Consider the following 55,682-nt stretch of genomic DNA (forward strand, 5'->3'; position numbering starts at 1 on the left):
CCGCGTCGATGCAGCAGACCAGGGGGTAGCTCGCCGCGCAGATGCCGACGTTCAGGGCATCCGCCTTGCCGCCGTTCACCTTGTCTATGACGATCATGCGCTCCGAGGCCGAGGAGTAGACGGACTTTATGGGCTGCGTCTCCAGCTGGATCCTGACCGGCTGGTCCGACTCGGAGAGGTCGAACTCCTCGCGCAGGACGTCGATGGTCCGGTCCTTGGAGCCGTCGTTGACGACCACGATCTCGAAGAGCGGGTACTGCAGCGAGAGAAACGATCGCACGCTCGCGGAGATCGTCGCCTCCTCGTTGTAGGCCGGCACGATCACCGAGACGGGCGGGGCGTAGTTGGAGGTGAAAAGCTCCGCAAATCCCGAGAACACCTCCTTGCGGCTGTAGCTCGAGATCTCGAAGAAGGAGATCGCGTACAGCACGAGGTAGAACGCGTTGAGGAGCACGAAGTAGCCGAGGATGGCGTAGTTGACCGCCAGCACGAACCACTCGAAGCTCACCGCTCGCCCCCCTCGGCCGCGTCCACGGCCGCGACGCCGTCCGCGGGGACGCCGTCCGCGGCGGTTCCGTCCGTCGTCCCTTCGGGGGCGGGAGATCGGAGGGCTCCTCGTCCCCGACGGGACGCCGTGTTGGGCGAGCATCTCGCGCAGCAGGGCGCGGTTCTCGCCCTCGGGGAGGGCCCGGGCCAGGTCTCTGAGGTAGCGGGTGGAGCCCACCCTTACGAGGGTGGAGACGGTATCCCTCGCCCTCTCGCCGCGCTTCCCGGGCTTCGAGAGGTTGCGGACGGCGCGGCGCGTGAAGCCGCGGACCTCCATCGTGGCGGCGGCGCGGTCGCGGGCGTAGCGGTCGTCGTTGTGGAGGAGATCCAGGAGCGCCGCCTCGCCCTCGGGTCCCATGTTGGCGAGGGCGAAGCAGGCGTTGCGGCGCACCCACCACGCGTCGTCCGAGCCCATCTCCTTCAGCCTCGGCACCGAGGTGACCTCCCCGATCATGCCCAGGGCGTTGGCCGCCTGCGCCCGGACGGGCCACGCCGCGTCGCGGGTGCAGGCGAGGAGCGTCGGCACGTCCTCGGGGTCCCCGATCTTGCCGAGGGCCAGCGTCGCCTGCGCCCGGACGTCCGTCTCGGCGCCGTTCCTGGCCGCCTGCTTGAGGACCCCGCGCGCCTCGGCGGCCCTGAGGTTGCCCAGGACCTGCGCGGCCATCACGGGCCCGTTCAGCTCGCGGGTGCCGAGCGAGGCGATGTCGGCGAGCGACTCCTTGAGCGGCCCCACCGAGGGGTGGCCGACCCGCTCCAGGTTCTCCGCGACCCTGAGGCGCGTGATCTCGGACGGCGCGTCGAGCGTGCGCGCCAGCGAGCGCACGGCCTCCTCGCTCCCGATGCGCGCCAGGGCGCGGGCGGCCACCGCCCGCACCGTCTCGTCGTCGTCGACGAGCAGCGCCGAGATGGGGCCCGCGACCCTGGCGCCCCCGAAGTAGCCGAGGTTCTCGGCCGCCCGCGCCCGCTTCCAGCGCCTGCGCGAGCGGAGCGCGCCGAGGTAGAGGCCGACGAGCCCGAGGTCGTCGGCGAGCTTCATCAGGTACTCCCGCCCGGCCCCCCGGAGGAGCGCCATGCGCTCGACGATGAGGGTCGAGAGGAATCGGTCTCGCTGCCAGGGCCTGAGCTTCTCGAGCTCGGGTTGCGGCTCGTTCGTGAGGAGGTAGCGCTCCAGCGCGGGCTCTATGAGGCGGTAGTACGAGTTGTACCAGGCTTCCCGAAGGGCACGCATGGCCTTCACGCTGACCGTGATCGCCACCATCAGCGAGATCAGGACCAGCATCGCCACGATCGCCAGTTCTACGAATCTCATCTCATCCACCCACCAGGCCATCTGTTGCGTCTACACAGCAGTTATCGTCTTCTGGCCATATGGCCTTTAGTCTACTAGGATACCGTCTCGTAAAACGCGGACACTGCAAGCAAGATCGGGGGGTACTCTTCTGGACTTCGAGGGCGCGAGCATACTGGTCGCCGACGACGACCGGGTGGTCAGGAGGATCGTCGTCGCCAAGCTCTACGGCCTGGGCTACGAGGTCGAGGAGGCCGAGGACGGCCAGGAGGTGCTGGAGATTCTGGAGGAGGGGGAGATCCCGGACCTCCTGATCACGGACAGCAACATGCCCCGGGTGAACGGCCTGCAGCTCGTCAGGCGCCTGCGCGAGAGCGAGGACGCGGCCCTGTCCTTGCTGCCGATCATCATGCTCACGGCCCGCCAGAGCGAGCGCGACATCATCCAGGGGCTCGAGACCGGGCTGGACGACTACGTGATCAAGCCGTTCTCCCCCGACGAGCTCGCCGCGCGCGTCCAGACGGTGCTCTGGCGCTCGGGCAAGCGCCGCGACTCCGAGTAGGGCGACCCTCAGCCCTCCTCCGGGCCCTGCTCCCGCAGCCGGGCCGCAGCGGGTGCCTCCTCCTGCGCGCCGTAGACCGCGACGTTGTTCTTGCCCTTGTCCTTCGCCTCGTAGAGGGCGGTGTCGGCCTCTTTCAGGAGGTCGTCTATCGTCTTCTGCGCGCCGGAGGCGAGCTCGGCGAGGCCGCAGCTCACGGTGACGACGCCGAGAGGGGAGCCTTCGTGCGGGATCGCCAGCCCCTCCACCGCGCTCCGCAGGCGCTCGGCGGCGACCGCGGCCGAGCCCAACGTCTGCTCGGGGAGGATGGCCAGAAACTCCTCCCCGCCGTAGCGGTAGGAGGAGTCCCCGGTCCGGAAGGTCTCCAGCACGACCTCGGCGACCCTCCGGAGCACGTCGTCGCCCTTGAGGTGGCCGTACGTGTCGTTGTAGAGCTTGAAGTAGTCCACGTCGCACAGGAGGGCCGAGTAGCTGTGGCCGTAGCGCTCCACCCGGGCGCGCAGGGTCTCCAGGTCCTCCCGAAGCCTCAGCCTGTTGCCGAGCTTGGTCAGGGGGTCGCGCCGGGCCTGCTTGAAGAGCTCGAAGTTGAGCCTCTCCAGCTCCCGCTTCTGGCTGTTGAGCTGGCGGTGGAGGCTCGTGACGCGGGTGGCGGCCAGGAGGCGCGCCCCTAGCTCCTCGCGGTCGAGGGGCTTCGAGAGGTAGTCGTCGGCGCCGGCCTGCATCCCCTCGAGGAGGTGAGCCTTGTCGCCCAGGGCGGTGAGGAAGATGAAGAAGGGGTAGCCGTCCCGCTTGCCGTCGTAGCCGCGGACCTTCTCGCAGAGGGCGGGGCCGTCGAGCCCCGGCATCATCCAGTCGCTGATGATCACGTCTACCTCCGGGTTGGCGAGGTAGGCCTCCCAGGCCGCCAGCCCGTCGTTGGCCGCGGTGCACTCGTGCCCCAGCTTCTCGACGGCGCGCTTGAGGATCGCGCGGGAGACGGCGTCGTCTTCTGCTATCAGGACCCGCAAACTACTTCCCCTCCTTGAGCTCCTGGAGCGCCGGCTTGACCCTGGCGTACTCGAATTCTAGATCCTCGAGCAGCGCCCCGGCCTTCGAGAGATCTCCGGAGGTGCCGACGTCCTGGAGGCGCGACGCGATCTCGCTCATCCTGCGGGCGCCCATGTTGCCGGCGGAGCCCTTGAGGGTGTGCGCCGCCCGCTCGATCCCCTCGGCGTCGCCAGCGGCGACGGCCTCGCGCAGGGCCGCGAGGCGGGGCTCGGCGTCTTCGACGAAGAGCTCGACGAGCTCGGCGAGGATGTCCGGCTCGCCGTCCCCCGTGCCCCCGAGCTCGCGCAGCCCGGCGAGCACGTCGGGGTCGAGCGGGTCCTCGAGGCGGCCGTTGGCGACCGGGTCCGCCATGCCCGAGGCGACGTCCGCCGCGGCCTCCTCGCCGGGCTCGGCCGGCGCCGACACCCAGCGCTCCAGGACCTCGTTGAGCTCGGTGGGCTTCACGGGCTTGGCGACGTAGTCGTCCATCCCCGCCTCCAGCGCGGACGACCTGTCGCCCTCCAGGGCGTTGGCGGTCATCGCGATGACGGGCATCCTCCTCGCCCCGGCCGCCCCCTCGCGCCTGCGGAGCTCGCGGGTGGCGGCGTACCCGTCCATCTCCGGCATCTGCACGTCCATGAGGACCGCGGCGTACGGGGCCCCGCCCGAGATGGCGTCGAGGGCCTCGCGGCCGTTGCCAGCGAGGTCGACGCGGTAGCCGAGCCTCTCCAGCATCGCCGCCGCCACCCTCTGGTTCACCGGGTTGTCCTCCACCACGAGCAGGCGGGCGCCGCCGGCGCGCGGCACCACCTGCCGGAGGTTGTGGCGCGTGATCAGCGGGGTCTCGGCGGGCGTCCCGTCCTCTACCTTGCCGTGCGAGCCCATCACCGTGAGCAGGCACGTGTAGAGCTCGGACTGGCGGACGGGCTTGGTGAGGTAGGCGGAGATGCCCACGGCCCTCGCCTTGTCCCCGTCCCCTCGTTGGCCCATGGAGGTGAGCATCACCAAAGGGGTGGCGGAGAGCTCGGGGTCACCCTTGGCCAGGCGGGCGAGCTCCAGGCCGTCCATCCCCGGCATCTGCATGTCGATGATCGCGAGGTCGTAGGGGCCATCCGGACCTTTGCGGGCGGCGTTCATCTTCTCCAGGGCCTCCAGGCCGTTCTCCGCCTCGTCGTCGCGCATGCCCCAGGCGGAGACCTGCTTGTGGAGGATGGTGCGGTTGGTCTCGTTATCGTCGACCACGAGGACGCGCAGGCCCCTGAGGTCGGCGCGCGGGGAGATGGGCTCCGAGACCTCCTGCTGCTTGTTGAACCGGGCGGTGAAGGAGAAGGTGCTCCCCTCGCCGGGGGCGCTCTCGACCCAGATCTCGCCGCCCATCAGCCCGACGAGCTGCTTGCAGATCGCGAGGCCCAGGCCCGTCCCGCCGTACTTGCGCGTCGTCGAGGCGTCCGCCTGGGAGAAGGAGCGGAAGAGGCTCGCCGCCTGCTCCTCCGTCAGGCCGATGCCGGTGTCGGAGACGTCGAAGCGCAGCACCAGGCCGTCCTCGCCCTCCTCGATGGCGGAGGCGCGCAGGTTCACCTCGCCCTCCTGGGTGAACTTGATGGCGTTGCCCAGCAGGTTCGTCAGCACCTGCCTCAGGCGGAACGGGTCGCCCCTCACCGCCGTCGCGACGCCTGGCTCGACGAAAGCGTTCAGCTCCAGGCCCTTGGCGTGGGCGCGCTCGGCGAGCAGGTAGGCCACCTCCTCGACCTCGTAGCGCAGGTCGAAGTTGATCTCCTCCAGCCTCATCGCCCCGGCCTCTATCTTGGAGAAGTCGAGGATGTCGTTGATGATGTGCAGCAGGTTCTCCCCGAGGAGCGCACGGTCTCTGCGAACTCGCGCTGCTCGGGGTCCAGAGGGGTGTCCATGAGCAGCTCGGTCATGCCGATGACGCCGTTCATGGGGGTGCGGATCTCGTGGGACATGTTGGCCAAAAAGTCCGACTTCGCCCTGTTCGCCGCCTCCGCCGCCTCCTTCGCCTCTTCGAGCTCCTCCTTTGTCCTCAGAAGCTCCCTGGTTCGCTCCTCGACGCGGCGCTCCAGCCCTCGTTGAGCTCCCGGATCGCCGCCTCCGCCCGGCGGCGCTCGGTCTCGTCGTGGGCCGAGGCGAGGACGCCCGCGACTTGGCCGGAAGCGTCGCGGTAGACGGTGGCGTTGTAGACGACGGGGTGAGGTGGCCGTCGGTGCGCCGGATCTCCAGGGGTAGTCGCGCATGTAGCCCTGCTGGAGGACCTGCGCCAGCCCCTCGCGGGCGCCGTCCTCGTCCGCGATGTATCCGAAGATGTTCGTCCCGATCAGCTTCCTGCGCGAGAGCCCGGTCAGGTCGGCCATCGCCGGGTTGGCGTCGAGGATCTTCCCGTCGGTGGCCACGGTGGTCAGGGCGTCGAGGTTCACGTCGAAAAGCTGGCGGTTGTAGCGGACGAGCTGCTGGATCTCCTCCTCCGCTCTCTTGCGCTCCGTTATGTCCTTGGCGATGCCGTAGACGCCGACGATCTCGCCGCCAACGATGATCGGCAGCTGCGTCATCGCGATCTCGACCCTGTGGCCGTCCTTGTGGACGATGGTCATGTCGTAGGTCTGGGGCCTGCCCCTGCGCGCCACCGCGAAGCGCCGGGCTGCGCTCATGCGGCCCTCCGGCACGATAAGCTCCGCGCTGTTCTTCCCGATGAGCTCCTCGATGCGGTACCCGGTCACGACCTCCGCCGCGGGGTTGGCGGTGGCGAAGCGGCCGTCGAGGTCCAGGGAGTAGACGCCGTCGGGGTTGTCCCTGAAGAGGGACTTGTAGCGCTCCTCGCTCTCGGCGAGCTGGGCGGTGCGCTCCTCGACGCGCCGCTCCAGCCCCTCGTTGAGCTTGCGGATCTCCTCCTCCGCCCGCACGCGCTCCGTGACGTCGATGGAGACCCCGATGATGCCCGAGACGAGGCCCGAAGCCTCCCGGACGGGGGAGTAGTGGGTCTCGTAGACGATGCCGGACACCTCGAACGTGGAGTTGAAGGCCTCGCCCCCGAGGGCCCGGGCGGCGTTCTCGCGGACCTGTGGCGAGTCCGGGTAGATCTCCAGGATGGAGCGGCCGACGAGGTCGTCGGGGCTCGCGCCCAGAAGCTCGAGGCCCTTGCCCTCCGCCAGGGTGAAGACGCCCTCGTCGTCGGTGGCGAAGAGCACGACCGGGGCGTTGGTGACGACCGTCCTGAGGCGGAGCTCGCTCTCCCTCAGGGCTCGCTCGGCCTCCCTACGCTCCGTGACGTCCACGATCGCGTGCACCGAGCCCTGGAAGCTGCCGTCGGCGCCCCAGATGGGCGACCCCGAGGAGGAGAGGATGCGGCGCTCCCCGTCGGCGGCGATGATGGGGAGCTCGTACTCGCTGCTCTCGTTCGCGCGGCGCCGGGCCCGCTGCTCGCGCGAGATCCGCATCCCCTCCTCGTCGAAGAAGTCGGTCAGCTTCCTGCCCTCGAGGTCCCCGGCCGTCACGCCGAAGATCTCCGCGTAGGCCGGGTTGCAGTAGGTGATGAAGTCGTCGGCGTCGATAAAGGCGATCCCCTCCTGCACCGTCTCCACCAGCCTGCGGTACTGCTCCTCGCTCTCCCTCAGCGCCTCCTCGTTCTCCCTGCGCGCGGTGATGTCCGCGAAAGTCACGACCGCGCCCACGGCCTCGCCGTTCTCGAAGATCGGGGTGCTGACGTACTCGACGGGGAAGCTCGTCCCGTCCTTGCGCCAGAACACCTCGTCGGCGACGCGATGCACCGCTCCGTCCTTGAGCGCCTCGTAGATCGGGCACTCCACGCGCGGGTAGTGCTCCCCGTCGGGCCTCGTGTGGTGTGTCAGGACGTGCATGCGCTCGCCGATAAGCTCCTCCGGCTCGAAGCCGAGCATGGACGACGCGGCCGGGTTGACGAACGCGGTCCTGCCGTCGGCGTCGAGGCCGTAGATGCCCTCGCCCGCGGAGTCGAGGATGAGCTTGTTCTGGCGGCTCAGGCGCCCGAGCTCCCGCTCCTCCTCCTGGCGTCGCGCGGCCATGGAGTTGAAGGCGACGGCCACCTCGGCGAGCTCGTCGCGAGAGCCGGGCTCGATCCTGTGGTCGAGGTCTCCGCCCCCGATCCTCGCGGCCCCCTCCTTGAGGCGGCGGACGGAGCGCATGATCCCGCGCCCTATCAGGGTCGAGGCGCCCACGCCGATGAGGAGCCCGACGGCGATCAGGCCGAGCAGCGAGAGGTAGACGTCGGAGATCTCCGAGGCGGCGACCCCCTCGGCCTCTTCGAGCTGCTGCCGCGTCCAGGGCTGGACCTCCTCGTCCAGGACGTCGTCGAGGTTGTCCTGCAACCTTCTGAACTCCTCCGTGTCCCTGAGGATGGAGGCGCGGAGGATCAAACCCTCCTCGGCGACGGAGGCCGTCTCCTCGAAACGCTCCTCCAGCTCCCGGGTCCTGGATTCCTCCTCCGCCGTCAGGTCCAGCCCCCTGTAGCGGGTGATCGCGCCGCGAACCTCGTCGACCTCGGTCAGGAAGTCCTCCCTGTACTCCTCCTCGGGGTCCTGCAGGTAGGCGATGAGCGAGTTGTTCGCGTTGGAGATGTTGGATTCGATCTCCGCAAGCGCCCTCAACTTGCCGGCGTCGGCCTCCGTGTCGCCCGCCGCCGCCAGCCCTTCCTCGACGAGCCCGTCCGTCGCGTCGAACTCCTCGCCGACCGTGGAGAAGAGCTCGTCCACGGCGTCCTTCTTGTCCATCAAAGTCTCGCCGAGGGCCACGTACTCGTCGTAGTTGGCTTGTATCCTCTCCCCCTGCTCGGCCCCCGTCGGGGTGTCGATCAGGACGTCGTACCTCCCTTGAACTCCTCAAAATCGGCGCGGTCGGACTGCGCCGCTTCGCGCAGCTCGGGATCACCGGTCTCCAGGTAGCTGAGGATGCTGCGGCCGATCTCGACCGTGTTGATCTCCATCTCGTAGGCCGTGGCCGCGGTGGGCTCCTCGACCGTCACTATCTCGTCGAGCGCCCCCGCGACGGACCGGACGCTGGTGCCCACGGCGAGCGCGGTCAGGAGGAAGATCAGGATCAAGATCCCGAACCCCAACCACAACTTGCGTGCTATCGTCATCTTGCTTCCTTTGTCTCTGCCCGAGGGTGCGTTTCGCGCCCGTATCCTTCACGCATTCATTATCGTACTTTCGTCCCGCCGGGTTTAATACGCCCGGACCCTCCCCCGCCCTAAAGGTTTTGCGCCGGCGTTCCGAAGAAGAATTATATGTCGAACGGGGCGGACGCTCGCCCGGCACAGCGAAGGAGCTTCGAGGGGTTGGATCACGCAAGCGCGGCACACGCGGGGATGGTGCACGTCTCCTGGGACGTGCGCCTGATCGCGCTCTCTTACCTCGTGGCCGTCTTCGCCTCCTACTCGGCGCTGGACCTGGCCGGCGTGGTCTCGTCGGCCCGGAGGGGCGCGGGCCGGGCCGCCTGGCTCTTCTTCGGGGCCGTCGCGATGGGCCTCGGCATCTGGTCGATGCACTTCACCGGGATGCTCGCCCTCGACATGGGCGTCGCGGTCTCCTACGACGTGCCCCTCGTCGTGGCCTCGGCGCTCGTGGCCGTGGCCGCCTCCGCCCTCGCCCTCTCCGTCGCGAGCCGCACGCGGATGTCGGCGAGGACCCTCCTCGCGGCGGGGCCGGTGATGGGCCTCGGCATCGTCGGGATGCACTACACGGGGATGGCCGCAATGCGGATGCCCGCGGAGACGAGCTACGACCCGCTCCTCCTCTCCCTCTCCGTGGCGATAGCGGTAGGCGCCTCGATCACGGCGCTGTGGCTGGCGTTCTCCCTGCGCAAGGACCGCGCCGCCGTCCGCAGGGGGTTGGCGCCCTGGTTGAAGCTGGGGGGCGCCCTCGTCATGGGCGTCGCGATATCCGGCATGCACTACACCGGCATGGCCGCCGCCCGCTACGACGCGACCGGCGAGAGCGGCGAGGGCTCGGCCGCCCTCGCCGAGCCCTTCTCCCTGGGCCTCGGCATCGGGGCGGCCACGATCCTGGTCCTCGGGCTCGCGCTCGCGGGCACCTTCGTCTCCGGGCGCTTCGCGCTGAAGTCGCGGGCGCTGGAGGAGTCGGAGCAGCGCTACAGCTCGCTCTTCCTGCACAACCCCGACGCCGTCTACTCGGCCGACCTGCGCGGCAGGGTGACCGCCGCCAACCCCGCCGCCGAGTCCCTGACGGGCCACCCAGCCGACGAGCTCGTCGGGAAGAACAGCGGGGACCTCGTCGTGCCCGAGGGGAGGGAGGCGGCGGCGCGGCGTTTCCGGCTCGTCGCCACGGGCGCGGCCCAGACCTACGAGACCGCGATCACGAACGCCACAGGCGAGAGGGTCGAGGTCAGCGTGACCAGCCTGCCGACCGTGGCGGCGGGCGAGATCGTGGGCGTCTACAGCATCGTGAAGGACGTGACCGCCCGCAAGAGGGCCGAGGCGGCCCTTCTGGGGCGCAACGACTACCTGGCCGCCCTGCACGAGACGGCCATGGAGTTTATGAGCCGCTCGGGGACGGAGCAGGTGCTCTCCTCCATAATCTCCCGGGCCGCCCGTCTCGTGGGGGTCCGCAGCGGCTACGCCTTCCTCGTCGAGCCGGGCTCCGAGGAGATCCGCGCGCGGGCGGGGGTGGGCGTCTACGCCTCGCGCGCCGGGGGCACAGGATGAGGCGCGGCCAGGGGCTCGGCGGGAGGGTATGGGAGAGCGGCGAGCCCCTCATCGTCAACGACTACCAGGGCTGGACGGGACGCGGGACCTGGCCCGGGGGGACGAGGAACGCCCGACCGCCGCCGTCGCGGTGCCCATAAAGTCTGCCGGGGAGGTCGCCGGCGTCATGGCCCTCGCCCACGAGGACGGCGGAGCTTTCGGCGACGAGGAGGTCGCCCTGCTGCAGAACTTCGCCGACTTCGCCGCCGTCGCCCTGCACAACGCCCGGCTCTACGAGGCGGCCGAGGGGGAGCTCGCCGAGCGCCGGAGGGCCGAGCGCGAGGTGCTCGAGCTCTCCCGCTACAACCGCAACCTCTTCGAGGTAAACCTGGACGGCCTCGCCGCCCTGAACCTCGACGGCGGCTTCGAGGACGCGAACCCCGCGATGGCGGACCTCGCGAACCTCTCGCGCTCCGGGCTCCTCGGGACCGACCTGCCCTCGCTCGCCGTCGACCCGGAGGCCGCGAGGACGGCCCTCGGGCTCGTGCGCGAGCAGGGCTACCTCAGGGACCACCCCCTCGAGCTCGAGCGACGGGACGCCCGCGTGCCGCGCCCGGTGCTGATGAACGCCACGCTCTTCAGGGACGGGAACGGCGAGGTCGCGGGCATCCTCGTCTCCGTCCGCGACATCACCGAGAGGCTGGAGGCCGAGAAGAAGCTCGCGGGGGCCGAGAAGGAGTACCGGTCGCTGGTCGAGCAGATCCCGGTCGTCACCTACACCCAGGAGATAGAGCACGGCAACGGCACGAGCTACGTCAGCCCGCAGATCAAGACCCTGCTCGGCTTCGCCCCCGAGGAGTACGTGCGGAACGGAGAGCTGTGGCTGGCTATCCTGCACCCGGAAGACAGGGAGAGGGTCCTGGCCGAGGACGAACGCACGGACCTCTCCGGCGAGCCGTTCCGGATGGAGTACCGCCTGATCTCGCGCGACGGCCGCGAGGTCTGGGTGCGAGACGAGGCGGTGATCGTGCGCGACGAGGACGGGGAGCCGCTCCACTGGCGCGGCGTGATGCTCGACGTCACCGAGAGCAAGGCCCTCGAGAGGGAGCTCGCCCACCAGGCCTTCCACGACTCGCTGACCGGCCTCCCGAACCGCGCCCTGTTCCAGAACCGCCTCGGCCACTCCCTCGCCCGCTCCGGCCGCGAGGGGAGCCGCGTGGCCGCGCTGTTCATGGACCTGGACAACTTCAAGGTCGTCAACGACTCTCTGGGCCACGAGGTCGGCGACGAGCTCCTGGTCTCCGTCGCCGGCCGGCTCACGGCCTGCTTGAGGCAGGGGGACACCGCCGCCCGCCTCGGCGGCGACGAGTTCGCGGTGCTGCTGGAGGACGTCGCCGGGGCGGACGACGCGGTAGTGGTCGCGGACCGGATCGCCGGGGCCCTCTCCGAGCCGTTCACGCTCGGGGGGAGCCAGGTCTACGTCAGCGCGAGCGTGGGCGTCGCGCTCGGGGGCGGAGCCTCGGAGGACGCGCCCGGGCCCGAGGATCTGATACGGCGCGCGGACCTCGCCATGTACGGGGCGAAAAAGAAGGGCAAGGCCGGCCACCAGGTCTTCGACCCCTCGATGAACGCCGCCGCGCACGCCCGTCTCGCCCTGGAGAACGACCTCCGGCGGGCCGTCGAGCGCGACGAGTTCAAGCTCTTCTACCAGCCGAAGGTCCGGATCTCGGGCGGCCCCTCCGGGGCGGAAGGGGGCGGCATCCAGGGCGTCGAGGCGCTCATCCGCTGGGAGCACCCCGAGCGGGGCCTGGTCTCGCCGGCGGAGTTCGTCCCCGTCGCCGAGGAGACCGGACTCATCGTGCCCATAGGCCGCTGGGTGCTCGAGGAGGCGTGCCGCCGCGCGGCGGGGTGGCAGGGCGTCGGGGAGGCCGGAGATCCCTTCGTGATGGGGGTCAACCTCTCCGCCAGGCAGTTCGCCGACAAGGGCCTCGTCGGCGACGTCGCGCGCGTCCTGCGGGAGACCGGCCTGGCCCCGGAAGCCCTGGACCTCGAGATCACGGAGAGCGTGGTGATGGACGACGCCCCCGCGACCGCCAACATCTTCCGCGAGCTCAAGGACCTCGGCGTCCGGCTCTCCATCGACGACTTCGGGACGGGCTATTCTTCGCTCGCCTACCTCAGGCGCTTCCCCGTCGACTACCTGAAGGTCGACCGCTCCTTTGTCGGCAACATCGGGCGGACCGGCGAGTCCTCCGAGGACGTCGTGATCGTCGGTGGGATCGTCTCCCTCGCCCGGGACCTGGGCCTGCGAGTGGTCGCCGAGGGCGTCGAGACGGCCGAGCAGCTCGCGCGCCTCCGGGAGATGGGCTCCGACCTCGCCCAGGGCTTCTACTTCTCCAGGCCCCTCCCCGAGGGCGCGATGGACGAGCTGCTCCGGTCGTCCTGGGGAGCGGAGACGGGCCTCGGGGCTAACCTCTCGGGAGGCGCACCGTAAAGGTCGTGCCCTCTCCCACCACGCTGTCGACCGAGACTGTCCCGCCGTGCTTCTCGGCGACGTGCCGGACGATGCTCAGGCCGAGGCCCGTGCCGCCGGTCTCCTTGGAGCGGGCCTTGTCCACCCGGTAGAAGCGCTCGAAGATCCGGGGCAGACTCCCCTCCGGGATGCCTATCCCCGTGTCCGAGACGCGCACCGAGACCTCGTCCTCGCTCGACTCCCCCTCGACGTCCACCCTCCCGCCGGGAGGGGTGTATTTTACGGCGTTCTCCACGAGGTTGGCGAACATGGAGGTCAGCTGCGTCTCGTCGCCCAGGATGGCGTAGAGGCTCGCGTTCCCCGAGCGCCTCCACGAGAGGGTGATGTTCTTGCGCTTCGCGGCCGGCCTGAGGCGGGCGAGCACCACCATCAAGACGCTCCGGACGTCGACCTCCGCGGGGTTCTGCAGCCCCTCCTCGCTCTCCAGGCGGGCGAGGTCGAGGAGGTCTGAGGTGAGCTGGGCGAGGCGCTCCGTCTCGCTCTTCAATCGCTGGGCGAAGAACCGGGCCTGATCCGGGTCCTCCTCCAGAATCTCCACGAGGCTCTCGGCGAGCAGCTTGAGGCTCGTCGCCGGGGTCTTCAGCTCGTGCGAGACGTTCGCCACGAAGTCCCGCCGCATCCTGTTGACCCGCTTGAGCTCGCCGAGGCTCACGGCATCGGTCTCCCCCATGCCCGCCTCCACGAAACCGGCGTCGTCGGGCGCGAGCTCCGGGGGCCTCTCCCCGGGCGAGGTCTTATTCCGGTCGCTCGTCCGGTCCATCGCTCCGCCCCGCCGGCACCGCCTCGAACCGGTAGCCCAGGCCCCGTACAGTGTGGACGTACTCGTAGGCGCTCCTCTCGGCGAGCGCCGCGCGGATACGCCGGATGTGCACGTCGATGGTGCGCGAGGAGCCGACCCCCGCGTGCCCCCAGACCTCCTTGGCGAGGTCCTCGCGGCTCTTCAACTCCCCCGGCCGAGCGGCCAGCGCCGCGAGAAGCTCGAACTCCTTCAGGCGCAGGTTGAGGGGCTCGTCCGCGACGCGGGCGGTAAAGTTCTTGGTGTCCAGCCAGAGGTCGCCGGCCTCGAGGATCTTGCCGCGAGCCCCCGGCGAGGAGACGCTGCGCTTGAGGTTCGCGTTGATCCTCGCCACGAGCTCCTTCATCCCGAAGGGCTTGGTCACGTAGTCGTCGGCCCCGGCCTCGAAGCCCCGGACCTTGTCCTCCTCGGCGTCCTTGGCGGTGACCATCACGATGACCACCTCGCGGTCCTCTTCCCGGATCTTCTCGCAGACCCGGATGCCCGACTCGCCGGGGAGCATGATGTCCAGGAGGATCAGGTCCGGACGCAGCCTTCGTGCGAGCTTCAACGCCTCCGCCCCGCTCGTGGCCTTGCTTACCCCGAACCGCTGGCGGCTCAGGTTGTAGGCCAGGGTGTCCAGGATCGCTGCGTCGTCCTCGACGATCAGGATCTCCGCCGTGGCAACCGCGCTCGCGCCCAAAGCTTCTCAACCTCCGTCTCGCCGGACTCCGCGCGAGAGTATAGCCCATTGCTACAACCGGCTCGTAGTCCGCATCTCCCTGCGAGCCTCGTGCATCGGCGCCGGTAGGGCTAGCAGCGCACGCCGGCGAGAGCGGCGCGGGGAGCGGCGGATTGGTCCGGGACCGGCCGGTGCGGGCGGGGGGCCCATCGGGCGTCTACAATGCGCCGCGTGAAAGTACGCGTGGAGAAGATGACGGTGCGCACGAAGCGTGCGTTCGCCATAGCGCGTGGCTCCTCCGACTCCTTCGAGCGCGTGGTCCTGACGCTGGAGGAAGGCGGGCACACGGGTCGCGGCGAGGCGGCCCCCACGGGCTACTACGGGGGGGACGCGGAGACCGTCGCGGAAGCCTCGAGCGCCGTGGAGATCCGCGACCCCTGGGATATCGAGGGGACGCTCCGGGCGAACGAGGGCCTGAACCCCTCCGCCCTCGCCGCGCTGGACGCGGCGCTGCACGACCTCGCCGCGAAGAGGCTCGGCGTTCCCGTGTACAGGTTGCTCGGGCTGGCCCGTCCCGAGCCGCAGAGCGCCTTCACGCTCGGGATAGCGGACCCCGAGACGACCGTTGCGGAGGCGAGGCGACTCTCCGCTCTTCCGATCCTGAAGATGAAGGTGGGGGGGAGGGGCGACGTCGAGACGGTCCGGGCGGTCGCGGGCTTCTCGGAGGCCACACTCTGGGTGGACGCGAACGAGGCCTTCTCACCGGACGAGGCGCCGGGGGTGGCCCTGGAGTTGAAGGAGATGGGCGTGGCGATGGTGGAGCAGCCCGTACCGGCCTCCCTGGGGCCGGGTGCGATCGGGGCGGTGACGGAGGCCGTCCGGCCCCTGCCGGTGATCTCCGACGAGGGTGCGGTGAACGCAGGAGACGTGCCGGCCCTCGCCGGGCGCGTCACGGGGGTCAACGTGAAGCTCGCGAAGTGCGGCGGGATCCGGCGGGCGCTGGAGCAGATCCACGCCGCCCGAGCCTGCGGGATGATGGTTATGCTCGGCTGCATGGTGGAGACTTCCCTCGGGATTGCCGCCGCCGCCCAGATCTCCGGCCTCGTCGACTTCGTGGACCTCGACGGGGCGATGCTCCTCGCCGACGACCCCTTCGCCGGGCCCTCCTACGAGAACGGCCGCATCCTCCTGCCGGACGCCCCTGGCCTCGGCGTGGAGCCCCTGTGACGGCGCCGCGCCGCCGCTACGCCATCCTGGCCGACGGCTGGTTCGCCAACCGCCACGCCAAGACCGCGCACGGCCTGATCCGCTACGGCGGGGACGAGGTTGCCTGCGTCATCGACTCGACCCTCGCGGGCCGGCGCGTCTCGGACGTGATGTCCAACCTCCACGAGCCCGCGCGCGGGGAGACGCCGATCGTCGCGGGCCTCCGGGAGGCCCTGGAGCTCCGGCCCACCTCGATCCTCGTCGGGCTCGCGCCGGCGGGCGGGCGTCTCCCGGAGGAGTGGATGCGCACCCTGCGCGAGGCGGCGGCGGCCGGGCTGGAGATCGTCAGCGGCCTCCACCAGCGCCTCGCCCCCGAGCTCCCCGGAGCGAAGGTCTGGGACGTAAGGGAGCCGCCGGAGGGCCTCCCGATCTTCTCGGGGGAGGGCTTCGGGATCGAGCCGGTGGTCGCGACGGCGGTCGGGACGAGCAGCGCCATCGGCAAGATGACGGCCGTCCTGGAGATCCAGCGGGCGGCAATCGAGAGGGGCACGAGGGCGGAGTTCGTCCCGACGGGGCAGACGGGCGCCGTCATCGCCGGCTGGGGCATCTGCATCGACGCCGTCGTCTCCGACTTCGCCGCCGGGGCCTCCGAGAGGCTCGTGCTGGAAGCGGCCACAAGGTCGCCCGATCTGATCCTGGTCGAGGGACAGGGCTCCATCGCCCACCCCGCCTACTCCGGCGTCACCACCGCCCTCCTCCACGGCTCCTGCCCGGACTGCCTGATCCTCTGCGCCGACGCCCACGGCCCCGAAGACGAGCTCTTCCCCGGCGTCCCCTTCCCGGAGCCGAAGGAGATCTCCCCGCGCTACGAGGAGCTCGCCGCCCTCGTGAAACCGGCCCCCGTGGTTGCCGTCAGCGTGAACACGAGCGCCCTGGGCGACGCCGAGGCGGAGGCCCTCGTGGAGCGCATCGCCACGGAGACCGGCCTCCCCACCGCGGACCCGGTGCGCGGCGACGCCACGCCGATACTCGACGCGCTCCTCAAGGCGCCCAAGACGCGCCCCGCGGCCCGCTAGCCCCTCCGCGGGCGCTGCGTTACAGGCCCGTTAAAAATTATATGTTTGCTGAAGCATCCGGGTATGTTAGTATTCGAGCGTGGCGAGGTGTTTGACCTTGAACGCTAGTTACGAGCCCGTGGCGCTAGTGCCGATAAAGCGGGCCATCGTACTCGTTGTCTCCGAGAAGGCCGAGATCGTGGAGGCCAACCTCGACCGCCGCTTCCGTTCGGAGAAGGCCGAGTATCCCTATCCGCTCGTGATCCGGCTGGTGAAGTTCGTCGAGATCCCGCGCCGCTTGAGGAAGCACGTCACGAACGCCATCCTCTTCGCCCGGGACAACTACCGCTGCCAGTACTGCGGCAAGCACCGCGACGACCTGAACCGCAAGGAGTGCCTGACCCGCGACCACGTCAAGCCCCTGAGCCGCGGCGGCGCCAACACCTGGGACAACGTCGTCGCCGCCTGCACCAAGTGCAACGCGCGCAAGAGCAACCGCCTGCCGATGGAGTGCGGGATGTACCCCAAGACCACCCCGAAGGAGCCGCGCTACGTCGTCATGGTGTGGTACTCGCGGGGCCTCAACGCCGTCCAGCGCCGCTACGTGGAGCAGTTCTACGGGCCCCTGGGCGAGCCCGCCTTCTAGAGCACCCGGGACGAGACGCGAAGGGCGGGGGCGCTCCTTTACGGCGCCCCCGCCCTCTGTTGTTGCGCAGGTTGCCCGATCGGGCCCTAGCGGACGATCCTCTCGCAGTTGACGATGGTGTCTCTGGCGTCGCCGCGCTCGACGGTGTCGAAGCCGGTGCCGCAGTCCACGTAGTCGACGCGGTTGTCGCCGGCGGGGTAGATCTTGTCGTTCCCGGAGCCGCCCAGGATGCGGTCGGAGCCGGAGCCGCCGATCAGGGTGTCGTCGTTGGCGCCGCCGCTCAGCAGGTCGTTGCCGGGGCCGCCCGAGAGCGCGTCGAAGCCGTCCAGCCCCCTCAGGGCGTCGCCGCCGCCCTTGCCGAAGATCCGGTCGTTGCTGTTCGTGCCGTTGATCGTCTCGGCCGCGTCGGTCCCCGTCAGGGTGGCCGCCACGGCCACCACGGCGGTCATGGCGACCATCGCCAGAACCGTCGCCACCAGCAGGATCGTCCTTCTCACCGCTCACCCTCCTCCTGAACGGGGCGGGACCAGTCGGGCACCCCCTCTTCGGACCCCTCCGCCCCTTGTTCGGGATCCGCGAGAAGTTTACTGAGCTTCTACCGCGTTCGTCTATAGCCCGGACCGACCATTTCGGAGGCCTTGATATACTCATTCTTCGTTGTCGAACTCTGGCGGGGGTCCTTTGGACTACGGCGATTTTTCGAAGGCTACGGAGCGCATCGTCTCGAACGTCGAGCGTGCCGTCTCCGGCAAGCGTGATGCCGTCTTTCTGGCGGTCGTGGCGCTGCTCGCGGGCGGGCACGTCCTTATAGAGGACGTACCGGGGGTGGGGAAGACCCTGCTCGCGAAGTCCCTCTCCCGCTCCATCTCGGGCGAGTTCCGGCGCGTGCAGTTCACCCCCGACCTCCTGCCCGCCGACGTCACCGGCACGAACGTCTACAACCAGGGCGACGGGCAGTTCGAGTTCTGGGCGGGGCCGGTCTTCGCCAACGTCGTGCTTGCCGACGAGATCAACCGCGCCAGCCCCAAGACCCAGAGCGCCCTCCTGGAGGCGATGGAGGAGGCCTCCGTCACGGTCGACGGCGTCACCCGGCGCCTCCCGGAGCCGTTCGGCGTGATCGGGACGCAGAACCCGGTCGAGCACGAGGGGACCTACCCCCTGCCGCACGCGGAGCTGGACCGCTTCATGATCAAGATGTCCCTGGGCTACCCCGACGGGGAGGCCGAGGTCGACCTCCTGAGGCTCGCCTCCGACCCGGTCGCCGGGCTCGGGCCCGCGGTGAGCCTCCGCGAGTTCGCCGAGATGCGCGCTCTGGCCGAGGGGGTCCACGCGAGCGAGGCCGTGCTGCGCTACGTCGTCTCCGTGACGCAGGCGACGCGCAAGCACGAGGCGGTCCACCTCGGGGCCTCCCCGCGGGCGAGCCGGATGCTGCTCGCCGCCGCGAGGGCCAGCGCCGCCGCCCACGGGCGCTCCTACTGCATCCCGGACGACGTGAAGGCGCTCGCGCCGCACGTCCTCTCGCACAGGATCATCGCCTCCTCGAACGGCTCGGGCGACGCGGACGGCGTGGTGCGCGACGTGCTCCGCTCCGTCCCGGTCAACGAGGCGGTCTGACGCCTTGAGGCGCGTCCTGAGGGCCTTCCGCGAGCGCAGGCTCGCGGTGCGCCCCACCGGCCGCGGCTTGCAGGCGCTCTTCTTCGGCGTCCTCTCGATCGTCGCGGCTTACCTTATCGGGACCACCCAGATCTACCAGCTCGGCTACGCGCTGCTCGCCCTGCCCGTGGCGTCCTTCGCCCTGGGCTTCTGGTTCTCGCGGGGCCTCTCCTACGCGCGGAGGATCTCGACGGGAGAGCGGCCGGCGGCCGGGCGGGAGACGAACATCGAGCTCGTGGTCTCCAACGCCTCCCCGTCGGCGAGCCCGAGGGTCTGGGCCGTCGACCGCCTCCCCAAGCCGAGGTTCTTCGAGCTGCCCCCGGTGGAGGGGAGGGGCTCCAGAAAGATCCGCGTGCCGATGACCTTCGCGAAGCGGGGCCTCTACGACCTCGGGCCCGCGGAGCTGAAGACGGTGGACCCGTTCGGCCTCCTGCGCTTCGCGCGCCGGTTCCCCGAGACCACCGAGGTCGTGGTGTACCCGGAGGTTCACGACCTGCCCGGCTTCCCGCTGCGGGGGAGCGGCGCGGACGCCGGAGCCCGCGGCTCCTTCTCCCAGAGGGGGGACGAGTTCTCCGGCTTGAGGGAGTACCGGCGCGGGGACGAGCGGCGCCACATCCACTGGAAGAGCGTGGCGCGCACGGGCGAGCTCGTCGTCAAGGAGTTCGCCGCGGACGCCCCCGGCGCTACGCCGTCGTCCTGGACCTGCAGCGGGCCGGGCTCCGCGTCTCGGAGGCCGAGGTCGAGGACGCCGTCTCCGCCGCGGCATCCGTGCTCTCGCACCTCTCGGTGGAGGGTCTGCCCTCGAAGCTCCTCCTCTCGGACAGGGTAGGGGCGCGACGGACTTCGGCTCCGGCGAGGGGCCGTACTGGGAGGCGATGAGGCTCCTCGCGACGGCCGGGGCCGACGGCAACCAGGGCCCGGACGAGGCCCTCGACGAGATCCCGCGCGGCGAGCTCGGGAGGGCGTGATCCTGATCTCCAGGTCCATCGGGACGGCCTCATACAGAGCGTCGCGAGGCTCCGGGCGGCGGGGCTCTCCGTGCTCGTGATCGCCGTCGCCGCCCACACCTACCGCGGCTCCGGCGCCCGGTCGAGGGGCGGCCCCGAAGGGAGGGAGGCCGCCTTCGCGGCGGAGCTCCGGCGCCTGGAGGTCGCGGGGCCACGGTCCGGGTCGTGCGCCGCGAGGGCGGCGTACGGAACCTCGCGGGCGCCTCGGCGGGGCCGGGTGGGCCGGCAAGAGCGGGGCGGGGTAGGGATGGACGGGTGGGCCGTGAGGGCGCCGCTGTACGTCGCGGGGCTGGCGGCGGGCACCGCCTTCTCCGTGCTGTTCGCGAGCGGGGCTACGGCCTACGTTCTCGGGCGGCGATCGTCGCGCTGCTCGTCGGGTCGGCGGGGGCGTGGAGGTTCTTGTTGCTGCCGCCGGCGGCGGCGCTCTACACGCTGCTCGCCGTGTACGGGGCGCCGCCCTGAGCTTCGGGGCTGGGAGCGGCTCGTCGGCCAGATCGGGCTGGACGTCTGGAACGCGATGGGGATCATGTACGCGAACCCCATCCCCTACGACCCCCACCCGGGGCTCTTCGTCATCGTGCTGCCGATCGTGGTGCTGCTCGTCTCGTTCGCGACCTCGGCCACCCTGTACGAGGGGAGCCCCGTGATCTCGATGGCCGTCTTCGGCCTGACCATCGGCGTCCTGAGCACGGTCTCGTTCGAGGCGGGCGCGGGGCCGTTCTTCGCGGTCTTCCTGCCCGCCGCCATCGCCCTCCTGCTCGTCACCGCCGGCGAGGGGACGGCGCTGCCGTCGCCCGGCGCGGTCGTGGCGGGCCTGCTCGTGACGGGGGTCGTGCTCTCGCTCCCGGCGATGCCGTTCGCGGAGGCGGCGATCCGGCCGGCGACGATGGACTGGACCAGGATCGGGACGGGCGGGACCTCGCGCCTCGCGGTAGAGGCGGACGTCGGCGACTACCTGACGGACGGGCGCGACGCGGAGCTTCTGCGCGTGGACAGCCCGGAGCCCCTCCTCTGGCGCGGGGGTACCCTGGACTTCTTCGACGGGGTCCGCTGGTCCTCGACCACGGAGCCCGGGGTGGACTACGGCGAGGAGGTGGCCGATGGGATCGCGACGCGCACGGTGGTGCAGAGCGTCGAGGTCTTGCAGGCCGAGACGGACCTCCTCTTCGGCGGGTACCGCATGACGGACGTCTCGGTCCCGGGCGCCCAGCAGAGCACCGACGCCTCCTGGTCCACGCGCCGGCCCCTCACCCAGGGGTTCTCGTACCGGGTGCTCTCCCAGATCCCGCAGCCCACGGCCGCCCAGCTCGAAGGCGCCGGAACCTCCTACCCGGCAGAGGTCCGGGAGAAGTTCCTCCAGCTCCCGGAGGGCCGGCCGGCGGTCCTCACGGAGACCGCCGCCACGATAGAGCGCGACTACGGCCTCGCGGACGCCACGCCCTACGAGAAGGCCCGGGCGATAGAGCGGTACCTGATCTACGACGGCGGCTTCACCTACAACCTGGACGTGGACTACAACCGGGCCGACCAGGCCATAGAGGAGTTTCTCGGCGAGGGGAGGGAGGGCTTCTGCACCCAGTTTGCGACCTCCATGGCCCTCCTCGCCCGCGAGCTCGACGTCCCCTCCCGCGTGGTCTACGGCGCCACGACGGGCAGGGAGGACGACGAGAACGAGTACGTCGTGACCGGCTACAACATGCACACCTGGGTAGAGGTCTACTTCCCCGGCGTCGGCTGGTACCCCTTCGAGCCGACCCCGGGCTCCGAGATACCGTCCGCCATGCAGGCCAACGCCCCCCGCCCCGAGCTCCCCACCGCCCGCGACGAAGCCGTCCCGCAGAGCCCCGACGAGCGCCGCCAACAGCTGCAGGAGCAGAGGAGCCCGACCGAGTCGGCCCCCTCCGACAACGGCTCCTCCGCCGGGGAGTCCCCGGCCTGGGCGTACGCGGTCTACGCCCTGGCCCTCGTCCTCCTGGTCGCCGCCGTGCCGCTCGCGAAGCGCCTGCTCGCCGCCCGTAGCACCCCGGAGGGGCTCTACCGGGACCTCGCGGGGCGCCTCCGCGACGCGCTGCCGCCGGGGCGCGCCTCCCTCGCCGACTCGCCCGCCCTCACGCCGACCGAGCGCCTGCTGCTCCTCACCGGGGTCGTCGGGGTCGCCGTGGGCCCCTTCCGGGAGTTCGCCAGGGCCTACTCCGAGAGCCTCTACGCCCAGGACCCGCGCTCCGACGCCGCCCGCGCCTACCGCAAGGCCCTCCGCGAGTACCGCAGCCTCCCCCTCTGGAGGCGCTTCCTCGCCGCCCTCAACCCGTCCTCGCTCCTCCTGCGGGCGCGGCAGGAGATAGTCGCGGGGAAGAAGTGGCTCGGCAAGAGGGCGGGGCGGCGCTCGAAGCCCGGGGGGACGCGTAAGGACGGGTAGCCCTCGAGGGCCGGCAAGAGGCGCTGACGATCCGGGAAGGACCGCCATCGTTTGTAGATCTGTACAGAAGGCGCTCTGGCTAGCGGTGCTCCTGACAGGAACGATCCGTGGTGGTTGTGTACCAGATCCCCGCCGTTTGCCTCTTCGAGGTCTCGCCGCCGGCTCGTCTCCCGCAGATGCTCCAAAGAGCCCCGCGTTGAATTGACAATGCGCCGGTGTAATAATCCTCCTGAACAGATCACACGCTACAGCATTTCTTGGGGGTGCTGATGGACCAGAAGACGACGATCCTCGCGATCACCGACAACGCGGCCGAGAAGGTCAAGGCCCTCATGGAGCAGGAGGGCGAAGAGGACCTCGCGCTGCGCATCGGCGTTCGTCCCGGTGGTTGCTCGGGCTTCCAGTACTCGATCTACTTTGACGACGAGATCAACGACGACGACGAGGTCCTCACCCAGAAGGGCGTCAAGATCGCCGTCGACGCCATGAGCGTCCCCTACATCATGGGCTCCGAGTTCGACTACGTCGACGGCCTCATGGGCGCCGGCTTCGCCGTCAACAACCCGAACGTTCAGGGCGGCTGCGGCTGCGGCAGCTCGTTCACCTGCTAGCTTAAGACGAGGCAAGCAGCGCACGGGGCGAGCCCGGGTCCAAAAGGACCCGGGCTCGCCCTCTATCTAGCGGTACCGTAACGGTGACGCATGGAGGGGCCGGAGCCTGACTCTCCGGCCCCTCGGACCTTTGCGCCGCCCGTGACGGGCCGGCGTCGCATGTGAGTAGAAGAAGGAGCGAAGGATGGACGGATTCACCCCCGTAAGCGGGCTCCTGGGGGGCATGATGATAGGGCTTGCCGCCACGTTGCTGCTGCTCTTGAACGGCCGTATCAGTGGGATCAGCGGCATAGTCGGCGGGCTCGTCTCGCCCGGCACCCGGAGGGGCGCGGGCTGGCGCGTGGCCTTCGTCGCGGGCCTGGTGCTCGGGGCTTTCTCCTACGCCGCGGCGGCGGGTGGGCTGCCGGGCGGGGTCGAGGCATCGGTGCCGGTGCTCGTGATCGCGGGGCTCCTGGTCGGTTTCGGGACCCGCCTGGGCTCCGGCTGCACCAGCGGGCACGGCGTCTGCGGGATAGCGCGCCTCAGCAAGCGCTCCATCGTCGCGACGGCCGTGTTCATGGGCGTCGCCGCCCTGACGGTCTTCGTCTCCCACCACGTGATCTGAGAGGAGCCCCCGCATGTCAAGGATCATCGTCGCGCTGTTCGCGGGCGCGCTCTTCGGGGTGGGGCTCGTCGTCTCGGGGATGGCCGACCCGCAGAAGGTCATCGGATTTCTCGACTTCGCCGGGGACTGGGACCCGACCCTCCTCTTCGTGATGGGCGGGGCGCTCCTGGTCACGATGCCCGCTTTCCGCCTGATCCTGAAGCGCCCGCGCCCGGTGCTGGCGGACGGGTTCGACCTGCCCACGAAGAGCGCGCCCGAAGCCCGCCTGATCGGAGGAGCCGCCCTCTTCGGCCTCGGATGGGGGCTCTCCGGGTTCTGCCCGGGCCCCGCGGTGGCGGCCCTCTCCACCGGGCTGACGCCGGTCCTGGCCTTCGTGGCCTCGATGCTGGCGGGGATGGCGGCCTACGCGTGGTTCTTCGACCGCCCCGATAACCTCCGCTCCCCCGTCGGAGCACGCGTCCCCGGCGGCGGCCCGGAGGGTGGCGGCTAGAGCACGGTTCGGGGGGCTGTCGACGCTATCCCGTCGGGCGTAACGCCCTCTCGCCGCCGGTCCCGTCCTCCTTCACGTAGAGGGTCCAGGGGCCGATCTTCTCCCGTTCGTAGCGGGATTCCAGCCACTCGAGGAGCATGGGGCTGTGGGTGCCGCTGGTGCGGCCGAAGGCTATGACGTCGGGGTCGTAGGCTTCGAGGTCCTCGATCCAGCCCTCGAACCCGCCGGGGGTCTCGACGGCGATCTGGTCGTCTATGCCGCGGATGATGAAGGCGTAGGGGTTCGGGTTGGTCTTGTGGAGGAGCACGAGAAGCTGCGGGGCGCCGATGGAGACTACCTTGGCGTCCTCCCCGAACCTCCTCTGGACCTCGGAGGCCGCCCGCCGCTGGTAGTCGAGATCGTTCGGTCCCGGGGGCCGCTCCTCAGTGTCGAGGGAGCTGACGCCCCGCGCCGGGTCCACCACCACGAGCGAGCCGAGGACGGCGACCGCGGTGAGGGCGGCGCAGAGCCCCACGGTCAGGAGCCGCGTGCCCCCCGGGAAGAGCGCGTTGTTCTCCCCCATCCTCCCCACGACGAAGCCCAGGAAGCCGCCGAAGCCGACGGCGACGTAGGGGATGAAGACGTAGAAGTCCGGGTAGCCCTGGAAGTCCACGAGCGACCAGAGGACGGGGAAGGGGAGGGAGAGGAAGATCGGGGCGAAGGCGCCCTTCCTCATCGGGCTCCCGGAGGGGCCGCTGTACGCCCTCCTGAGGAGGTGCAGCGAGCCGAGCGTGACGAGCCCTATGACCACCGCCGCCAGCATCGCGCCGACGACGATGGGGATGAGGATGGTGTCGTAGCCCTGGAAGATCGCCTTGACCGGCGCGAAGAACTCGGCGGTCGAGAGGAGCTGCTCCCGGTCGAGGTAGCGGGCGTTGAACAGAATGCTCCCGTTCACCAGCTCGTCGAGGGCCCCCTGAAAGTAGAAGTACGCCCCCGTCACGGCGACGGGCAGGCCGGCCCCCAGGGCGGCGCGCAGGCCCGCGGGGACGCGCGGCTCGTCCCTCTGCGTGACGGCGAGGACGAACGCGACGAGGGAGAAGACGGCCATCGGCTGCCAGACGAGGGCGGCCAGGGAGCCGCACAGCCCCGCGAGAAGCCAACGCTTCTGGGAGGCGAACAGCAGGCACAGGACCTCGAAGAGGACCATCGGGGTCTTCGCCTCGGGCGAGGAGACGGCGTAGCGGGCGAAGCCGAAGAACCCGAGAAAGGTCAGGGCCGTGAAGAGCCCCGCGCGTTGCGACCTGAAGAGGCTGCTGCCGAGGAGGTAGGTCGCGCCCACGGCGAGGCAGCCTATGGAGAAGAAGACCGCGCGCACGGCGGTGATGTCCGTCGCGCCGAGGTACTTGGAGATCACGACGCCCACCCCGACGAGCATCGGGGCCAGGGGGCCCTTGTGGTCGAAGATGCTCACGTAGGGCGGGATGCCCTCGGCCATCCTCTGGCCGCTGTAGAGGTAGATGGCGTTGTCCCGGGAGAGGGCGCCCTCGAAGCTGTTCCCGTAGTACACGGCCGCGGCGAGGGCCAGCAGCAGAAGGAGCGCGAACGCCCTGCGGATGCGCAGGGCAGACCGCCCACCCTTCGGCGTTATAGGCTCATACTGGAACATGGTCGCGCTGGTCCCTCCGAATGTCGGCCCGCCCGAGTTCGTCGCTCTCCGGGTACCTTACTATAGCTTTTGTCGGAAGCGTTTTAGGCCTCTTCGCCGGTTTACCTCTCATCGGACGCGGCGCCGGAAGGCTCGCCGCCCTCCGGGACGAGCTCGTAGAGGCCCACGCCCTCGTCCACGGGGACCATCCTGAAGCCCGCCTCGACGAAGGTATCCGTGCCGACGACCTGGCCGAGCAGGTCGTGGTCGAGGAGGTAGACGGGACCTTTCTGCGCGGCCCTACGCGCGGCCTCGACCCCGCTTATGTCGCCGGTGCCGTAGCGCTCGGCGGCCTCGGCGGCGTTCGGCCCGTCGGGCCAGACCACGTCCTCGTAGCGGAGCCAGCTCGTCTTGAAGGGGTCCATGAGCGTGAGGTCGCGGCGGCGATCCTCGACGAGGACCATGTACCAGAGCGAGCTCCGGTGGTGGAGGACCGTGGCGTTCGGGGCCACGCCCTCCGCCACGGCCTCGATCGTCCGCCGCCCGAAGTCCTCGCCGCTGCGGTCCTCGGCGGCGTACGTCTCGCGCGCCCCCAGGAGCGGGATCGCGAGCGCCAGCCCGCACACGGCGAGCATCAGGGCCGCTCGCGGGGTCGGACTACCGACGAGGCGTGCCGCCGACGAGCCCGCCCTCCGAAGGGCGGCGCCCACGCCCACGGCGACGAAGAGGCTCAGGATCACGTACGCCGGGATGAGGAAGACGTAGTAGTCCTCCACCCCGTAGGTGAGGGCGTGGGCGAGCCAGCCCAGAAACGCGAGGCTCAGCAGGACGGCCGCCGCGCGGTCCCGGAACGCCAGGTACAGGGCCCCGAAGAGGCCGGCGAGCATCAGCGGCAGGGGGAACTGGGCGTAGAGGTAGTCGCCGTAGATCGTCAGCCTGTCGGCGACGTCCTGGAGGATGGGCTGCGAGCGGGAGGGGACCTCGTCGGAGCCCGGCGGGGCGCCCGTCTCGAGGTCCGTGAGGAGCTTCAGGAGGTAGCTGCCCCGGTGACGAGGAGCAGGAACCGGCCCGGGCTCGACGGGTCGGCCTCGTTGAGCGGGGCCTCCATGGCCGCCCTGATCGGCAGGTAGAGGTAGGGGAGGAGGCCCACGAGAAAGAGCCCGAGGCTCCGGAGCAGGAGCCCGCCCCGGCGCAGCTTCTTCCGGTCGACGACGAACACGAAGGCGAGACCGGCGGGGATCAAGAGCCCGCTGGTGAGGTGGTGGGTGAGCGAGAGGCCCACGAGGAGCGCGGCGAGCATCAGGTAGCGGTCCTCGCGGCGGTCCCTCCAGAGCAGGAGGACGGCGACGACGACCGCTACGAAGAGCGCGTTGAGGGTGTAGACCTCGGCGATGACGGCCTGGCTCCAGAACAAGGGGCTCACCCCCAGCGCCAGGGCGCCGACCGCGGCGGCGACGGCCTGGCCGCTCAACCGGAGCCCTGCCCCGTAGATCACGGCCACCGCGAGCGCCCCGTAGACGGCCGAGGCGAGGTTGACGCCGTAGGCGGCGTCCCCGATGGGCAGGTAGGTGAAGAGGTGGGTCAGCATCATGTAGGTCGGGTAGCCGCTCGGGTGCCCGATGCCGAGCACGGCGGCCTCGGCCTGGAGCATCGCCGGGTCGAAGAGCTCCGGGTAGTCGTAGTAGAGGACCGTCGGGGCGAGGGTGCCGAGGTAGAGGACGAAGACGAGGAGCACGGTCAGGGCACCGAGGGCCGCCGCGCCGGTCCTCGCGAGGGACCTACCCGCTCCGTTCACGGCCATCCTCGTGCTTTTCGCGGCGCTCACAGCACGAAAGGGTACTACGCTCGAGGCATGGTCATGCCGGTAGCGAGGACGGCGTCGGGGGAGAGCCGCCGGGAACCCGCTCTACCGCAGGTCGTCGCCGATCTCCTCGACGCGGCCGAGGCGGACCGTGGTGTCCCGGAGGCTCCGGGCGCCGGCGGCCACCGTCCCGGCCGCGCGCCCGGTGCGGCGGGTCGATGAGGCGCAGGCGATCGATACGGTCATCGCGCGGAGGCCCCTCGGCTCTACTCGCGCGTCCCCGGGCCCGCCGGCTCGCCGAACGCCGACCGCAGGGCGGCAGAGACCTCCCGGACGACCCGCCCGCCGGCGTCGAGCGCCCCCGCCATCTGGAAGAAGCCGTGGATCATGCCGGGGTAGCGGGTGTGCCGCACGCCGACCCCGGCCTCCCGCAACCTCGCCGCGTAGGCTTCGCCCTCGTCCCTCAACGGGTCGTACTCGCCCGTGACCACGAGCGCCGGGGGCAGACCTTCCAGATCGGGCGCGAAGAGCGGCGAGACGCGCCGGTCCTTCGGGTCCGCCCCTCCGCTCAGGTAGGCTCCGAAGGCCTCGCGCATGCCTTCCTTGGTCAGCACGTACCCGTCGAAGGCCTCCCAGGACGCGCTCCCTAAAGTGGCGTCGGTGTTCGGGTAGACGAGCGCCTGGAAGACCAGCGGCGGCCCGCCGCGCTCGCGGGCGAGGAGGGCGACCACCGCCGCTATGTTGCCGCCCGCGCTGTCCCCCGCCACCGCCACGCGCGAGGGGTCGCCCCCGAGCTCCCCGGCGTGTTCGACGACCCACTCGGTCGCCCGGTAGGCATCCTCGACGCCGGCCGGGAACGGGTTCTCGGGGGAGAGCCGGTAGGCGACGGCGACGACCAGAGAACCCGCGCCGCTCGCCAGCGCCCGGCAGGGGGCGTCGTAGAGGTCCAGATCGCCCATGCTGAAGGACCCGCCGTGGAAGAAGACCACCACGGGGAGGCCCTGCTCTCCGGGCGCGCCGGAGGGGTGTACACGCGCACGGGGATCTCCCCGCCGGGCCCCGAAACGCTCCGGTCCTCGACCTTCTCCACGGGCAGGGGTTCGCCCGAGAGCCCGGCGAGCCCCTTGTAAGCTTCTCGCGCCTCCGCTATGGAGAGCTCGCCCGGATCGGGGCCGCCGGGGGCGGACATCTGGTCCAACAGCGCCTGGGCCTGCGGGTCTACGGGTGCCACTGGTCCTCCTCTCTCGTCGCCCCGGCTCGAACCCCGGACGCACGGTCCGCGCGGGCTGCGTGACGCCGGCCCTCGGGGACCTGCCCGACGCCGAAAACCGCGGCGAGCTGACTTTCCGCGCGCTCGGTGGCCGCCGTCGGGACCACCCGGTGTCTCTGCACGACCGTAGTCCTCCGCCGTCGCGCCGGTCCCCCGGCATTATCCAGGGGACCGGGGGTGGGTCAACCGGACAAACGGCTAGTCTCGCGCTCCCGGCGAGGGTGTCTCTTTAGGGAGGCGCAGAAGGGTCGCGGCGAGGAGGGCGCCCAGGAGGAGGCACGCGGCGCTCACGAGGAAGGCGGCGTGGTAGCCGGAGTTGAGGGCGGCGACGGGGTCCCGGGTGCCCGTCACGAGGCCGGTGTAGGCGGCGGCGAGGCTCGCCAGTACGGCGAGGCCCAGGGCTCCGCCCACCTGCTGGGAGGTGTTCACGAGCCCCGAGGCGAGGCCCGCCTCGCTCTCGGGGACGCCGACGGTGGAGGCCAGGATCACGGCCATGAACGCGAACGCCGCCCCGACGCCGAGGACGACCATCCCCGGGAGGACGTCGACGAGGAAGCTACCCCCGACCGGCGCCCGCCCGAAGAGGAGGAGCCCGAGCGCCATCAGCCCCATGCCGACGACGATCATCGGCTTTATGCCGAAGCGGCCGACGGCCCTGGCGGCGGCGCTGTAGGAGAGCGCGCCGATGGCGATCGTGCCCGGCAGGTAAGCGAGGCCGGTGGCGAAGGAGTCGTAGAGGAGGACCCTCTGCAGGTAGAGGGCGCTGAAGAAGAACCACCCGACGACGCCCGCGACGGTGAGGACCATGACGATGTTGCTGACCACGAGGTTGCGCGAGCGGGAGAAGATGCCCGGGGGGATGAGCGGCGCCGCCGTCCTGCGCTCGACGGCGGAGAAGCCGACGAGGAGCAGGGCCGAGAGGGCGAGCAGGGCCAGCGTCAGGAGAAGCGGGTTGTCCCCGACCCCGATGATGGCGTAGACGGCCGTCACCAGGGAGAGGGTGATGAGGAGGGCGCCGGGCAGGTCGAAGCCGCCGCGCTTGGCGGGCGCGGGGTCCGGGTCGAGGAGGGGCGGGCAGAGGGCGAGGGCCGCGATACCGATGGGGAGGTTGACCAGGAAGATCCAGGGCCACCCGAACGACTGGGTCAGCACGCCACCGAGGAAGACCCCGATGGAGCCGCCGCCGGAGGCGACGAAGCCCCAGATGCCCATCGCCCGCGCCCTCTCCCCGGGGTCCCGGAACGTGGTGATGACGATTGAGAGCGCCGCCGGGGCCATAAGCGCCCCGCCGATCCCCTGCAGGGCCCGCGCGGCGATGAGGAGACCCTGGGAGAACGCGAGCCCGCAGAGGAGCGAGGCGATGGTGAAGAGGACGAGCCCCGCCATAAACACCCGCCGCCGTCCGAAGAGGTCGCCGGCCCGGCCGCCGAGGAGGAGGAAGCCGCCGAAGGTGAGCAGGTAAGCGTTGACCACCCACGAGAGACCCACCTCCGAGAAACCCAGGGAATCCCCGATCGCCGGGAGCGCCACGTTGACGATGGTGCCGTCGAGGACCAGCATGAGCTGCGCCGCGCACACCAGCAACAGGGCGAACCACCGGCGCCGACCTCCCGACGAACCTCTTCCCACTCCGTCTCCTCTCTGCTCGCTACACGGATTCTCCGTGAGCATACTCCACGTCCACAGGGGAACTTCGCCCGACCGCCAAAGTTACCGCTCGCGCTCCCGGACGTTGCAACAATGGTGTCCAAGGTAAACTAACCGAAGGCGCAGGAGAGGGAGGTGATGCGATGCCTTCGGGAACGGGAGAACGCCCGCGTGCGACGAGCCGTCGGGGCAGGACGACGGTGCTCGTCGTCTCCCTCGCCGCCTTCGCCGCCGGAGCGGGCGCGATGCTGCTCGGCCACGAGGAGGCCCTGGGCCTGATGGTCCTCGCGCTTCTGGCGGCGGCCTCGGAGGTGGTGTCGGAGGCCGTGCGCTCGTCGAGGGGCGAGGGGCCCCGCGGGGGAGGCCGGTAGGGGGCGAGGGGGCTAGCCGGGGGAGATGGCGTCCTCGAGGTCGGCGATGAGGTCGTCCGCGTCCTCGATGCCGACGCTGAGGCGCATGAGGCCGTCGGTGACGCCGCGGGCCTCGCGTTGTTCCCGGGGGATCGCCGCGTGGGTCATCGTCGCAGGATGCGTCAGCAGCGACTCGACGCCGCCGAGGGACTCGGCGAGGTGGAAGAGCTTCACGGACTTCATCGCGGCGTAGGCGGCCTCCGTGCCCCCTTGAGGGTGAAGGAGACCATCCCGAGAAGCCGCGCATCTGGCTCTTGGCGAGCTCGTGCTGGGGTGGGTCGGGAGGCCCGGGTAGTAGACCCTGTCGACTTCGGGGTGGTCCTCGAGGAACCGGGCGACGGCGAGGGCGTTCTCCTCGTGCTGGCGCATGCGGACGGCGAGGGTCTTGAGGCCCGGAGGACGAGCCAGGAGTCGAAGGCGCCGGGGACGGCGCCCGCGGCGTTCTGGTAGAACTTGATCCCTCGTAGAACTCCTCGTTCGAGGTGGCTACCGCGCCGCCGACGACGTCGGAGTGGCCGCCCATGTACTTTGTCGTCGAGTGCACGACGATGTCCGCGCCGAGGGCCAGCGGGTTCTGAAAGTACGGCGAGGCGAAGGTGTTGTCCACGGCGACGACGCCCCGCGCTCGTGCGCCATCTCCGAGAGCGCCCTCACGTCCGAGACCGTCAGCAGCGGGTTGGTGGGCGTCTCGACCCAGAGGAGCTTCGTCTCGGGCCGCAGGGCCTCCTCGACGGACCGGGGGTCCGTGGTGTCGGCGTAGGTGAAGTCGAGGCCGCCCCCTGCTTGAGGACCTTGTCGAAGAGCCGGTAGCTGCCGCCGTAGAGGTCGTCGCCCGCGATGACGTGGTCGCCGGGGGAGAGGAGGCTGCTCATCACGGCGGTCGTCGCCGCGAGGCCGGAGGCGAACGCGAGGCCGTAGCTCGCGCCTTCGAGGGAGGCTATGCACTCCTCGAGGGCGGCGCGGGTGGGGTTGCCGCTGCGGCTGTACTCGTAGCCCTTGTTTACTCCCGGCGCCTCCTGCGTGTACGTAGAAGTCTGGTAGATCGGGACGATGGTCGCGCCGGTGGCCTCGTCGGGCTCCTGGCCGGCGTGTATGGCCCTCGTCGCGAACCCGCGCCCGGCGGCGTGCTCGTCTGCGCTCATGCTACTCCCCCTCGAAGACTCGGAACGGCTTCTTGAGGTCCTCGGCGGTGGCTTCCGAGTTCGCCACCACCCAGTCGTCGTCGAAGACCTTGGAGACGTAGTTGCGGCCCGTGTCGGGGAAGAGCGTGACGACGACGGAGCCCTCGGGGCGGCCCTGGCCGCCCGGACCGCCGCGACCGCCACCATGCCGCACGAGCCCCGACGAAGAGCCCCTCCTCGTCCATGAGCCGGCGCGTCATCAGGAACGACTCGCGGTCCGTGACCTGGATGACCTCGTCGACCACGGCCCCGTCGTGGTTGCCCGGGTAGAAGTCCTCGCCGACGCCCTCGACGGCGTAGGGGTGGATGTCGTCCGGGTCCGAGAAGATCGAGCCCGCGGGGTCCGCGCCGACCACCCTGATCTCGGGGTTTTGCTCCTTGAGGTAGCGTCCCGTCCCGGTGATGGTGCCGCAGGTGCCCATCCCGGCGACGAAGTGTGTGACGCGCCCCGCCGTCTGTTCCCAGATCTCGGGCCCCGTCGTCTCGTAGTGGGCGAGCGGGTTGTTCGGGTTCTCGTACTGGCCGGGCTTGAAGCCGCCCGGGATCTCTCGCGCCATCCTCTCGGCGACGGCGTAGTAGCTCTCGGGGTCCTCGGGCGGGACGTTCGGCGTGACGACGACCTCGGCCCCCAGGGCCTTGAGGAGGTCGCGCTTCTCCTGGCTCGCCTTGTCCGGCATGACGCAGACGCACCCGTAGCCCCTGACCGCCGCCACGATGGCGAGCCCCGCCCCGGTGTTCCCGCTCGTCGGCTCGACGATGGTGCCGCCGGGCTTCAGGAGGCCCTCCTTCTCGGCGGCCTCGATCATCTTGAGCGCCGGCCGGTCCTTGACGGAGCCGCCGGGGTTGAGGTACTCGACCTTCGTGAGCAGCATGGAGCCGCGTATGCCCTCGCCCCGCTCCACGCGTCCGAGGCGCACGAGCGGCGTGTGCCCGAAGGCTCCGAGGATGTTCTCGTGGTATTGCATGCGGTCAGGGTTCATGGCCCCAGTGTACCCCCGGAAGAGGGCGGTGATGCCCCCCGGGGTGGGGATCAGTTGGGGGACAGGGGGACGAAGCGGCTGAGGGCGAGGCCGCGATCCGAGAGCCAGATCGTACCGGAGTGCGCCCCCCACGCCCGCCGCTGCTCCCTGGAGGACCACGCATCGGAAACTTCCTCCAACACCGCCGTCTTGACCACGAGCTGCGACTCGCCGACGAGATCCGCCATCCCTTCTTGCTGCGCGAGCGCGGTCTCCAGGTCGACCTCCTGCGTCCAGTTGAAGGACGCCCAGATCGCGCGCCCCGAGGACGCCTCCTCCTCCATGAGCCTGCGCAGACCCTCGTTGCGGTCCGTCGCGGGGATCTGCTCGGGGACGATGCGCAGGCGCCCCTCGCTCTCGAGGCGCTCCACCTCCAGCCCGTGATCCTCAAGGTCCTCGCGCAGCTCCTCGTCGGAGGTCCCCGTCTCCCCGCCGGTGAACTTCACCAACAGTCCGCCGCGCGCCTCACCCACACGGAGGAACGCCGCGTCGAGACGGTGCAGGAGCTCCCGGTTCTGGGCCACCCCGAGCACGTTGTCCGGCACCTCCAGAAAGCCTCCGAGTTGCCCGACGAGGGTCGACGGTCTCTCCCCCCGCCTCAGGAAGTCCTCCAGCGTCCCCTGCCGGATGCGCCAAGACCTCCCGACCTTCAAGCAGGGCAGGCGACCCTCCCGGCACCAGCGGTAGACCGTGACCCGGCCCACCCCCAGGTACCCGGCGACCTCCTCGACGCTCATAAGGTCCTTGTTCCCCTCAGGACACACCCGTACCACGTCCCCCGCTGCTCTCGGCCACGTCGGCGGGCCCACGTACGCCCACCCTTGCACGACCACCTTCTTTTACCCGCAGCCGCCGCGCCAAACATTTGGTAGTACTTTAGTGTACTTTGATATACTCTTCTATCCGTGGCGCGGGGCGTTACGCCTTTGCAAACGGTAAAAAAGGGCCGCAGTTGTCTTGGGAAGGGGCTGCGACCGGCATCGTTAGGAGGCTGTTCGGTGAAGGCGCGTGCAGACGGCGTAAGACCTGTGGCCTCATGCCGTGCGGACGGGACGGGGCTAAACCCTATCTCCGGACGCTCGAACAACTTCCCACGCCCGGCGGAGAGAGCGGGTGCCCGTGGGAGGTAGGGGAAGACGGTCCCTGTGGGTCTTGGCGGGGGACGGCGAAGCCGACCTCATGACCCTCTCCGACGGGGACGGCGGCGAGGCCCTGCCGGTCTTTGGCTTCGAGGAGGAGGCCAGGATGTACCTCCAACTCCTGGGCAAGAGGGGGGAATGGAAGGTCAGGGAGGCCGAGGTCGGGGAGCTCGCGAGGCTCCTGCGCGGCCCCTACGCGGGGGTAGGGAGGGTGGCGCTGGACCCGGTCCCGGCGGGGGTCAACAGCAGCGGACCGCTGGACGTCGCGTGGCCGAGCCGGGAAGGGTTTCTGGGCTCCTTTCGCGCCCCCTCGCACGACTAGGGCCTCCCGGGTCGGTGGCCGGGGGGTCAGGCGAAGCGCCCGGCCTCTCGTGACAGCCCGCGGCGGGCTCTGGCTCGACCTTGATCGTACGCGCAGAAGCCGCGGCCCGGGGCCGAGGGGACGACGACGCGGTCGTCGGGACGCAGGTCTTTCTCGTCCGGGCCGGCCTCCTCGACGACGCCGACGCCCTCGTGGCCGGGGATCTTGCCTGGCTCCATCCCGAGAGAGAGCCCCGGATCGTGCGCAGGTCCGTCCCGCAGATCGCGCCGGCCGCACGGCCGCGCCGGGGTCTCCTACACTTTCGGCCCGTCCACGTTGTGGAGCCCCGTGTCTCCCACGCCGTGCCGGACTACGGCCTTCATGCGTCTCCTGGCCGGTTGCACGCGAACAACGGGGTCGCGTCATCCGGGCTCCGCGCCCCGACGCGGGCGCGAAGAGAGCCGAGAGCAACGGCAGCCTGCCGCGTCGCCTAGAGATAACTCCTCAGCAGGAGGTAGGGCACGGCGCAGGCCACGAGGATGACCTCCGCGTCCCGCCCGTCGAGCGCCGAGAGCCGGTGGGGCTGGTCCGCGTCGAAGTGGGCCGCGTCGCCCGGCTCGAGCACGAACTCCTCACCGGACAGCTCGAGGCAGAGCTTCCCGGAGAGGACGTACAGCCACTGCTCCCCCTCGTGGCGGTAAGGCTCCCTCGCCTCGCCGCGCTCCGCCGGCACCACCACCCGCATCGGCTGCAAGTTGAACGCCCAGTCGCTCGTCGAGAGCCGCCCGTACAACAGGCCCTGCCCGCGCTGCATCCTGGCGTCCCGTCCCCGGAAGATCACCCCGTTCTGGGCCTCCGGCTCCGGCACGAAGAGCGAGGAGAAGCTGATGCCGTAGGCGTGCGCCACCTCGGAGAGCGCCGAGAGCGACGGCTGGCGCTCACCGGCCTCCAGCCGGGACAGGTACGCCCTGGAGAGCCCCGTGCGCTCCGCCAGATCCTCAAGCGTCCAACCGCGCTCCTTGCGCAGGGCGCGCAGGCGCGCCCCGATCCTGGAGAGGTCGTACTGCAACCGGTCCGTTCGCTCGTCAGCCACGATCGCAGTTTACACGCGCGCCGTTTGATCCCGCATGCTCCCGGGCACCAAAGAACAAAGGCAACATTTGCGCCTTACAGGCAACAAAACTTTGCATAATTCTACCCATAGACAACTTTGTGTGGACGAGGCAGTATCTCCGTGACGCAGAGATGCTGGTGGCGAGCCCCTGGCTTCTCTCGCGGGCCGTGCAGTAGACGAGGGAGGAACAGGGTGTTCTCACACACCAAGCAGTTCCAGTACAACGCCCAGCCGGACGCTCCGGACCCGATCTTCGCCAAGCAGATGCAGGAGCTCTTGGCGGGGCAGTGGGGCGAGATGAGCGTAATGAACGGCTACCTCTTCCAGGGATGGAACTGTCGCGGACCGGCCAAGTATCGCGACATGATCATGGACATCGCCACCGAGGAGATCGGCCACGTCGAGATGATCGCCACCATGATCGCTCGTCTGCTCGAGCAGAGCCCGGTAGAGGCCGAGGAGGCGGTGGACGGCGACGGGACGGGGGTCCTCGGGTCCATCATGGGCGGCAACGGTGACCGGCAGGATCTGGTCCTGAGTTCTATGGACCCGCAGCACTACATCGTCACCGGGCTCGGTGCGTCGCCTCACGACAGCCAGGGCAACCCGTGGAGCGCCGCCTACATCATCTCCAGCGGCAACCTCCTGGCGGACTTCCGTTACAACGTGACCGCGGAGTCGCAGGGCAGGCTGCAGGCGTCTCGCCTCTACAACCTGACGAGGGACGCGGGTGTTCGCGACATGCTCGCGTTCCTGATCGCGCGCGACCACATGCACCAGAACCAGTGGCTCGCGGCCATCGAGGAGTTGAAGGCGGACGGGATCGACGAGACGCCGGTTCCGGTGACGTTCCCGCTGGCGAACGAGCACCAGCAGTTCGCCTACCAGTTCATGAACTTCTCCGAGGGCGAGGAGAGCGCGCAGGGCCGCTGGGCGAACGGTCCGGCCCCAGACGGCGGGGGGAACTTCGAGTACGTGCAGCGCCCGCAGGCTCACGGCCCCGTCATGAACGAGCTGCCCGCGGTGGACCCGAGGGTCTACAGCACCCCAAGCAGCCGACGCAGCCCGCTTCGTCGTAATCTCGTAAGGGCACATGGCACAGTCGAGGGGCCGGAGCGCTGGTATGCCGCTCCGGCCCCGCCCTTTGCCCCGGCGGGGTGGTTCTGGGGAGGGCTCGCGACCTTCGACGTCCTCGGTGCCGCGTCCGTCCCGTGGCGAGGCGGAATCTCTTCGTGGAGGATAAAACGTCGTGATCTTCGTGGTCTCTCTCCTCGCCGTCGCCGTGCTCGTCGCGGTGCATCTGTTCTCGTACAAGCTCCGCTTTCTCGACGGTACCCCGCGGAGCATCTGGCTCTCCCTGGCGGGTGGGGTCTCGGTCGCTTACGTCTTCGTGCACCTCCTCCCCGAGCTCGCCGAGGGCCAGGAGGCGATCGCCGAGGCGGCGGGGGAGGGATTTTCGTTTCTGGAGCAGCACGTCTACCTCGTGGCGCTCGTCGGCCTCGCTACGTTTTACGGTCTGGACCGGCTCGCCACCGAGTCGCGTCGGCGGAGGCGAAAGGCCGGTGGGGAGGACTCCACGGAGGCTGGGGTGTTCTGGATCCACATAGGCTCCTTCGCCGTCTACAACGTGCTCACGGGCTACCTGCTGCTGAACCGCCTGGCGACGGGGCTCGAGGCCCTCGTTCTCTTCGCGCTCGCCATGGCGCTGCACTTCGTGGTCAACGACTACGGCCTGCGCGAGCAGCACAAGGGGCTCTACACGCGCATCGGCCGGTGGGTGATCTCCGCGGCCATCCTTATCGGGTGGGCCATCGGGCTCGCGATCGAGGTCCCCGAAGCCGCGGTCGCCACCCTCACCGCGTTTCTGGCCGGGGGCGTGATCATGAACATCCTCAAGGAGGAGTTACCCGAGGAGCGCCAGAGCCGCTTCTGGGCCTTCGCCGCGGGCGCCGCGGCTTATGCCGCGCTCCTCCTCGTGGCGTTCTAGGCGGGAGCACCCGGGGCGGGGGCCCTGCGCGCCCGCGTGTTACCGCGCGGACGTTCGGGCAAATAGAGACGGAGGCATAAGACAGCAGAGAGGAGACGCTCGTGGCAGACGAGTTGCAGGGTCGCAAGGTAGCCATCCTTCTCGCCCCCGTGGGGACCGAGCAGGTCGAGTTCGTGCAGCCGAAAGGGGCCGTCGAGGAGGCCGGCGCGTCGGTCGACGTCGTCGGGTTCCAGGTCGGCGAGGCCCAGACCATGAACAGCGACGTCAACCCGGGCGAGACGTTCGGGGTGGAGAAGGCCTTCTCCGAGGTCTCCGCCGACGATTACGACGCCCTGATCGTGCCGGGCGGCACTGTGGGGGCGGACAACCTCAGGGGCAACCCGGAGGCGGTCGAGTTCGTGCGCGCCTTCTTCGAGCAGTCCAAGCCGGTCGGCGTGATCTGCCACGGCCCCTGGACCCTCGTGGAGGCCGATGTGGTGCGGGGCCGCACGCTGACGTCCTACCCGACCCTCCAGACCGACATCCGCAACGCCGGCGGCGAGTGGGTGGATCAGGAGGTCGTCACGGACAAGGGGCTCGTCACGAGCCGCAACCCCGACGATCTGCCCGCGTTCTGCTCCAAGATCGTGGAGGAGTTCGCCGAGGGCAAGCACGCCGAACAGTCCCGAAGCGCCTAGAGCGACCTCCGAGGGACGCCCCTCGATCTGCGCAGCGAAACCTGTTCATCCGGTAGGAAGGTAGAGAATAAGTGAGAGCTCTGGCGTGGCACGGCAAGCGAGACGTGCGGGTGGACAACGTCCCCGACCCGACGGTTCAGGAGTCGACGGACGCGGTGGTGAGGATCACCTCCACCGCGATCTGCGGCTCGGACCTCCACCTCTACGAGGTGCTCGGACCGTTTATAGACGAGGGCTACGTCCTCGGGCACGAGCCGATGGGGATCGTCGAGGAGGTCGGCCCCGACGTCACCCACGTCGGCCCGGGCGACCGGGTCGTCATACCGTTCAACATCTCCTGCGGCCACTGCTTCATGTGCAACCAGGACCTCTACTCGCAGTGCGAGACCACCCAGGTTCACGAGCAGGGGATGGGGGCCTCTCTGTTCGGCTTCACCCAGCTCTACGGGAACGTCCCCGGCGGGCAGGCCGAGTTCCTGCGCGTCCCCCAGGCCCAGTTCACCCCCATAAAGGTCCCCGAGGAGGGCGAGGGGATGCCCGACGAGCGCTTCGTCTACCTCTCCGACGTCCTGCCGACCTCGTGGCAGGCCGTCGAGTACGCGGGCGTGCCCGAGGGCGGGAGCGTGGCGATCTACGGGCTCGGCCCGATCGGCCAGATGAGCTCGCGTATCGCCCGCTACAAGGGCTACCGCGTCATCGCCGTCGACTTCGTCCCCGAACGTCTTGAGATGGCCCGCCGTCACGGCGTGGAGGTGGTCGACGCCTCGGGCACGGACGACGTCCCGTCGGCCATCCGCGAGATGACCGACGGCCGCGGCCCCGACTCCGTGATCGACGCGGTCGGCATGGAGGCGCACGGCTCGCCCGCCGCCAACCTCGCCCAGCAGGCCACGGGCCTCCTGCCGGACAAGCTTGCGCAGAAGGCCCTCAAGAACACGGGCGTCGACAGGCTCGCGGCGCTCGAGCAGAGCATCGACACCGTGCGCAGGGGCGGCACGCTCTCCCTCATCGGGCTCTACGGCGGCACGGCCGACCCCATAAACATGCTCAAGCTCTTCGACAAGCAGATCCAGATAAGGATGGGCCAGGCCAACGTGAAGGCGTGGGTGGACGACATCATGCCGCTCCTCGTCGACCCCTCGGACCCGCTCGGCGTCGAAGACCTCGCGACGCACAAGCTGCCCCTGGATCAGGCGCCCCACGGCTACGAGATCTTCCAGAAGAAGCGCGAAGGCGCGATAAAGGTAGTGCTGAAGCCCTGATCCCGCAGGCGCGGGCAACCACGCGACGGGAACCGCGCCCTTCGTAACGAGGGGCCCGAACCCCACGGCAGCCCCTACGAGCCGGCGTCTCGCGCCGGGCGTGCGCGGCAGCGAGAGAGGCACGAAGCATGGCTGGCGAGCCCGATGGCGGGGTTTATGCGCCGTAGGCGAGGAGGTAGGCGGCGATGGTTTTTGCGATGGGGATCCTGCTCGTACTCCTGGGGCTGGTCGGGCTGGCCTACGGTCTCTACGCGCTCCTGCGGGGTGGCCGCGATTCGCGTGGCGAAGGGGGGCTCGGCCCCATCCCCGAGCGCGCGATACACGCGGTCGCGGGGATCAGGATGCTTGTCGGCGGGGCCGTGGCCCTGGCCCTGGGCGTCGCGGCGATCTTCTCGTCGCTCTCCCCTTGATCTCCGCCTCGGGCCCCTCGGGAGGGCGGAGCCCCGGCGGGGGTGCGGGTATACACGGCACCCGCCCGTGAGCGAGACCGTGGCGTTATGGAAGAGAAGATAGGAGATGGCGTGGCGCGAGTGTGCGTGTTCGACGTAAACGAGACGTTGCTGGACATGGGGGCCCTCGACCCGCACTTCGAGCGGATCTTCGGGGAGGCTTCGGCGAGGCCTGTCTGGTTCGATCGGTTCCTCCAGCTCTGGCTTACCGAGACCGTGACCGGCTCGTACCAACCCTTCGGGCAGATCGCCGGGCTCGCCCTCCGGATGCTGGCCGGGGAGAGGGGCGTGGAGCTCTCCGACGACGACGAGCAGAGCGTTATCGGCGGCATCGCTTCTCTGCCGCCGCACCCGGAGGTCGAGGAGGGCCTGCGCGCCCTGCGCGGCGCCGGCTTCCGGCTCGCCACCCTGACGAACTCCACCCAGAAGGTCGCCGACGCCCAGATCGAGAACTCGGGCCTCGGCGAGCTGTTCGAGATGAGCCTCTCCGCCGATACCGCGGGACGCCTGAAGCCCGCCCCCGAGCCGTACCGCATGGCGGCCGAGGCGCTGGGCGTGCCCGTCGGCGGGATCCGTCTCGTCGCGGCCCACGGCTGGGACGTCGTGGGCGCCATGAGGGCCGGGTGCGCCGCCGCCTTCGTGGCCCGTCCCGGCAAGGCGCTGTTCCCGATCGCCCCGCCGCCGGACGTCGTCGGCGCGGACCTGCGGGAGGTAGCCGACGGGATCATCGCCGCCGAATGGGGAGGGTAGCCGATGGAGCCCCGCGCCGTCGAGGCCGGGGGCGTCGCCATGCGGTGGGAGGAGGCCGGCGAGGGGACGCCCGTCGTCTTCGTGCACGGCATCCCCACCTCCCCGCGCCTCTGGCGGCACGTCGTCCCGGGGGTGAGGGGCGCGAGGTCGATGGCCTGGGAGATGGTCGGCTACGGGGCCTCGGCTCCGGAGGGCCGCGACCGCGACATCTCCGTCGCGATGCAGGCGCGCTACCTCGCCCTCTGGATGCGCGAGGTGGGCCTCGGGGACGGCGCCGTCGTCGTCGGGCACGACCTCGGCGGGGGCGTCGCGCAGATTCTGGCGGTCCGCCACCCCGAGCTCGTCCGCGGGCTCGTGCTGATGAACTGCGTAAGCTACGACTCCTGGCCCATCGCGCCCGTGAGGGCCGTAAGGGCGGCCGGGGGGCTCTTCGGGCGGATGCCGAACTCGGCCTTCCGGCGCTTCTACGCCGCGTTCCTGCGGGGCGGCCACGACGACCGCGGGCGCTGGAGGGAGTCCGTCTCCGAGCACCTGCCCCTGTACGAGGGGGCGGGGGGAGCCGGGGCGCTGGTGCGGCAGACCCGCTCCCTCGACGTCCGGGACACGTTGGGGGTGTCCGCCCAGATCCCCTACCTCGACGTGCCCGCTCGCATCGTGTGGGGGCGGCGGACGGGTTCCAGCCCATAGGCTACGGCTACCGGCTCGCCTACGAGCTCCGCGCCCCGATGGAGCGGGTCGAGGGCGGCAAGCACTTCGTCCCGAGGACCACCCCGACAGGGCCGCCGCGGCCGTGAACGGGCTTCTGGCGGAGCTGGGGTAGGCCGGTCCCCGCTGCCGGGACCCAACCGAAGAGGAGAAGGATTGGAAGGGAAAGAAGACCAGCGCAAGGTCGAGGAGATCACGAGGATAGTCCTGAGGCCGCTGGCGAGCCCCCTGCCGCTCGCCTTCTTCACCTTCGGGGTGGGTTCGGTCCTCCAGAACGCGTTGCAGCTCGGCCTGATCCCGCAGGACGAGAGCCAGAACCTCGCCCTCATCTTCGGCGGGGTCGTCTTCCCGTCCATGTTTCTGGCCGCCGTCTTCGCGTTCCTCTCGCGCGAGACCCTCGGGGCCACCGCGCTCGGCCTTATCTCCTTCTCCTGGCTCGCGACCTCGCTCGTCACGTACACGAGCGCCCCGGACCCCACGAGCGCGGCCCTCGGCGTGCTGAGCCTCGCCCTCGCCGCGATCCTGCTGCTCCTCGGCAGCCTGGGCGTGCTCGGCAAGCCCGTGCTCTCGGCGGTCATCCTCCTCGCCTTCTTCCGCTACGGCCTGAACGGCATCTACGAGCTCACGGCGAGCGCGACCGCCCAGACGGCCTCCGGCGTCGTCGGCTGCGCCATCTTCGCCGCCGCCCTCTACGGGGGGCTCGCCCTCGGCCTCGAGGACGTGCAGCACCGGACGGTCCTCCCGTTCGGCCGCCGCGGGAGGCGCGCGAGGCGATCGAGGGGGCGTGAGCGAGCAGATCGGCCCGGTCGAGAAGGAGGCCGGCGTCCGCAAGCAGCTCTAGGTACGGGGAAGGTGCCCGGGGACACAACGGGGGCGCTAACCCGGCGCGGATTCGGGCACTACCCCTCCCAGTAGCGGCGCGGACCCCAGTCCCGCCCGGAGTTGTTCAGAGGGGCGTCCGGCTGCCGGGCGGCTCCGACAGGAAGGTAAGCAGATGTCCCAGAAGGCGCAGCACCGCGAAAGGCTCTCCGACCGTTTCGAGTCGCCCGAGGAGTACGTCGGCTACGGGCTCTGCGATCCCCAGGGGCGGGAGATCGGGCGCGTCAAGAAGCTCTTTCTCAACGACCACGACGAGCCGGAGTACATAGAGGTGAAGATGGGCCTCCTCGGCCGCAAGGTCGTCCTGATCCCCGTCACCGGCGTCGCCCTGAACGACGGGAAGAAGACCCTCGTCCTCCAGTAGCCACCCGCCCCGGAAGCGGACCCGAGCCGCCTCCTCGACCGAGGGCCGGATCGCGCGGTAATACCGGCGTCGCCGCCGGAACGTGCGTTAACTCGCGCGACTACGCCTCCTCTTGCGTGAAGGCCGTGCGGAGACAAAGGAGCTTCGGCGTCGAGCCGGGGACTCCCTTACGCCTCGTGACGGTCGGCTCCTCCCGAGAGCCGTGCTTTGAGCGAATCGGGTACCGGAGCCAGGGTCGGGCCTGTTCTGTGGAGCGGCTCAACCGTTCTTGACCCATGCTTGACGGCGGCCTGCGTAGCCCCCGATCGGCGGGGGTAGGTACGAGTTCTGGGCTTGTGTGTGGGAGGGGGAATCGGCCCGACGGATCGGGCGGGAGCAGGCCTACCGGGCATGGAAGATCGCCAGGGAAAGCTCGAGTAGAGAGGGAAGACTTGAACACCGGCAGAAGCGAGTCGCGCGGTACGGATCGGATAGCCAACCCCTGGGGCGGGCGCACGCCTTTCGGGCGTGACGAGGAGTGGCCCGTAAGGGTGGATCAGTTTCTCCAGGACGGCGTCTCCGAGGACGAGGTGGACGCCTGGATCCAGACCGCCTCCATCCTCCACTCCAACGGCGACGCCTACGACGTCGCGGTCAAGGACGGCCGCATGGTCGGCGTCCGGGGCCGCTCGATGGACCGGGTCAACAAGGGCCGCATGGACCCGAAGGACCTCTTCGGCTGGCAGGCGAACCGCTCAAGGGACCGCCTGAAGAGGCCGCTCGTCCGCAAGGGCGGCGAGCTCGTCGAGGCGAGCTGGGACGAAGCGTTCGGCCTCATCGTCGGCAAGTCGCAGGAGCTTCTGCGCGAGAAGGGGCCCCTGGCGTTCGGCTTCTACAGCACGGGCCAGCTTTTCCTGGAGGATTACTACACCCTCGGCGTCATGGGCAAGGCCGGCCTCGGGACGCCGCACATGGACGGCAACACCCGCCTGTGCACCGCGACCGCCGGGCAGGCCCTCAAGGAGAGCTTCGGGAGCGACGGGCAGCCGGGCTCCTACGCCGACATAAACCACGCCGACACCATCCTGCTCTTCGGCCACAACATGGCCGAGACGCAGGCCGTGACCTGGATGCGCGTCCTCGACCGGCTCGCGGGCCCGAACCCTCCCCAGCTTGTCGTCGTGGACCCGCGGCTCACCCCCGTGGCGAGGGAGGCGACCGTGCACCTCCCGATCAACGGCGGCACCAACGTCGCACTCCTCAACGCCTTTTTGCACGAGATCCTCGAGAACGACTGGTACGACCGGGGTACGTGGAGGCCCACACTTTAGGGTTCGAGGAGCTCCGGGCGACCGTGGCCGAATGCACCCCGGAGTGGGCGGCGGAGATCTGCGGCGTTGCGGCCGGGGACATCCGGGAGGCGGCGCGGCTCGTTGGGAGTCCGAGAGGCTCCTCTCGACGGTTTTGCAGGGGGTGTACCAGTCGCACCAGGCGACGGCGGCGGCGTGCCAGGTCAACAACATCCACCTCCTGCGCAACATGATCGGGCGCCCCGGCTGCGGCATCTTGCAGTTCAACGGGCAGCCCACCGCGCAGAACAACCGCGAGTGCGGCGCCGACGGCGACCTGCCGGCCTTCAGAAACTGGGACAACAAGGAACACGTCCAGGAGCTCGCCGACCTGTGGAACGTGGACCTCATGAAGATCCCGCACTGGGCCCCGCCGACGCACATCATGCAGATTATGCGCTACGCCGAGCAGGGCTCCATCAAGTTCCTCTGGATCATCTGCACGAACCCGGCCGTCTCCCTGCCGGATATCCCCCGCATCCGCGAGATCCTCGCGAAGGAGGACCTGTTCGTGATCGTGCAGGACATCTTCCCGACGGAGACGACGGAGTTCGCCGACGTCGTCCTGCCGGCCGCCACCTGGGGGGAGAAGACCGGCACCTACACGAACACGGACCGGACGGTCCACCTCTCCGAAGCCGCCGTCGAGCCGCCGGGCGAGGCGAAGCACGACATGGAGATCTTTCTGGAGTACGCGAGGCGCATGGACTTCCGGAACAACGACGGGGACCCCCTCATCCCTGGGACGACCCGAGTCGGCCTTCGAGGCGTGGAAGGAGTGCAGCAGGGGCCGCCCCTGCGACTACTCGGGCCTCACCTACGAGGGGCTGCGCGGGGCTCGGGCATCCAGTGGCCGTGCAACGACGAGCACCCGGAGGGCACGGAGCGCCTCTACGAGGACGCGGACTTCAACACGCACACCGACGTCTGCGAGACCTACGGCCACGACCTCCTCACGGGCGCCGTAAACGCCGAGGACGACCACCGGGCGATGTCCCGAACGGGCGCGCCTTCATAAAGGCCTGCGAGTACACGCCGCCTCACGAGCAGACCCGCGAGGAGTACCCGTTCCGGTTCACCACGGGACGCACGATCTACCAGTTCCACACCCGCACGAAGACGGCCCGCGCCCCGCAGCTCAACGATGCCGCCCCGAGGCCTGGGTCGAGCTCTGCCCCTCTGACGCCGAGTCTCTGGGCGTCGGGAGGGCGACGTGGTCCGCGTCGAGTCGCCCCGCGGCGCGATGGAGGCCAGGGCCCGCGTGAGCGGCATAAGGGAGGGCGTGGTCTTCGCGCCGTTCCACTACGGCTACTTCGACACCGAGGGCAGGGGCGCCCCGGTAACGGGACGAGGCCCAGGGCGGCGAACGAGCTGACGATCACGGACTGGGACCCCGTCTCCAAGCAGCCGCTCCTGAAGCTCGCGGCGGTCCGGGTCGAGAAGGTCGCGGACGGAGGGGCGAGCCGTCGGGCGCCCCGACGATCGGCGGACCGGCCCCGATGGGGGCGGCCGACGGCTCCGGCGGCCCCGCGCCGCGCCCGACCTCCGGCGGGAGGGCCGCCGAGGCGACCGAGAAGATAGGAGGGTAGCATGCACCTGGCGAACTACCTCGGGTACCTGCACAAGGCGGAGACCAACCTCGCGGAGGGCTTGCGCAAGGTCGGCGAGGCCCACGCGGCGGACACCGACATCTACCACACCGCCGACACCCTCGCGAAGCAGTGCGAAGCCCACGCCGAGGCCCTGGCGCCCTTCCTGGATCGCTACGGCGAGGAGGCGCCCACGGAGCCGGACCGGCTCTTCCACCAGCTCTTCGACGAGACGCGCCAGGGCGGCCTCGGGCTGCTGCGCGACCTGCACGACCTGTACCTCATGGCCAACGCCTGCGACATCGCCTGGACCATGATCGGGCAGGCCGCCCAGGGAGCCCGCGACGTGGAGCTCCTCGATACCGTGACCGCCTGCGAACGGCAGACGGCCATCCAGATCAAGTGGCTCAAGACGCGCATGAAGCAGGCCGCCCCGCAGGCCCTCCTGGCGGCCTCCTGAGCCCCGGAGGGACGGAGATGCACGCGGCCGACCGGTGAGCGAGATCCTGGCGAACCCGGTCGTCCTGCTGCTCTTGTTGCTCCTGGCATCGGCGCTGGTGCGGCGGTTCCTGATGGGAGAGGGCGACTCGCCCGTCCCCTCCGGGGCCATCGTCATGGCCGGGGGCATCTTCGTTATCGGCGCGCTCGGGCGGCTGGGCCTGCCAGAGGTCGTGGGCCGCCTCGTGGTGCTGGAGCTGCTCGTCGTCTGGGGCTTTCTCGCCCTGTCGTACGCGAGGCTCGCGTCGAAGGGCGGGCTGAGCGAGAGCGTCCGGCAGCCGATGAGTGCCCTAGGGATCGGGACGTGGGTGGCCGGGAGCGCGGTGCTGGGCCGCGCGATCCTCCAGGTGCTGCCGGAGTGGCGCCTCGTCGGGCTCGCGTTGTGGGTCGTCGCGGTGGTGGTCTGGCTGTGGTACCTGAGGCTCCTTCCGGCGGCGTTTCGGGCCGCGGCCGGTCCCTCGGAGGGGTACCGGGCGAACGGGGCGATCCTGCTCTCCACGGTCGCCACGCAGTCTCTGGTGGTGGCCGGGAGCGCGCTCGTGCCCGGCGGTCTGCCTCGCCCCCTGATGGCGGCGCTCATCGTCCTCGGTTACCTCTTCTACGCCGCCGGTCTCGTCCTGATCGCGCGCCGCTACGGTCTCCGTTCGGATTGGACGCTCGCCGACGACTGGGACAACACGAACTGCATCATCCACGGCGCGATGTCAATCACCGGGCTCGCGATCGTCGCGAGCGGGGCGCTCCCGCCGATCTTGGCCGTCCTGACGTGGGTGTGGGTGGTGGCGACGTTCGTCGTGGTGGAGGCCCTGGAGGCCGTCCGCGCCCTCGTCCGGGTGAGGGCCTACGGCTGGGGGGAAGGGCTGTCCGTCTACAACCCCACGCAGTGGTCCCGAAACTTCACCTACGGCATGCTCTACGGTTTTACCCTGCAGCTCGCCGGGAGCCCGTCGGCCCCGGACGGCTGGGCGACGGGGCTCCAGGAGGTGATCCTGAGCTACGGCCAGTACGTCGTGCTGGCGCTACTGCTGGCCGAGATCGTCGTCTTCTTCTACGACAGGATCGAGACGGGGCAACCCGGAGAAGCGGCTCGCGGCTCCGCGCGGTAGAAGCTTCTCGCCTCCGACGGACGGCGGCACGCCACTCCTCGCGTGCATAGAAGTGTGTAGCATAGTTTGCATCCAAGGAGCCTGTGCACCCTCGACCCGGTCGCGCAAAATACGTGCGTGGGGGAAGCGCGTACCGTTACCCATAGGGAAGTTACAAGACCGTCGAGAGGAGTTCTTTTGTGCGAGCATGGCGCGGCGAGGGTGGACGCATCGGAACTTTCGGTAGCTAGCAAGCCCGCGCTCGAGGCTGGTGCGGAGGACGGTCGCGGGGACCCGCGCGTGATCGAGCTGGAATGGGCCCGCAAGGTCGAGGAGGCCAGGAAGCGGCAGGCGCACTGGACGGAGGTCGAGCTCGTCGTCGAGATGTGGGAGAGGGTAGCCATTTCCTGGAACAACGACACCCTGATGCGCCTCGCGCGCTACGCCCGGCTCGAGGCCGAGACCGAGAGGGAGATCGAGCGCAGGGCGCGCTGAGAAGGGCCCGCGGGGAGTACGGCTCCACCCTTGCGGCCCTCCCGCCGCTTCGCCGGACGCCCCATGCTTACGGAGCACCCGCGACACCGTGGATCAGACGACGAACAGAGAGACCCCGGCTCTACCCAACGGGAGGGTAGGCGTAGAGAGGGAGTAGAAGTGTCAGTATCCTGACGCCCCTGCGAGGCTGCGCGGCGCGAGCACGCTCTCGCCGCCGGGACGGCTTCTCCGGGTCGTTGGGCGCGTTCATCGGCCCCCGCGACCGGGTCGAGTACGAGGGCCAACCGGCCTTTTGGACCTCCTCCCTCGTCAGAACGGGGAGGGCTCTCGCTCGCGAGAGTAGTTTCGGGACCATGGAATAAGGGGAGAGGGGTTTGGGGCGGGAGGCTCGGTGGGGGATGGGGCGGAGACCGGGAACGAGAGGAGAAACATGGAGATCGTAAAGAAGTTTCGGGCGGTTCTGGGCGTCCTCGTGCTCGCCCTCGCCCTCGCGGGCTGCTCGGACGGCACCGGGCTGGACGACGAGGGCGGGATAGGCGTGGACGCGGACGCGGCGTCGTCGGACCGAGGCGAGAGCCGCTTCGAAGAGGACGGTCGGAGGGAGTACGACGGTCCGAGGGGATCGATGGAGACGGAGATCGGCGGTTACTCCGTCCAGGGGCCGGAGGACGAGGAGATCTCCATCCCCGAGGGCGAGGCGGACCCGGGCGAGGTGGCGGAGTACGCCGAGTCCGTGCGGGCGACGCTCGAGGACGGCACCCGCGACCTCCCGTCCCTCGTGGACCCCGAGGCCGGGCTCGAGGGCCAGACGGTAAACCTCGGGCTGGACGCGGAGGCCGTGGAGGAGGCCCTGGAGGCGAACGAGGCGGCCTTCGAGGACCTGCAGCAGCTCGACACCCCGAGGGGCCTGGGCGACGTCCAGGACGGGCTCGTCGACTCCCGCGAGACGGCGATCTCCGCGTACAACAACATAAACCAGGCCTTCGTGAACGACGCGAGCGCCGACGAGGTCGCCGACGCCGTCGAGGAGAGCCTGCCGGAGCTCTCGTACGCCAACGCCGAGACGCGCGCGATCCTTCAGGAGCTCGAACGGGCCGGCAACACCCGGTAAGGGGGATCGACTCCGCAACAGCCGGCGCGTCTCCCGTCCCGCGGAGGTCTGCCTCCGCCGTCCGTGTGGGGGCGCGAGGGTCCGGTCGCGGCCGTCCGGCTCTGATTGGGCACCGACGAGCGGGGGTAGGAACGAAGACCGAAAGCTCGCGTCAATAGAAGCGAATACTGGAGGCGGAGTGTGATCGGGTTATGAACAGTTTGCGGCAGAGGGGGATCGAGCCGGGCGCCGTGGCGCTCGGGTGGGTGGTCGCGGTACTCGTCGGCATCCTGCTGGCGTTGATCCTGGGCGGCATCTTCGGCATCGCAGCCAGCGGCACGGGCCCGGCGGTGACCGGCCAGACCGGGGCGGGCCTCGCGATAGGGTCGCTGATCTTCGGTTTTCTGGCCTACCTCGCGGGCGGGTACGTCGCCGGCAGCCGGGCGAACACCGCCAAGCCCCTCAACGGCGCGATGACGGCGGTCTTCAACCTCGTCGTCGGCCTCGTGCTGGCGATCATCGCGACCCTGCTGATCCTGCTCATCGGCGGCAGCGACTTCCCCCCGGGGCCCGTCGGCGCCCTTAGCGCCACCGGCGGCGGCTTCGTGGGCGTCCTGATCGCCTTCCTCGTGAACCTCGCCGGGGGCTACGTGGGCGGCCGGATCGCCGCGTCCCGCGGACGCTAGATAGAGAGGCATCTCCTTCGCATGCGTGCGCCCCGCGCCGGACGCCGCGTGAGAGAGGCCCTATGAAAGCCCTCCCGTGGACTGTCTTCTGCGGGAGGGCTTTCCGTCGCCGGCCTCCCCGATTTCGCAGGCCCGGAGGGCTGTCGTCGAGGTTCCTTGCGACGGTGGCGGCCCGTCCTGGCGCCGTTAGGCCCCTCGCGGACACCGGTGCGGCGCGGGCGCGCGACGAAGGGCGGGGTCCGTGGAGGCGCTAGCGGCGGGGTTTTGGGGGTTCGTGGGGGGAGCGGCGCTGCTTATCGGCGCCGTCGTCGGTCTGTACGCGAACGTCTCCCGGAGGATCATCGCCGTGGTGATGGCCGTCGGGGCCGGGGTGCTCGTCGCCTCGGTGGCGTTCGAGCTTATGGAGGAGGCCTACGACGCGGGGGGCTTCGGGGCCGCCTCCGCCGGCCTGATCCTGGGCGCCCTCGCCTACTTCGCCGCCGACGGGCTTGTGAGCCGGAGGGCCCGCGATCGCAAGAGATCCGAGGGCCAGCAGGAGGACGGCTCGGCGACGGCGATCACCATAGGCGCGCTCATGGACGGTATCCCCGAGTCGGTGGCGATAGGGGCCAGCCTTATCGGGGGCGGGTCGGTGAGCGCGGCGATGGTCGCGGCGGTCTTCCTGAGCAACGTCCCCGAGGGCCTCTCCGCCGCCGCGGGGATGAGGAAGGCGGGCCACCCCGCCTCGTACGTCCTCGGGCTGTGGGGCGCGGTCGCCGTCGCCTCGGCGCTGGCCGCCCTCTTCGGGTACCTGTTCCTGGCCGGCGCCCCGAGCGGCGTGGTCGCGACCATACAGGCCTTCGCCGCCGGGGCCATCCTGACCATGCTCGCGAGCACGATGATGCCCGAAGCCTACGAGGAGGGCGGCGCCGTCGTCGGCCTCGTAACCACGGGCGGGTTCCTCATCGCCTTCGTGCTGAGCAGGCTGGAGTAAGGGCGGGACGCCTCCGGGAAACGAAAGCTACGCTCTGTTACCACCTGTTGGCGAAGCTGCGGAGAGTCTTAATGAGCAGTTAACCCTGTTTTGCCGGGCGTGGGATATGCTAGAGACAGACCTATAAGCATCTCTAGGCTTGGGGAGGCGACCGTGAGTACGAAAGCCATGATCGCAGTGTTGGGGGTGCTGGCCTCCGTAGCCCTCGTGGCCGGGCTGGTGAGGCCCGGCTCCGCGGAGTCCGGCGGGGAAGACGGCGACAACGTGGTGCGCGCGGGCAGCGCCGTGGTCGACGGGGCCGACGCCCGCATCGAGGACGGGCCCTCGGTCGAGGGGGACGAGGCGACCGTCGGCGAGGGGGAGAGCGCGGAAGAAGACGAGGCCGAAGAGAGCGAGGGCGCGACGCCCGGCGACGGCGAGGTCGTGCTGAGGATGAGGGGCGACGAGGGGGTCGAGTTCTCCGGGACCTGCTCCGTCGGCGGCGAGGAGAGGGAGATGGAGGGGCAGGTCCCCGACGAGTTCACCTTCGCGCTGGACGGCGACGAGCTCGAGTGCGAGGTCCGCAAGGAGGGCGAAGGGACGCTGAAGATGGTCCTCGTCTCCGAGAACGACCGCATCGTGCAGAAGGTGAGCGGCGACAGCACCATGAAGTTTGCCTACTCCGGCAACGGCAGCTCCTCCTCGACGACCTCGGTCTCCGGTTCCTCCAACGTCGTGACCCAGTCGTCGTCCTCGGTCTCGTCGTCCTCGGTCCAGTCGAGCGCCTCCTCGACGAGCGACTAGGGCGTCTCAGCCCCGTCTGGGGGCATCGGGGCCCGGGTCGTCTTCGGGCCCCTTCTTCTTGCCCGCGAGGCGCCGGTAGGCGAGGAGGGAGACGGCGAGTGCCGCGAGGAGCGCGAGCACGAGGGCGTCCGGGACGGCGCGGGCGGCGGAGCCCGCCCAGCCCTGGGCGGCGAGGGCGAGATCCTCGGCCCCGCGGGAGGCGTAGAAGCCCGTGAGGGCCGTCGTCCCCTCGTAGGCGATGAACATGACCCCGAGGAGGACGAACATCGCGCCGGAGACGAGGTTGGTCGTGTGGACCCGGAGCCCCCCGAGGCTCAGTTCCCGGCCCCTGAGCCAGCGGCGGCGTCCGAGGTCGAGGCGGTCCCAGAGGAGGGCGAGGCCGAAGAGCGGGGCGGCCATCCCGAGGGCGTAGGTCGCGAGCAGGCCCGCGCCCCGGAGCGTCTCGCCCGAGGCGGCGGCGACGGTGAGGACGGCGCCCAGGATCGGGCCGGAGCAGAACCCGGCGAACCCGTACACGGCGCCGAGGGCGAAGGTCGAGCCCGCAGAGTCGCCCCGCACCCGGCCGCGCAGCCCCTCGAAGGGGCCCAGGGAGAAGCCGCGCCCCAGAAGCTGCCAGACGCCGAGCAGGATCAGTAAAACCCCCGCCGCCAGGATGAGCGTGCCCCTCTGCCCGTAGAAGAGCCGGCTGACCGCCGAGATCCCCATCCCGAGCGGCACCAGGGTGACGCAGAGGCCGAGGTAGAAGACGACGGTCCTCCCGACGAGCTCGCGCCTGGACTCGAAGGCGTACGCGAAGAACGCCGGCAGGAGGAGCGCGCTGCACGGGCTCAGGAGCGAGAAGAGCCCCCCGAGGAACGCCGCGAGGTACGAGGCCTCAGGAAGCATCCCCCGCCTTTCGGGCCTCCTCCTCTATAAGCCCTTCGAAGGTCTCCAGGGGCTGGAACCCCACGATCCTCCGGCCGTTCACGTCGAAGGTCGGGGTGCCGCTGACGCCGGCGCTCTGGCCGGCCTCGAAGTCCGCCTGCACCGCCGCGGAGACGGGCTGGCTCCCGAGATCCGACTCGAACCGCTCGACGTCCAGCCCCAGCTCCCGCGCGAAGCCGCTCAGGCCCTCCTCGGAGAGCGCCCCGGCGTCGCCCTGGTTCTCGTAGAGCAGGTCGTGGTACTCCCAGAACCTGCCCTGCTCCCCGGCCGCGCGCGCCGCGCGCGCCGCGTTCATCGACTCCTCCCCGAGGTACGGGAAGTCGCGCCACTCTATCCTCAGCGTCCCGTCCTCGACGTACCTCTCCACCAGCTCCGGTTTCACCTCACGGGCGAACTGTCCGCAGTACCCTCACTGATAGTCGGCGTACTCGGTGAGGACCACGGGGGCGTCCGCCTCCCCCAGGGGCTCGCGCCCGAGGGCCCCCTGATCCTCCCGCGCGGGCGCGCCCCCTCCGGCGCTCTCCTCCGCGGCCTGCCCTCCGCCTTCGGAGGCGCCGCCGCAAGAGGCGGCGAGTGCCAGTACAAAGACCGCGAGGGCCGCGAGGCGCAGTCGGGGCGTGGGCCTGCTCTTGCGCCCGTATGCCTCTGGTGCCGAACCGTTCCCGTTCAAGCTAATGTCCTCCTGCCGGATGTCGCCGGGGGCGTCGAAGGTTTCGGGGGCTTGCGCGGAGGCCGCCCTTCGACATCGTATACGATCCCGGCGCGAACCTGGATGACGGCCGGCGCGTAACGCCTCTCACTGCCCCCGCGGGACGGACCTTATAATCGTCCTTGTGCGGCGAGAACGTCCGCGCGGATGACCACGAAGCCCCCTTCGGGCGAGGAGGAGACCTTGGAGCGCAAGAGCAATCGTCTGGGGGCGCTCCTCGCGGCCCCGCTCGCCATCGTCTTCTGCGCGACGCTGGTGGCGTGCGGCGGCGGAGAGCCCCAGGGGGGGCAGGGCGAGGCGGAGCCCGGCGAGACCACGCAGGCCATGAGCGTCCCGGAGGAGACCACCGCGGCGGAGGAGACGACCGTCGAGCAGGCGGCGGCGCCGACCGTCGGGCCTGAGGAGCAGACGAACATGCTCCCCGCCGACGGCCAGGAGCCCGACCCGGCCCGGCCCCTGCCCGAGAACCCGCCCGAGGGGGTGGTCACGTACCCCGCGACCACGAACAGGACCGTGGAGGGCGAGATCCAGTACGCGCAGAGGCCGCCGGCCAACGGGGACCACGCGCCGCTGTGGCAGAACTGCGGCTTCTACCCCGAGCCCATCAACGACGTCAACGCCGTCCACAGCATGGACCACGGGGTCGTCTGGATCACCTACTCCCCCGACCTCCCGCAGGACGGGATCGAGACCCTGCGCCCCTACGCCGGCGAGGAGTACGTCATCGTCAGCCCGTACCCGGGCCAGGACGCCCCGGTCATCGCGACCGCGTGGCGCAACCAGATCAAGCTGGACGGCCCCGACGACCCGCGCCTCAGGCAGTTTGTCGACGGCTACAGGAACAGCGAGATCGCCCCGCTCTCCGGCAACCGCTGCGTCGGCGGCGTGGGGGAGCCTGAGCCCGTCGGGTAGCCGTTTCGCGCGCGAGATCGCGGGTACTGATAAGTTCTGACCTACGGAAGATTACGAGGAGGAAACGTATGGAGATAGGAAACGGGCCCGAGGGCATCCTCTCGCAGGAGATGACCGAGAAGCGCGAGGAGATCGTCGAGCTTCTGAAGACGGCGTACTTCATGGAGCTCGAGACGGTGATGAACTACGTCTCCAACTCCACCAACCCCGACGGCGTCAGGGCGCAGCAGATCAAGGAAGACCTGGAGGCGGACATCACCGAGGAGCTGGACCACGCGAGGCAGTTCGCCGCGCGCATCAAGGAGCTCTACGGCGTCGTCCCCGGCTCGCTGGACTTCCACGCGAGCCAGGCTTTCTTGCAGCCGCCGGAGGACCAGACGGACGTGGTGCACGTGATCAAGGGCGTCATCGACGCCGAGGGCAAGGCGATAGAGCACTACACGCGCGTCGTCGAGGCGACGGAGGACTCCGACCCGGTCACCAACGACATGGTCATCGCCATCCTCCACGACGAGCAGGGCCACAGGCGCCAGTTCGAGGGCTTCCTCAAGGAGTACATCGCCGAGGGCAAGGCCTCGAAGTCCGACCTCCCGGCGGCGAGCCCCTCGCCCGAGGAGGGTAGCGCCCTGTAGCACCGGGCCGAGTACCCGCGCGGCAACGAAGGGGGAGCGCCTGATGCGCTCCCCCTTCCCTGTGTCAGAGCGCCTCTACCGGGTCCCCGAGGCGTATCTCCCCTCCGGAGAGCACGTCGGCGCGCAGCCCCCCGCGGTGCACGAGGCCGCGCAGTACCCCCGGGCGGGTGAGCCCTTCGAGGTGGGCGCAGGGCTCGCAGCGCCGCTGGCCGAAGCATTCGACCTCGCCCACCCGGAAGCGCCGTCCTATCAGCGCGTCCAGCTCGATGCCCCTGACGACGAGGTTCCGCCGCGCCTCCGCAGGCGCGAGCTCGACCCCGCTCGCGGCCAGATCCTCCAGCGCCTCGGCCTCGACGAGGGTGAGGTCGTAGCCGCGCCCGTCCGGGTTGGAGAAGGTTCCGGCCCCGCGCTCGTAGCGGTCGCCGCGCAGGCCCCGGCCCGCGACCGCCTCCGCCGACCGCGTCACCGTCATGGGGCCCTCGGCCTCGGCGGCGAGCGAGATCAGCTCCACCGTACCTGCGCCCCCTCCTCCCGGCTCGATCCCGCGCGCCGGGTCGTGCTCCGCCAGCACGTAGGCGGCCTCCAGCACCGGGTTCGCCGTCGCGTCCGGCGCGCCGGACGGGGCGAACACGACGCCGGGCGGCACCCCGAAGAAGACGGCCCAGCCCGACGAGCCGCGGGGCAGGCCGAGGAAGCGCCCCGGCCACTCGAAGCTCTCCGGCGACCGGACGGGGACCAGCCCGAGCTCTCGCCCGGCGAGCCACTGGCGCAGGCCGACCCCACCGTCGTCGGGGACCCCGGATGGATCCACGCCCAGCACGTGGGCGACGCAGGTGGTCAGCGAGGCCGCTGCGCGGTCGTTGGGCTTGGAGTTTCCCATGTCCCGAAGCTCCTTCCGTCTCTCACATGCCCGGTACGGGGACGATGTCGAAGTCTTCCCGGCTCGCCCCGCAGTCGGGGCACTTCTCGGGGAGCTTGCCCTCGACCCGATAGCCGCAGTTCGTGCAGGCCCAGTTTATGGCGTCGGCCTCGCCTTGAGCTTCGGGGTTCGGCTTCTCCCCGCCCGCGCCACGCGGTTCTTCGGACATCTCTATCTCCTCTTCTCCGTTGCTCTTCCGGGGTCATTATGCCCAAGGGCGGGGCCGGCGTAGCGCCGCGGGCGGCCGGACCGGGCGGGGGCTTTGCACTCGCGGAGGTTATCGTTATCCTACGAGGCGGATACGTTCCGAAGAGATCCTTCGCAAGAAACAAAGGAGCGCGGTGCGAGAAGCTTACAAGCCGGTTGTGATCGAGGGCGTCTACCCGGAGCTCGACTGCGGGCGCTACCCCGTGAAGAGGGAGGTGGGCGACACCGTCGAGGTCCGCGCCGACATCTTCAAGGAGGGCCACGACAAGCTTCAAGCCGTCGTCAAGCACCGCGTGAAGGGCAAGCGGAGGTGGGCCGAGAGCCCGATGGAGCTCCTCAACCCCGGCCTCGACCGCTGGGGCGGCTCCTTCGAGGTCACGGAGAACGCCCGCTACGAGTACGCGGTAGAGGCCTGGTTCGACGAGTGGGAGACCTGGCGCTCGGAGACCGAGAAGAAGGTGGACGACGGCCAGATCGTCGAGCTG

The 55,682-nt window shown here is 70.1% G+C and carries 57 protein-coding genes and 5 pseudogenes (2 of these 62 only partly in view); 36 read left to right on the top strand and 26 right to left on the bottom strand.

All coding sequences use genetic code 11. The features are described 5' to 3' along the window. A protein-coding gene (locus GBA65_RS02615; RefSeq protein WP_166395252.1) for a HEAT repeat domain-containing protein crosses the window boundary here: on the bottom strand, nt 1–1,855 show its 5' portion. Its footprint begins 932 nt before the window's first position; the window shows 1,855 of its 2,787 coding nt (coding positions 1–1,855); the start codon lies at nt 1,853–1,855; the stop codon falls past the left edge of the window. Between the two features lie 175 nt (nt 1,856–2,030). Between GBA65_RS02615 and GBA65_RS02620 the strand changes: the two genes are divergently transcribed. Further along, entirely contained in the window at nt 2,031–2,396 is a 366-nt protein-coding gene (locus GBA65_RS02620) for a response regulator transcription factor (protein ID WP_166395253.1), read from the top strand. A gap of 8 nt (nt 2,397–2,404) precedes the next feature. On the opposite strand, the gene GBA65_RS02625 is transcribed toward GBA65_RS02620, so the two are convergent. The 4 genes from GBA65_RS02625 to GBA65_RS02640 all read right to left on the bottom strand — a co-directional run bounded on the left by GBA65_RS02625 (nt 2,405) and on the right by GBA65_RS02640 (nt 8,544). Continuing rightward, nucleotides 2,405–3,400, bottom strand: a complete 996-nt coding sequence (locus GBA65_RS02625) for a GGDEF domain-containing response regulator (RefSeq protein ID WP_166395254.1) — start codon at nt 3,398–3,400, stop codon at nt 2,405–2,407. A 1-nt stretch (nt 3,401) separates the two neighbouring features. Then, nucleotides 3,402–5,207 carry a response regulator gene (locus tag GBA65_RS02630; RefSeq protein WP_166395255.1) on the bottom strand — a complete coding sequence of 602 codons (1,806 nt, stop codon included), beginning with the start codon at nt 5,205–5,207 and terminating at the stop codon, nt 3,402–3,404. An 11-nt stretch (nt 5,208–5,218) separates the two neighbouring features. After that, a complete protein-coding gene (locus GBA65_RS02635) occupies nt 5,219–8,176 on the bottom strand; it encodes a PAS domain S-box protein (RefSeq protein WP_166395256.1) in 2,958 nt (985 codons plus the stop codon). Between the two features lie 80 nt (nt 8,177–8,256). Beyond that, nucleotides 8,257–8,544, bottom strand: a complete 288-nt coding sequence (locus GBA65_RS02640; protein WP_166395257.1) for an MCP four helix bundle domain-containing protein — start codon at nt 8,542–8,544, stop codon at nt 8,257–8,259. Nucleotides 8,545–8,742: 198 nt separating this feature from the next. Between GBA65_RS02640 and GBA65_RS02645 the strand changes: the two genes are divergently transcribed. Beyond that, nucleotides 8,743–10,128, top strand: a complete 1,386-nt coding sequence (locus tag GBA65_RS02645; RefSeq protein ID WP_166395258.1) for an MHYT domain-containing protein — start codon at nt 8,743–8,745, stop codon at nt 10,126–10,128. Nucleotides 10,129–10,156: 28 nt separating this feature from the next. Continuing rightward, a complete protein-coding gene (locus GBA65_RS02650) occupies nt 10,157–12,601 on the top strand; it encodes an EAL domain-containing protein (RefSeq protein ID WP_166395259.1) in 2,445 nt (814 codons plus the stop codon). On the opposite strand, the gene GBA65_RS02655 is transcribed toward GBA65_RS02650, so the two are convergent. Further along, the gene (locus GBA65_RS02655) at nt 12,576–13,400 is read right to left on the bottom strand and encodes a sensor histidine kinase (RefSeq protein WP_166395260.1); all 825 of its coding nucleotides are present in this window, start codon (nt 13,398–13,400) and stop codon (nt 12,576–12,578) included. The two genes, GBA65_RS02650 and GBA65_RS02655, sit on opposite strands and share 26 nt — an antisense overlap. Further along, nucleotides 13,375–14,118, bottom strand: a complete 744-nt coding sequence (locus GBA65_RS02660) for a response regulator transcription factor (RefSeq protein WP_166395261.1) — start codon at nt 14,116–14,118, stop codon at nt 13,375–13,377. The genes GBA65_RS02655 and GBA65_RS02660 overlap by 26 nt, the downstream gene beginning before the upstream one ends. A 231-nt stretch (nt 14,119–14,349) precedes the next feature. Here GBA65_RS02660 and GBA65_RS02665 point away from each other — a divergent pair, with 231 nt between their 5' ends. The 3 genes from GBA65_RS02665 (at nt 14,350) to GBA65_RS02675 (ending at nt 17,004) form a co-directional block, all read left to right on the top strand. Continuing rightward, nucleotides 14,350–15,324: a dipeptide epimerase gene (locus tag GBA65_RS02665; protein ID WP_228281849.1), complete on the top strand. Its 975-nt coding sequence runs from the start codon at nt 14,350–14,352 to the stop codon at nt 15,322–15,324. Then, nucleotides 15,321–16,379, top strand: a complete 1,059-nt coding sequence (locus GBA65_RS02670; protein WP_166395263.1) for a DUF1611 domain-containing protein — start codon at nt 15,321–15,323, stop codon at nt 16,377–16,379. Before GBA65_RS02665 ends, GBA65_RS02670 begins: the two co-directional genes overlap by 4 nt. Nucleotides 16,380–16,476: 97 nt before the next feature. Then, nucleotides 16,477–17,004, top strand: coding sequence for an HNH endonuclease (locus GBA65_RS02675; protein WP_228281623.1), 528 nt, complete (start codon nt 16,477–16,479; stop codon nt 17,002–17,004). Nucleotides 17,005–17,090: 86 nt separating this feature from the next. Here GBA65_RS02675 and GBA65_RS02680 read toward each other — a convergent pair whose 3' ends face one another. Further along, on the bottom strand, nt 17,091–17,501 hold the full coding sequence (locus GBA65_RS02680; protein ID WP_166395265.1) for a calcium-binding protein: 411 nt from the start codon (nt 17,499–17,501) through the stop codon (nt 17,091–17,093). Nucleotides 17,502–17,685: 184 nt separating this feature from the next. Between GBA65_RS02680 and GBA65_RS02685 the strand changes: the two genes are divergently transcribed. From GBA65_RS02685 to GBA65_RS02710, 6 genes are all read left to right on the top strand, one after another. Next, on the top strand, nt 17,686–18,618 hold the full coding sequence (locus GBA65_RS02685; RefSeq protein ID WP_166395266.1) for an AAA family ATPase: 933 nt from the start codon (nt 17,686–17,688) through the stop codon (nt 18,616–18,618). A gap of 4 nt (nt 18,619–18,622) precedes the next feature. Continuing rightward, a complete protein-coding gene (locus GBA65_RS02690; protein WP_166395267.1) occupies nt 18,623–19,486 on the top strand; it encodes a DUF58 domain-containing protein in 864 nt (287 codons plus the stop codon). Between the two features lie 209 nt (nt 19,487–19,695). Then, nucleotides 19,696–22,080, top strand: coding sequence for a transglutaminase family protein (locus tag GBA65_RS02695; RefSeq protein WP_166395268.1), 2,385 nt, complete (start codon nt 19,696–19,698; stop codon nt 22,078–22,080). 269 nt (nt 22,081–22,349) lie between these two features. Next, complete coding sequence (gene erpA, locus GBA65_RS02700) at nt 22,350–22,691, top strand: iron-sulfur cluster insertion protein ErpA (protein WP_166395269.1); 342 nt, start codon at nt 22,350–22,352, stop codon at nt 22,689–22,691. Nucleotides 22,692–22,875: 184 nt separating this feature from the next. After that, complete coding sequence (locus GBA65_RS02705; RefSeq protein WP_166395270.1) at nt 22,876–23,295, top strand: YeeE/YedE family protein; 420 nt, start codon at nt 22,876–22,878, stop codon at nt 23,293–23,295. Nucleotides 23,296–23,308: 13 nt separating this feature from the next. After that, complete coding sequence (locus tag GBA65_RS02710) at nt 23,309–23,785, top strand: YeeE/YedE family protein (RefSeq protein ID WP_207956091.1); 477 nt, start codon at nt 23,309–23,311, stop codon at nt 23,783–23,785. A 25-nt stretch (nt 23,786–23,810) separates the two neighbouring features. Here GBA65_RS02710 and GBA65_RS02715 read toward each other — a convergent pair whose 3' ends face one another. From GBA65_RS02715 to GBA65_RS02735, 5 genes are all read right to left on the bottom strand, one after another. Continuing rightward, nucleotides 23,811–25,433: an ArnT family glycosyltransferase gene (locus GBA65_RS02715; RefSeq protein WP_166395271.1), complete on the bottom strand. Its 1,623-nt coding sequence runs from the start codon at nt 25,431–25,433 to the stop codon at nt 23,811–23,813. Nucleotides 25,434–25,534: 101 nt separating this feature from the next. Next, nucleotides 25,535–26,299 carry a hypothetical protein gene (locus tag GBA65_RS02720; protein ID WP_166395272.1) on the bottom strand — a complete coding sequence of 255 codons (765 nt, stop codon included), beginning with the start codon at nt 26,297–26,299 and terminating at the stop codon, nt 25,535–25,537. A gap of 140 nt (nt 26,300–26,439) precedes the next feature. Continuing rightward, a complete protein-coding gene (locus GBA65_RS02725; RefSeq protein WP_166395273.1) occupies nt 26,440–27,207 on the bottom strand; it encodes a glycosyltransferase family 117 protein in 768 nt (255 codons plus the stop codon). Between the two features lie 111 nt (nt 27,208–27,318). Further along, nucleotides 27,319–27,459, bottom strand: a complete 141-nt coding sequence (locus tag GBA65_RS02730) for a hypothetical protein (RefSeq protein ID WP_166395274.1) — start codon at nt 27,457–27,459, stop codon at nt 27,319–27,321. A 20-nt stretch (nt 27,460–27,479) separates the two neighbouring features. Then, nucleotides 27,480–28,205, bottom strand: a complete 726-nt coding sequence (locus GBA65_RS02735) for an alpha/beta hydrolase (RefSeq protein ID WP_207956092.1) — start codon at nt 28,203–28,205, stop codon at nt 27,480–27,482. Between GBA65_RS02735 and GBA65_RS22675 the strand changes: the two genes are divergently transcribed. Next, nucleotides 28,188–28,343 carry a hypothetical protein gene (locus GBA65_RS22675; RefSeq protein ID WP_207956093.1) on the top strand — a complete coding sequence of 52 codons (156 nt, stop codon included), beginning with the start codon at nt 28,188–28,190 and terminating at the stop codon, nt 28,341–28,343. The two genes, GBA65_RS02735 and GBA65_RS22675, sit on opposite strands and share 18 nt — an antisense overlap. Before the next feature lie 338 nt (nt 28,344–28,681). Here GBA65_RS22675 and GBA65_RS02740 read toward each other — a convergent pair whose 3' ends face one another. Continuing rightward, nucleotides 28,682–30,112 (bottom strand): MFS transporter, encoded by a 1,431-nt coding sequence (locus GBA65_RS02740; protein WP_207956094.1) that lies wholly within the window; start codon nt 30,110–30,112, stop codon nt 28,682–28,684. A gap of 161 nt (nt 30,113–30,273) precedes the next feature. On the opposite strand from GBA65_RS02740, the gene GBA65_RS02745 reads away from it, so the two are divergent. Then, nucleotides 30,274–30,501 carry a hypothetical protein gene (locus GBA65_RS02745; RefSeq protein WP_166395276.1) on the top strand — a complete coding sequence of 76 codons (228 nt, stop codon included), beginning with the start codon at nt 30,274–30,276 and terminating at the stop codon, nt 30,499–30,501. 12 nt (nt 30,502–30,513) lie between these two features. On the opposite strand, the gene GBA65_RS24920 is transcribed toward GBA65_RS02745, so the two are convergent. The 5 genes and pseudogenes from GBA65_RS24920 to GBA65_RS02760 all read right to left on the bottom strand — a co-directional run bounded on the left by GBA65_RS24920 (nt 30,514) and on the right by GBA65_RS02760 (nt 33,477). After that, nucleotides 30,514–30,909: a PLP-dependent transferase gene (locus tag GBA65_RS24920; protein ID WP_266096536.1), complete on the bottom strand. Its 396-nt coding sequence runs from the start codon at nt 30,907–30,909 to the stop codon at nt 30,514–30,516. A 148-nt stretch (nt 30,910–31,057) separates the two neighbouring features. Beyond that, a pseudogene (locus GBA65_RS26030) lies at nt 31,058–31,260 on the bottom strand (PLP-dependent transferase); the annotation flags it as partial. Further along, entirely contained in the window at nt 31,206–31,682 is a 477-nt protein-coding gene (locus GBA65_RS24930) for a PLP-dependent transferase (protein WP_266096537.1), read from the bottom strand. The gene GBA65_RS24930 and the pseudogene GBA65_RS26030, both read right to left, overlap by 55 nt. A gap of 67 nt (nt 31,683–31,749) precedes the next feature. After that, nucleotides 31,750–32,686, bottom strand: a pseudogene (locus tag GBA65_RS02755) (PLP-dependent cysteine synthase family protein); the annotation flags it as partial. 65 nt (nt 32,687–32,751) lie between these two features. Further along, entirely contained in the window at nt 32,752–33,477 is a 726-nt protein-coding gene (locus GBA65_RS02760) for a helix-turn-helix domain-containing protein (RefSeq protein WP_166395277.1), read from the bottom strand. Nucleotides 33,478–33,853: 376 nt separating this feature from the next. Between GBA65_RS02760 and GBA65_RS02765 the strand changes: the two genes are divergently transcribed. Continuing rightward, nucleotides 33,854–34,201 (top strand): hypothetical protein, encoded by a 348-nt coding sequence (locus GBA65_RS02765; RefSeq protein WP_166395278.1) that lies wholly within the window; start codon nt 33,854–33,856, stop codon nt 34,199–34,201. Nucleotides 34,202–34,227: 26 nt separating this feature from the next. On the opposite strand, the gene GBA65_RS02770 is transcribed toward GBA65_RS02765, so the two are convergent. Further along, nucleotides 34,228–34,419, bottom strand: a complete 192-nt coding sequence (locus GBA65_RS02770; RefSeq protein ID WP_207956095.1) for an alcohol dehydrogenase catalytic domain-containing protein — start codon at nt 34,417–34,419, stop codon at nt 34,228–34,230. Nucleotides 34,420–34,670: 251 nt separating this feature from the next. Further along, on the bottom strand, nt 34,671–35,273 hold the full coding sequence (locus tag GBA65_RS02775; RefSeq protein ID WP_207956096.1) for a helix-turn-helix domain-containing protein: 603 nt from the start codon (nt 35,271–35,273) through the stop codon (nt 34,671–34,673). Nucleotides 35,274–35,486: 213 nt separating this feature from the next. Here GBA65_RS02775 and GBA65_RS26035 point away from each other — a divergent pair. From GBA65_RS26035 to GBA65_RS02860, 18 genes and pseudogenes are all read left to right on the top strand, one after another. After that, a pseudogene (locus GBA65_RS26035) lies at nt 35,487–36,359 on the top strand (manganese catalase family protein); the annotation flags it as partial. Between the two features lie 184 nt (nt 36,360–36,543). Then, the gene (locus tag GBA65_RS23900; protein WP_166395279.1) at nt 36,544–37,281 is read left to right on the top strand and encodes a hypothetical protein; all 738 of its coding nucleotides are present in this window, start codon (nt 36,544–36,546) and stop codon (nt 37,279–37,281) included. A gap of 101 nt (nt 37,282–37,382) precedes the next feature. Then, nucleotides 37,383–37,958, top strand: a complete 576-nt coding sequence (locus tag GBA65_RS02790) for a type 1 glutamine amidotransferase domain-containing protein (RefSeq protein WP_166395280.1) — start codon at nt 37,383–37,385, stop codon at nt 37,956–37,958. A gap of 71 nt (nt 37,959–38,029) precedes the next feature. Beyond that, nucleotides 38,030–39,220: a zinc-dependent alcohol dehydrogenase gene (locus tag GBA65_RS02795; RefSeq protein WP_166395281.1), complete on the top strand. Its 1,191-nt coding sequence runs from the start codon at nt 38,030–38,032 to the stop codon at nt 39,218–39,220. 185 nt (nt 39,221–39,405) lie between these two features. Next, the gene (locus GBA65_RS02800) at nt 39,406–39,630 is read left to right on the top strand and encodes a hypothetical protein (protein ID WP_166395282.1); all 225 of its coding nucleotides are present in this window, start codon (nt 39,406–39,408) and stop codon (nt 39,628–39,630) included. 87 nt (nt 39,631–39,717) lie between these two features. Continuing rightward, complete coding sequence (locus GBA65_RS02805; RefSeq protein ID WP_207956097.1) at nt 39,718–40,419, top strand: haloacid dehalogenase type II; 702 nt, start codon at nt 39,718–39,720, stop codon at nt 40,417–40,419. A gap of 3 nt (nt 40,420–40,422) precedes the next feature. Further along, nucleotides 40,423–41,106: an alpha/beta fold hydrolase gene (locus tag GBA65_RS02810; protein WP_207956098.1), complete on the top strand. Its 684-nt coding sequence runs from the start codon at nt 40,423–40,425 to the stop codon at nt 41,104–41,106. After that, the gene (locus tag GBA65_RS22685) at nt 41,076–41,213 is read left to right on the top strand and encodes a hypothetical protein (protein ID WP_207956099.1); all 138 of its coding nucleotides are present in this window, start codon (nt 41,076–41,078) and stop codon (nt 41,211–41,213) included. Before GBA65_RS02810 ends, GBA65_RS22685 begins: the two co-directional genes overlap by 31 nt. Before the next feature lie 67 nt (nt 41,214–41,280). Further along, nucleotides 41,281–42,039 carry an acetate uptake transporter family protein gene (locus tag GBA65_RS02815; RefSeq protein ID WP_166395283.1) on the top strand — a complete coding sequence of 253 codons (759 nt, stop codon included), beginning with the start codon at nt 41,281–41,283 and terminating at the stop codon, nt 42,037–42,039. A 79-nt stretch (nt 42,040–42,118) separates the two neighbouring features. Further along, nucleotides 42,119–42,367, top strand: a complete 249-nt coding sequence (locus GBA65_RS02820; protein ID WP_166395284.1) for a hypothetical protein — start codon at nt 42,119–42,121, stop codon at nt 42,365–42,367. Nucleotides 42,368–42,798: 431 nt separating this feature from the next. Continuing rightward, nucleotides 42,799–45,284 (top strand): annotated as a pseudogene (locus GBA65_RS26040) (molybdopterin oxidoreductase family protein). A gap of 1 nt (nt 45,285) precedes the next feature. Next, a complete protein-coding gene (locus GBA65_RS02830) occupies nt 45,286–45,744 on the top strand; it encodes a hypothetical protein (RefSeq protein ID WP_166395285.1) in 459 nt (152 codons plus the stop codon). Between the two features lie 34 nt (nt 45,745–45,778). Next, a complete protein-coding gene (locus GBA65_RS02835; RefSeq protein ID WP_166395286.1) occupies nt 45,779–46,888 on the top strand; it encodes a TDT family transporter in 1,110 nt (369 codons plus the stop codon). Between the two features lie 279 nt (nt 46,889–47,167). Continuing rightward, nucleotides 47,168–47,362, top strand: coding sequence for a hypothetical protein (locus GBA65_RS02840; RefSeq protein WP_166395287.1), 195 nt, complete (start codon nt 47,168–47,170; stop codon nt 47,360–47,362). Between the two features lie 430 nt (nt 47,363–47,792). Continuing rightward, entirely contained in the window at nt 47,793–48,473 is a 681-nt protein-coding gene (locus tag GBA65_RS02845; protein ID WP_166395288.1) for a hypothetical protein, read from the top strand. A 191-nt stretch (nt 48,474–48,664) separates the two neighbouring features. Continuing rightward, nucleotides 48,665–49,138 (top strand): hypothetical protein, encoded by a 474-nt coding sequence (locus GBA65_RS02850; RefSeq protein ID WP_166395289.1) that lies wholly within the window; start codon nt 48,665–48,667, stop codon nt 49,136–49,138. A 241-nt stretch (nt 49,139–49,379) separates the two neighbouring features. Continuing rightward, nucleotides 49,380–50,111, top strand: coding sequence for a ZIP family metal transporter (locus GBA65_RS02855; RefSeq protein WP_166395290.1), 732 nt, complete (start codon nt 49,380–49,382; stop codon nt 50,109–50,111). 153 nt (nt 50,112–50,264) lie between these two features. Further along, on the top strand, nt 50,265–50,894 hold the full coding sequence (locus GBA65_RS02860; protein ID WP_166395291.1) for a hypothetical protein: 630 nt from the start codon (nt 50,265–50,267) through the stop codon (nt 50,892–50,894). Nucleotides 50,895–50,900: 6 nt separating this feature from the next. Here the strand turns inward: GBA65_RS02860 and GBA65_RS02865 are convergent, their stop codons facing one another. The 3 genes from GBA65_RS02865 to GBA65_RS02875 are packed head-to-tail and all read right to left on the bottom strand — an operon-like array spanning nt 50,901 to nt 52,488. Then, nucleotides 50,901–51,779: a cytochrome c biogenesis CcdA family protein gene (locus GBA65_RS02865; RefSeq protein ID WP_166395292.1), complete on the bottom strand. Its 879-nt coding sequence runs from the start codon at nt 51,777–51,779 to the stop codon at nt 50,901–50,903. After that, nucleotides 51,769–52,200: a DsbA family protein gene (locus GBA65_RS02870; RefSeq protein ID WP_166395293.1), complete on the bottom strand. Its 432-nt coding sequence runs from the start codon at nt 52,198–52,200 to the stop codon at nt 51,769–51,771. Before GBA65_RS02870 ends, GBA65_RS02865 begins: the two co-directional genes overlap by 11 nt. Nucleotides 52,201–52,227: 27 nt before the next feature. Beyond that, nucleotides 52,228–52,488 carry a hypothetical protein gene (locus GBA65_RS02875; protein WP_166395294.1) on the bottom strand — a complete coding sequence of 87 codons (261 nt, stop codon included), beginning with the start codon at nt 52,486–52,488 and terminating at the stop codon, nt 52,228–52,230. A gap of 186 nt (nt 52,489–52,674) precedes the next feature. On the opposite strand from GBA65_RS02875, the gene GBA65_RS02880 reads away from it, so the two are divergent. Then, nucleotides 52,675–53,439, top strand: a complete 765-nt coding sequence (locus tag GBA65_RS02880) for a DUF3105 domain-containing protein (protein WP_228281629.1) — start codon at nt 52,675–52,677, stop codon at nt 53,437–53,439. 68 nt (nt 53,440–53,507) lie between these two features. After that, nucleotides 53,508–54,071 carry a ferritin-like domain-containing protein gene (locus GBA65_RS02885; RefSeq protein WP_207956103.1) on the top strand — a complete coding sequence of 188 codons (564 nt, stop codon included), beginning with the start codon at nt 53,508–53,510 and terminating at the stop codon, nt 54,069–54,071. A 64-nt stretch (nt 54,072–54,135) separates the two neighbouring features. Here GBA65_RS02885 and GBA65_RS22705 read toward each other — a convergent pair whose 3' ends face one another. Together GBA65_RS22705 and GBA65_RS02895 are read right to left on the bottom strand one after the other, a co-directional pair. Next, entirely contained in the window at nt 54,136–54,951 is an 816-nt protein-coding gene (locus tag GBA65_RS22705) for an MOSC domain-containing protein (protein WP_207956104.1), read from the bottom strand. Nucleotides 54,952–54,973: 22 nt separating this feature from the next. After that, a complete protein-coding gene (locus GBA65_RS02895; RefSeq protein WP_166395295.1) occupies nt 54,974–55,159 on the bottom strand; it encodes a rubredoxin-like domain-containing protein in 186 nt (61 codons plus the stop codon). 172 nt (nt 55,160–55,331) lie between these two features. On the opposite strand from GBA65_RS02895, the pseudogene GBA65_RS26980 reads away from it, so the two are divergent. Then, nucleotides 55,332–55,682, top strand: a pseudogene (locus GBA65_RS26980) (alpha-1,4-glucan--maltose-1-phosphate maltosyltransferase); it runs 1,595 nt beyond the window's last position.

The organism is Rubrobacter marinus (assembly GCF_011492965.1).
GTDB lineage: Bacteria > Actinomycetota > Rubrobacteria > Rubrobacterales > Rubrobacteraceae > Rubrobacter_F > Rubrobacter_F marinus.

Excerpts from the sequence above, each read along its gene's own strand:
- GBA65_RS02845 (WP_166395288.1), top strand. The coding sequence starts at position 47,793 with ATGGAGATCGTAAAGAAGTTTCGGGCGGTTCTGGGCGTCCTCGTGCTC.
- GBA65_RS24920 (WP_266096536.1), bottom strand. The coding sequence starts at position 30,909 with ATGCGCCAGCACGAGGAGAACGCCCTCGCCGTCGCCCGGTTCCTCGAG.
- GBA65_RS24930 (WP_266096537.1), bottom strand. The coding sequence starts at position 31,682 with ATGAGCGCAGACGAGCACGCCGCCGGGCGCGGGTTCGCGACGAGGGCC.
- GBA65_RS02820 (WP_166395284.1), top strand. The coding sequence starts at position 42,119 with ATGTCCCAGAAGGCGCAGCACCGCGAAAGGCTCTCCGACCGTTTCGAG.
- GBA65_RS02805 (WP_207956097.1), top strand. The coding sequence starts at position 39,718 with ATGGAAGAGAAGATAGGAGATGGCGTGGCGCGAGTGTGCGTGTTCGAC.
- GBA65_RS02730 (WP_166395274.1), bottom strand. The coding sequence starts at position 27,459 with ATGACCGTATCGATCGCCTGCGCCTCATCGACCCGCCGCACCGGGCGC.
- GBA65_RS02830 (WP_166395285.1), top strand. The coding sequence starts at position 45,286 with ATGCACCTGGCGAACTACCTCGGGTACCTGCACAAGGCGGAGACCAAC.
- GBA65_RS02850 (WP_166395289.1), top strand. The coding sequence starts at position 48,665 with ATGAACAGTTTGCGGCAGAGGGGGATCGAGCCGGGCGCCGTGGCGCTC.
- GBA65_RS02895 (WP_166395295.1), bottom strand. The coding sequence starts at position 55,159 with ATGTCCGAAGAACCGCGTGGCGCGGGCGGGGAGAAGCCGAACCCCGAA.
- GBA65_RS02665 (WP_228281849.1), top strand. The coding sequence starts at position 14,350 with ATGACGGTGCGCACGAAGCGTGCGTTCGCCATAGCGCGTGGCTCCTCC.
- GBA65_RS02720 (WP_166395272.1), bottom strand. The coding sequence starts at position 26,299 with ATGCTCGCCGGCCTCTTCGGGGCCCTGTACCTGGCGTTCCGGGACCGC.
- GBA65_RS02650 (WP_166395259.1), top strand. The coding sequence starts at position 10,157 with ATGGGAGAGCGGCGAGCCCCTCATCGTCAACGACTACCAGGGCTGGAC.
- GBA65_RS02865 (WP_166395292.1), bottom strand. The coding sequence starts at position 51,779 with ATGCTTCCTGAGGCCTCGTACCTCGCGGCGTTCCTCGGGGGGCTCTTC.
- GBA65_RS02745 (WP_166395276.1), top strand. The coding sequence starts at position 30,274 with ATGCCTTCGGGAACGGGAGAACGCCCGCGTGCGACGAGCCGTCGGGGC.
- GBA65_RS02760 (WP_166395277.1), bottom strand. The coding sequence starts at position 33,477 with ATGAGCGTCGAGGAGGTCGCCGGGTACCTGGGGGTGGGCCGGGTCACG.
- GBA65_RS02770 (WP_207956095.1), bottom strand. The coding sequence starts at position 34,419 with ATGGAGCCAGGCAAGATCCCCGGCCACGAGGGCGTCGGCGTCGTCGAG.
- GBA65_RS02705 (WP_166395270.1), top strand. The coding sequence starts at position 22,876 with ATGGACGGATTCACCCCCGTAAGCGGGCTCCTGGGGGGCATGATGATA.
- GBA65_RS02810 (WP_207956098.1), top strand. The coding sequence starts at position 40,423 with ATGGAGCCCCGCGCCGTCGAGGCCGGGGGCGTCGCCATGCGGTGGGAG.
- GBA65_RS02885 (WP_207956103.1), top strand. The coding sequence starts at position 53,508 with ATGGAGATAGGAAACGGGCCCGAGGGCATCCTCTCGCAGGAGATGACC.
- GBA65_RS22705 (WP_207956104.1), bottom strand. The coding sequence starts at position 54,951 with ATGGGAAACTCCAAGCCCAACGACCGCGCAGCGGCCTCGCTGACCACC.
- GBA65_RS02710 (WP_207956091.1), top strand. The coding sequence starts at position 23,309 with ATGTCAAGGATCATCGTCGCGCTGTTCGCGGGCGCGCTCTTCGGGGTG.
- GBA65_RS02640 (WP_166395257.1), bottom strand. The coding sequence starts at position 8,544 with ATGACGATAGCACGCAAGTTGTGGTTGGGGTTCGGGATCTTGATCCTG.
- GBA65_RS02635 (WP_166395256.1), bottom strand. The coding sequence starts at position 8,176 with ATGGACAAGAAGGACGCCGTGGACGAGCTCTTCTCCACGGTCGGCGAG.
- GBA65_RS02715 (WP_166395271.1), bottom strand. The coding sequence starts at position 25,433 with ATGTTCCAGTATGAGCCTATAACGCCGAAGGGTGGGCGGTCTGCCCTG.
- GBA65_RS02630 (WP_166395255.1), bottom strand. The coding sequence starts at position 5,207 with ATGAGGCTGGAGGAGATCAACTTCGACCTGCGCTACGAGGTCGAGGAG.
- erpA (WP_166395269.1), top strand. The coding sequence starts at position 22,350 with ATGGACCAGAAGACGACGATCCTCGCGATCACCGACAACGCGGCCGAG.
- GBA65_RS02800 (WP_166395282.1), top strand. The coding sequence starts at position 39,406 with ATGGTTTTTGCGATGGGGATCCTGCTCGTACTCCTGGGGCTGGTCGGG.
- GBA65_RS02880 (WP_228281629.1), top strand. The coding sequence starts at position 52,675 with ATGACCACGAAGCCCCCTTCGGGCGAGGAGGAGACCTTGGAGCGCAAG.
- GBA65_RS02655 (WP_166395260.1), bottom strand. The coding sequence starts at position 13,400 with ATGGACCGGACGAGCGACCGGAATAAGACCTCGCCCGGGGAGAGGCCC.